Genomic DNA, 56,373 nt, shown 5'->3' with positions numbered 1-56,373 from the left:
ATGATCGCTCCTGACCCCGTGCGGGAAGCAGACTATGTAGTGATCGAGTCGACTTACGGAGACCGTCTCCATGAGACTGCGGCCGCGGTGGACGCTTTGGCTGATGCCGTAGAACGAACAATACGACGTGGCGGCACCGTGCTCATCCCCTCCTTCGCGGTTGGACGGGCTCAGACCCTTCTGTACTATCTGTGGAGCCTGCGCCATTCGGGCCGACTGCCCAAGGTGCCGATTTACCTCGACAGCCCCATGGCGATCAACGCCAGCGAGTTGCTCCACGCCCATCCCAACGATCATCGCTTGGACCCCGCGACCTGTGACGCGGTAGGCGATGTCGCAACTTACACCCGCGACCCGGAGGCCTCCAAGCGGATCTCACGCAGCCGTGAACCGAAGATCGTCATCTCTGCCAGCGGGATGGCCACCGGCGGCAGGATACTGCATCACTTGAAATCCTTCGGCCGCGACCGGCGGCACACCATTCTGCTGGCAGGGTTCCAAGCCGCAGGAACACGCGGACGCGCATTGCAACAGGGAGCGACTGAGATCAAGATCCATGGAGACTGGACACCCATCAATGCAGAAGTAGCCGACTTACCTGGGCTCTCAGCACACGCAGACGCCGATGAACTGGTGAAATGGCTCAAAGAGTTTCACAAGGCCCCCCAACGGGTGTTCATCGTTCACGGCGAACCCCAAGCAGCAGAGACATTTCGCAGTCGAATTGACCGCGAACTCGCGTGGGACGCAACCGTTCCGCGCCAAAATCAGACGTTTCAGCTCTGAACCATACGTCTTCAGGACCGCAGCTCGGTGTTGAGGCCTCTGACCTTGTCGTGTTTAAGGCACCGCCTCTCTATGGCCGGTGACCCAGCTGTTCCCTGTGGATGTGAACTTTGACACACTAGTGTCATGAAACGCTATGCCGACCTGCTCACACCAGACGTGGCGCGCGCGGCGCGCGCGCTGACTAGGGTGTCGACTGAGGTCATTGGCGAGGCCGCGGCGGTCGATCCCGCGCGAGTCCGGGACTTCGAACACCGGGGGGTGTCGTTGGACGCTGACTCGAACCACCGGTTACGGGCGGCGCTGGAAGAGTATGGAGTCGTTTTCATCGCCGAGGATGACGACGGCGGCTACGGGGTTCGCCGGAAATACTCCTCCTCAAGGATTCGGCAGCTGCAGAACTGGGAGGCCGAAGGCGGTCCTGCCTTCGAAGACGATAGTTAAGGGCAGGCCCTTTTCTAGGGGTGCGGAGGCACTCAGCCGCCGGTGAACTCGTAGTATTCGCGGGCGATTTCGAAGCCCTCGCCGCTGCGCTGAGACCAACACTCGAAAAACATCTCATTGGCTTCGCACGCGAAGTCCGCATTGCCCGTCACCTGGCCGTACTCCAACAGCTGCCCCTGAGACTCTACTGAACTGCTGCAGTCGATGGTGGGGGACCCCTGATCCGACACGCGGAACGTCACCCCACCCTCACACTCCTGCGGAGCGTCGAAGTCGTATTCAGCCACCGTGCAGCGAAGATCATCGTCGCCGAGAGCGCAATTGATGTTCCCAGTGGGCGAGGAGAACTCCGTGATGCTCAGCGCGTCATCCGGCGCGGGACGTTCCAACTCCGTTTCCTCTGCCTCCCCGTCTTCGTCGTCCTCATCGGTGCCAGCCTCCTCCTCTGGCGAAGGTGAAGGCTCAGGGTCCTCCTCCGGAGAGGGCTCAGGGCTCTGATCAGCCTGCTCCTCTGCCGGGGTGGGGGCCTGTCCTGCGGCGGGTTCGTCGTCGTTGCCGAGCGGGTTTCCCATCAGCAAGAAATAGGTGGCCGCCAGCGCCCCCACAGTCAGCAGGGCCAGGAGGAACACCACCGCGCCCGCACCTCCCCTCCTGCGGTGAGGCGCCGGGTCATCTTCCGGGTCCGTCACGCGCTCCGGAGTGTAGGGTGGGGCACCTGCATACGGCGGGTGCTCAGCTGCGGCGTAGCCGGCAGCCGTGCCGAAAACCTGCTCGTCGAACTCCGGCCGGGGCTGGTGGGGCATGGGTTGAGTCGGAGCAGGATGGGCCACAGGATGATGTGTCGCGCCGAACTCCTCCGTGGGAAGAGCCTGGGTGGACTGCTCACCGCCCCCAGCACCTCGCCGGGCCAGTGCGGCGTCGATCTTCGGGTCGCCGAGCCCGCTCAGCCACTCCAACAGCTCAGGGTAGGTGCTGGGGTTCTCAGCGATAATCGGGCGGAGGTCCGGGCGGGAGCGAACCAGCTCGTAGAGCTGGGCGTGCGACGTAGTCGGGTCGGCCGCCTGGGCTGCAGGGTCCTCAGTCATGGGATCATCATGCCAAACCTGCTCGGTTACTGCGCGCTCAACTCCGTGAAGAGCTTGTGCAACCGAAAGTCGGGGGTCAGCTCAGGATGGAAACTGGCAGCAAGGATCCGTCCCTGGCGCACTGCCACCGGACGACCACCAGCTTCTGCGAGGACTTCCACGCGAGGTGAGGTGACGTCTTCAATCACCGGCGCGCGAATGAACACCGCAGGCAGGGGTGAATCCAGACCCGTGACCTCGAGATCATCTTCGAACGAGTGCAGCTGGCTGCCGTAGGCGTTCCGGCGAACGACCACTCCGAGTCCGCCGATCCGGTCGAACCCTACCAGTGCCTCAGCGTCGGAGACCGTGTCGGCGGCCAGGATGAGGCCTGCGCAGGTGCCGAATACCGCCATGCCCTCGTCCAGCCGACGCCGAATGGCCGGCATCAGCTGCACGGGCGCCGCGAGCCGGGCCATAGCTGTGGACTCTCCGCCGGGCACCACCAAGCCGTCGAGATCGTCGAGCTCGGCGGGCCGACGGACTTTGCGCACCTCCGCTCCGGAACTGCGCAACGCACGTTCGTGCTCCGCCACAGCGCCCTGCAGCGCCAAGACGCCAATCTTCGGAGCCAATGGGCCTCCTGCCTCGAGTCAGGCGGTTATCTGGCCCTCAGCGTGGGGTTGAGGGCCCAACACCGGCCAGAAAAGTGTGCGAAGGGGCAGGGCTTACCAGCCGCGCTCGGCCAACCGGTGAGGTGCGGGCAGGTCCGAGACGTTGAGCCCCACCATGGCCTCCCCGAGACCGGTGGAGACCTCAGCGATCACTGCTGGATCGTCGTAGTAGGTGGTGGCCTTCACGATAGCCGCAGCGCGGGCGGCCGGATTCCCTGCCTTGAAGATGCCCGAGCCGACGAACACGCCATCGGCGCCCATCTGCATCATCATCGCCGCGTCCGCGGGAGTAGCAACACCACCGGCAACGAACATCACCACCGGCAGGCGGCCCTCCCGCGCCACCTGGCGGACCAAGTCAAAGGGCGCTTGCAACTCCTTGGCCGCGACGTAGAGCTCATCTTCAGCCATCGACCGCAGCTGGGCGATCTCGGCATTGATGGTGCGAATATGCTTCATCGCCTCCGAGACATCGCCGGTGCCAGCCTCGCCTTTGGATCGGATCATCGACGCGCCCTCGGTGATCCGGCGAAGCGCCTCCCCCAAGTTGGTCGCGCCGCAGACGAAGGGGACTTTGAACTTGGACTTGTCGATGTGGTGGACGTAGTCAGCCGGGGACAAGACCTCTGACTCATCGATGTAATCGACGTTCAGGTGCTCCAGGACCTGCGCTTCGACGAAGTGACCGATGCGGGCCTTAGCCATCACCGGGATGGAGACAGCCTCGATAATGCCCTTGATCAGGTCCGGATCGGACATCCGGGACACGCCTCCGGTGGCGCGGATGTCGGCGGGAACCCGCTCCAGAGCCATGACCGCCACGGCGCCAGCCTCTTCAGCGATGGTGGCCTGCTCAGGGGTGACCACGTCCATGATCACGCCGCCTTTGAGCATCTGAGCCAGTCCGGTGTTCACCGTGGTGGCGCCGGTGGAGGGAGTTCCGTAGTTATCGGCCGTGCTGGTCATTCGTCTCCTTGGACAGAGAAATGGGGAGCGGATAGTTCAGCTCCCCATTGTCTCAGATTATTCCTGCTCAGGTTTGGCGCTTCTCAGACTCTAGGGCTGCGAAATCCTCTTCGGTGACGCCGGTGCCAGAGTTGCTGCCGGAACCGATCTCTGCCGGACTGGATGAACCCGACTTCAGGGCCGCCAGGCGAGCCTCAATCTCTGCCTGTTCACCCAGATCCTCCAGGGATTCGAACTGTGCGTCGAGGCTGGAGGCGGCCAGCTCGTTCTGCCCCCGAACCCGGGCTTCCTCCCGGCGGATCTTCTCCTCGAACCGACCCACCTCCGAGGTGGGGTCCATCACATCGATGGACTTCACCGCATCATGGACCTGCGACTGGGCATGTGCGGCCTTAGAACGGGCGACCAGCTCGTCACGCTTCGAGATCAGCTGCTGGCGCTTGGTTTTCATCTGCTCCAGCCCGGTACGCAGACGCTCCACAATTTCCCGCTGTGACTGGATGGTGGGTTCTGCGTTCTTGGCAGAGTTTTCCGCATCAAGCTGACGTTGGATAGCGACCTTCGCCAGGTTGTCGAACTTGGCGGCGTTCTCGTCGTTGTTCTCGCTGCGGAAATCATCGGCCTTCCGTGAGGCGGCGAGAGCCTTCTGCCCCCAGGAGCGCGCAGTGTCGAGGTCCTCCTTGTAGTCGTCCTCCATCATCCGCAGGTTGCCGATGGTCTGGGCGACGGCCTCTTCGGCCTCCCGAATGTTGTCGGTGAAGTCACGCACCATCTGATCCAGCATCTTCTCCGGATCCTCGGCACGGTCCAGCATCGCGTTGACGTTGGCGCGGACCAGCTGGGACATCCGGCCGAAAATGGACTGCTTAGTCACAGTGATCACCTTTCCTTGAGGGGCGACGATGCATGTCGATCGATCACCTTCACGATACTAACGCCCAGCGCGGGTGCGGCATCAGTCCCGGCGCCAATTTTTCTTACGCCTCGGCGCCCGGTCAGAACAACCCTCGCCGCCGACGCCGTCCGTAGCCGAACCCGCGCCCGTATCCCATGGGACGGTGGTGACCCGGGTAACCGAATCCACCGAAACCGCCGCCGGTGCCATAGCCGCCGCCCATGGACTGCATCTGCGCTGTAGCCGCTTCACGCTCAGCGATCTGCGCAGCCTGCACCGCCAGCGTCTTGGCCTGCTGGGCCAATTCCACCGCGCGGGAAGGCTGGGCCTCTCCGGCACTTTGAGCTTCGGTGAGGCAACGCTCGGCTTCAGCCATCCTGGTCCGGGCGGTCGAGGAAACTCCGTACCGACGCGAACGCAAGAAATCCAGGGAGGATTGCACTTGGTGGCGCGCGCTCAGCAGCTCATGCTGCAGCATCTCCCGGGCTCGGCGGTCCTGGGCCTGGCGGTCTCGCACCGAATTCAACGGCGCGTCCAACTCTCGGTGAGCCAGCTCCAGCTGCTGCAACAGTTCAAGCGGGTCGATCCGCTCTCCGGAGGCGAGGGCTCGCTTGGCTCGGCTGACAGCGTTCTCGGCCGCCGCAATAGGACCGGCCAGCTCAGGTGCCTGCCCGGCCTGGTAGGTGGCTTTAGCCTGGGCCAGGTCCTGTTCAGTCTGGGCGATACCGATCTCAATATTCGTGGCGGCCTTCCGGAGCCGTTCCCCGGTCTCCTCCATAGACTCCAGCAGCCGCTGAGCGTCGGCAGCGGCCTGCTCTCCGGAATGCAGCGCCACCACGGCCTGCGCCGTATCAGCCCGGTCCACCGCTGCGGAGGCTTGCGTCCGCGACTCTTCTGCAGCGTCCAAACTGGACTCTGCCTGCTGCAGATTATCCCGATACTGACGCAGCGCCTCCTCGCTGTAGCGTTCACCCAGATCAGGCAGGGCCGAGGCGGCGCGGGCACGCCGCGCTCGCAGGCGTTCCACCTGTTCTCCCAACTCCATCAGCGCCGGAGTGGGATCCCGTTCCAAGCTGCGCAGCTGGTCGAATTGGTCCTTATGCGCCTGCAGCGTCTCATTGACTTGTTCACAGTTCCTGATGATCTGCCGGTAGAGGTCCCGGGCGCGGCGGTCGTCAGACTCACTTGCGGAGTCGACCTGCTGCTGCAGCCTGAACGATTCACTCAGGTGCTTCCGGGCCCGCGCCAAATCATGGTGAAACGGCGCCACTTGCTCGTCGCCATAGGCAGCAGAGGCGAACAGCAGCTCCTGTTCGCTGGACTGCACGGCATTATCGGCAGCCACCAGCAGCTCACCGGCCTGGAGTCTGAGCTCCGTTGTGGACTTCTGATCCAGGGAGTCGCGTTCGATGCTGCCTTGGGCCGATGTGCTGGGACTGTGGAGGAACCGTCGGGTCCGCTTCCTGCCGCCGGAGAGGTAGACTGCCCCCACACCGATGAGCGCCAAAATTGCCGCGCCGATGATGAGCGGCCCCACGATCACAGCACCGGTCGCCACAGGCAGCGTGATCAGGGTTGCTGGCACCATGTGCAGGAGTCTATAGGAGACAATGCTGACGCTCATCGGTCAAGGGATTGTCCAGGTAGGAACGGCACCGTCATCTGGTGGGCCTGTCCGCCACCGTCCGAAATGCAGGAGCAGCAAACGTTCATGTCACAGCACTCCAGCGGCGAATTTCCCGAGCCGCCGCGGCCTACTTCGCCCGGGCCTTCCGCCCACATCCCGGCACCCGGAGCACCCATGACATCTCCGGAGGAGGCGGCAGCTGAACCGCACCAGGGACCAGCTGATCAGCGGTCGTCGAGTTCCGGAGCAGAGCCGCACGCTGAGGGCCACCCGGAGACATATCCGCACCACCGGCCACCCAGTGGAGGCGGCGCTCAGCGGCGCGGAGTCGGTCCTGGCGGGTTTGCAGCAGGAGTGCTGCTCGCCGGCCTGCTGGGCGGCGGCGCCGTCCTGGGCGGGCAGTATCTGCTGGACAGTGAGGGTCAGGACTCCCCGGCCGGCGGGTCGACCGGCGGTGGCATTGAGCTCAATGCGCCGGAGAACGCGACTGCGATCTCTGCGGCTGCGGACGCGGCGGCACCTTCTGTGGTGACTCTGGCCGTCGCCGGCGGGGAGGGCGCGGGGTCCGGCTCCGGCATCATCCTTGACGATGAGGGTCACGTGCTGACCAATACGCACGTGGTCACCCTCGGCGGAGCGGAGGCGGATCCGGAGATCCAGGTGCGGCTCTCCGATGGGCGCGTGACAAGCGCTGAGGTGGTCGGCACCGATCCCCTGTCTGACCTGGCGGTGATCCGCCTGGCTGATGCTGAGGACCTGGTGCCTGCCGAGCTGGGCAGCTCTGCCGATCTCAATGTGGGTGATCAGACCATCGCCATCGGAGCGCCGCTGAATCTGGATGGAACGGTGACTACAGGGATCGTCTCCACCTTGGACAGGACCATTCAGGTCGCCTCCGCCGCTGTCGACACTGAGGACGGAGCGGATCCGGACGGTCTCTTCGACGACGACGCCGAGGCGCCACCCGGGCAGCCGGAACAGCCTGGGGACCCCCGGGACCCGGAAGGCGATGGTTATGAGTTCTTCTTTCCCGGCACCAACCCCACCGCTCAGCCCATTTCGCTCAACGTGATCCAGACCGACGCCGCGATCAACCAGGGAAATTCTGGGGGCGCGCTGGTGGACAGTGAGGGACAGGTGATCGGTGTCAATGTAGCGATCGCTACCTCCGGCGGCGGCATGTTCGGATCCGAGGGAGCCGGCTCGATCGGGGTGGGCTTCGCCATCCCCATTGACTACGCCTCCCGGGTCGCCGAGGACCTCATCGAGCACGGTGAGGCATCTCACGGGTTGCTCGGGGTCAATGTCTACCAGGCTTCCACGGACCCGGAGGTCAATGAGCGCAATATCGAAGCCTTCCAGACGGAGGACGGTCAGCCTGTTCCGGTGGCCGGATTCAGCGTCGGGGGACTGGTCACCGGAGTGGCCGAGGGGTCCCCGGCCGATGAGGCGGGCATCCAGGACGGCGACATCATCCAGGCCGTAGAGGGCCGCCGCATCGAAGACGCCCACAACCTCACCGCCATCATTCGTGAGTACCGGGAAGGTGACACGGTGACCCTGTCAGTCGTTCGTGATGGTGAACCCACGGAAGTCGACGTCACCCTGACCTCCATGTGAGCGCACTGATGAGTCTCACCTCTCCCTCCAGCTCCCCGCTGTGCTCCCCGGAAGAGCTGATCGCGGAGCTCGGTCTGCACACTGTGCTGGCAGTCGCGGCGCACCCGGACGACGTCGACTTCGGCAGCGCCGCGACCATCGCCGCGCTGACCCAGGCCGGAGTTGAGGTGACCCTCTGTCTGCTCACCACAGGTGACGCCGGAGGTTTCGACCCTGACCGCGATCCCGCGGAGACCGGGCGCATTCGACGTGCCGAGCAGCAGGCGGCAGCCAGTGTGGTGGGTATCTCCGAGGTGGTCTTCCTTGATGAGCGTGACGGTTTCGTCCAACCCACGCACCAGCTGGTGGGCCAATTGGTCAAGGTGATGCGCCAGCGACGGCCAGATATGGTGCTGAGCTTCCACCCGGAACGGGCGTGGGACCGGCTGCAGAAGGCGCACCCGGATCATCTGGCCACCGGTGAAGCAGTGGTGCGCGCCGTCTACCCCTATGTGGAGAACCCCTTCGCCTATCCGGAGCTGGCGGCTGACGGGCTGCCGGCGTTCAAGATTCAGCACCTGCTGCTGATGGGCTCACCCGCAGAACGGGTCAACCTGCGGGTCGACGTCACCGGCTACGAGGACCGGAAGTTTGCCGCGCTGGACCGGCATTTCAGCCAGCATCGTGATGCGCAGCGGATGCGCGAGTTCGTCCGCGAGCAGCTGCAGTCCGCTCACGGCGCCGGTGGATTCGCCGAGGAGTTCCACCATGTGGTGGTCAACGACCCCCGGACCATCTCCGGTTTCTAGTCCAGCGGAAGCTGGGCCACGATGTCGCCCTGCGGACGCTCCTGCCCGCGCACCGGCTCCACGGTGACCAGCAGCGCCTGGTGCTGGGCCAGGTTGGTGATGTCGACGACTTCATCCTCAAGCTCCTCCGCGGTGAAGTTGCCGATCGTGCCAGGTTCTCCGGCGCCGGTGGGGAGCAGCCACAGCTGATATGTGTGCTCGTCCTCGGTGCTGGGCACGTCCTGGAACTGCACGTATCCGACGTCCTCGGCCGGGGCGAGCACGGCGTCGATGGTCCCGCCCCCATCCATCTCATAGTCCTCCACCACTGAGGCATCCGGGTCCGCGTCGGCGATGGCCTGCACGTCCCGCGGGGCGGTGAACTGCCAGATCACCACCGCCCCGATCAGCACAATGGCGATGAACCCGGCGATGAACATCCATTTCTTCAGCACCGGTTTGTGGCGTTCGGTCTCCCCAGTGTGATTGGAAATGTCCTGGACCAGGCCCACCCCCACCTCTTGGCCGCCCAGACCGTCGAGCAGCTCCTGCAGCAGGGTCGAGGGCGGCGCCACCGGGTCTGAGGCGAAGATCTCTGCCAGCGTGCGCCGGGCAGCCAGGACGCGGGTCTCCCACTGCTGCGCCTCCTGGGCTGAGGCGGTCAAGGCCTTCTCATCCAGCAGAGCCCGTTCCGCGTCATCGACCGCGTCAAGAGCGTAAAGCTCGGCCAGCTCCACCAGCAGCCCCTTATCCAGGTCTGCGGCAATCTGGTTGGAGAAGTTGCGGTTGACCCCTCCGGAGCGCTCCAGATCCTCCCTGGTCACCGCGGCGCGGAGGACCGGATCCGAGCCGGTATCCCGGGCCTGCCGCTGGCTGTGCAGACGGCGCATGGCATCACGCAGTCGGGACTTGATTGAGGGCACTGCCGCGCCGACCGTCTGAGCCACCTCCTGATGGGGGATGCCAGCTAAGAACGTCAGCGCCAGAGCCTGTGCCTGGGAGTCCGAGAGCGCTAGCAGATCCTCCAACACTTCCTCCGGGAGACCGGCGACGCCGCCCCCTTCGCTCTGCGGCACCGGGGTCAGCGGTATCGGGGTGGTGGTGCGGTCCCGGAACCGCTCCACAAAGATCCTGTGCGTCAGTGGAATCAGCCACTCCAGCACCAGCTCATACTCATTGGGCCGGTAGCTGGGGTGCTCGGAGCTGGTGTCGGCGAATTCCTCGGTCAGCAACTGAGAGGCCTGCGTCTGCAGGCGAAGGTCTCGTGCCCGGGCGTCAGCCTGATCCCAGAGGTGCCGGTAGACCGCAATAGTGGAGGAGTGGGCGTCGTCGTACTCAGCGTGCATGATCAGAGCCAGCCCGTAGACCACGTCTGCGGTGGCGTCGAAGAACGCGGAGAACGCTGCTTGGTCTCCCTGCGCAGTACTGGTCAGCAGGTCCGAGAGCGTCGGCTCTTCGGGCTGAGGGTCGTGCTCAGGGTCCGCCGGGGTCTCGGCGACCGGCGCGGCATCGTTCAAAGAGGTCATACCGTCGCGGGGGGGAGTCTCGCTCATACCGCCGAGTCTAATCAGCAGACCTGGACGCGGAGTCGACCAACACTCGTCAGGAGGCTGACATGTGTGCCGGTGGCGGCCTGGCTCAGCTGCGGAAGTCGAGCTGCCGCCACGCCTCGTAGACGGCCACCGCCACCGAGTTGGCGAGATTGAGGCTGCGGCGTCCGGGCAGCATGGGGATGCGCACCGTGGCGGTCACTCGCGGGTCCTGTTTGACGGGTGCGTCCAGCCCTGTGGACTCGCGGCCGAACAGCAATGTGTCGCCGGGGCGGTACCTGATGTCTGTGTGCGCGGCAGTGCCTTCACCGGTGAATGCGAAAACGCGGCGGGCGGGGGAGTCCCCGGCCCGGGCGGCTGCGGTGATGCCCAGGTGCTGGTAGGCCGCCTCGAGGTGGGAGTGTTCAGTCATCACCGCGAGGTCGTGATAGTCCAGGCCGGCGCGGCGGAGTCTGGCATCCGAGAATTCGAACCGCGTGGGACCAGCGATGTGCAGTGCGAATCCCGTCAGGGCAGCCAGCCGGATGATGTTGCCGGTGTTGCCAGGAATCTCCGGCTGATCCAGCACCACACGCAACCCCACCCCGCTCATACCTGGTCCAGATCACTCAGCCGCGCGCGCAGCGCTGCGACGAGGTGCCGATTGACGAGGTTGGCCTCACCGGAGGCAGCCAGGACATTGGCCACGTGCCCCATTGCGCGCCCGGCGGCCAGGGGAATCGCTCCGCGGTTCGCGATGCCCCGAGGCTCCACGATGGGATGGAACAGGTCCCCGTCGGCGGCGATGAGTACGTGCTGCCAGTCGGTCTCCAAACTGGTGACCCGTACCGACTGTGCTTGCAGCTGCTGTGCCAGACTGATGCGCAGCCTCTTGGCTGCGGCAGCGAGATCCGGCAGAGCAACCGTCCTGCCTGCCGTGCGCAGCGCACGCCCATCCCAGGAGGCGGTCGACCCGGGGACCTGGGTGCCACTGACCAGCACCAGGGTGGTGCCGCACAGCAGCACATGATCCACTCGCTCGGCGCCCCTGGGCACCCGCGGTCTACCCTTTCGGTCGAGTGCAGGTGCCTCCAGTGACACATTGTTGAACAGCCGCGCAGCGGGAAGAGAGCTGAGTACGTGCTTCTCCAGCAGCTGGGCGGTCCTCTCCTGACGGCGGTGCGCTCGCCTCCCGAAGAGCCCACCGGAGACCACCTCCCCGTGGACCTTCTGACTGGTCAGCCGCAGATTCAGCGGCTCCGGCTCAGAAAGCGGCGGATGGTAGACCGGGGGCCGGTCTGCGCTGGAGGACCTCCCCGAGGGCGGGCGCTGCGTCCGCGTTTCGGCGGCGCGTCTGCCACCGCTGCGGGAAGCGTCACTGCGCGAATAGGTGAACCCGGCGCCCTCTTCGGTGGGTGCAGGGGAGGCTGCCGACGACGCAGAACCAGTGCCGCGGCGTCGACTGTCATAGGCTGCCCGGGCGTCTGGGGTCCCCAGGACGTCCCAGGCGGCCTGCACCTGGTGGAACTGCTCGGCGGTGCCTCCCCGGTCAGGGTGATGTTCGCGTGCGGCACGGCGGTATGCGGCACGGATGACCCGGGGCTCGGCGTCAGGCGCCACCCCCAGCACTGTGTAGAAGTCGGGCTCTTTCATCAGAGACACCAGGTTACCGCGCGTAGAATCAGAGGTGATGTCCCGCTACTTCGATCATGCCGCGACCTCCCCGGTGAAACCGACCGCGGTGCAGGTGCTGACCGAGCAGCTCCCCAGGCTGGCCAACCCCTCCTCGCTGCACGGGGCGGGGCGACGAGCTCGCCTGGCGGTAGACTCTGCTCGCTCCCAGCTGGCCGCCGCCGCCGGGGCAGATCCCTCGGAGGTTATCTTCACCTCGGGCGGCACTGAAGCGGACAACCTTGCTCTGAAAGGACTGTACTGGCAGCGGCGTGGTGAGGATTCGCGCCGCCGGCGAATTCTGCTGCCGGCTTCCGAGCACCATGCGGTGCTCGACACGGCCGAGTGGCTGGAGGCCCACCATTCCGCGGTGCTGGACTTCATCCCCGTGGACGCCCAAGGTATGGCGGATCGGGAAGCGCTGGAGACGATGCTGGCCACTGACCCAGGTTCGATTGCCCTGGTGACAGTGATGTGGGCCAATAACGAGGTAGGGACCGTCCAGCCCATTGCTGAGATCGGCCGTCACTGTGCAGCAGCCGGTGTGCCTCTGCACACCGACGCGGTCCAGGCGTTTGGTTCGTTGCCGGTCAGCTTCGCGGACTCCGGGGCATCCACGATGGCGCTGAGCGGACACAAGATGGGGGCCCCGGTCGGCATCGGTGCACTGCTGGTGCGCCGGGACGTCAAACTTGTGCCTGTCCTCCACGGTGGGGGACAGGAGCGCGATATCCGCTCTGGGACGCTGGACGCCGCCGGAATATGCGCATGGGCTGCAGTGGCGGAGGAGACAGTCGCCGCGCTTCCGGAGGAGGCTGCTCGCTTGTCCGGATTGCGTCATCAGCTGCTCCAGGTGGCGCTGGAGCAGGAGGGGGTGCAGCTCTGCGGGCCGGACCCGCGCAGGAGCCCCGAGCTGCGCCTGCCCAATAACCTGCACATCACCGTCGACGGCGCGGAGGGTGACTCGCTGCTGTTCATGCTGGATATGGCAGGTTTCGACACTGCCACCGGATCAGCCTGCACCGCAGGAGTTCCCAGGCCCTCCCACGTGCTGCTGGCCATGGGGCTCAGTGAGACACAGGCGCGCGGGGCGCAGCGGTTCTCGCTGGGCTGGACCACCAGCGAGGACGACGTCGCCGCATTGGCGGGGGCACTGCCGGACATCATTGCGCGCTCTCGCAGCGCGGGGCTGGCCGGACGTGCTGCCCCCTCCCCAGCTGAACGGTAGATTGGTGCTATGGAGCGCACTGAGCACCCCGCCGTCACACGTGTCCTCAACGATCTTGCCGAGCACGGACTCCGGCCAGAGGTGGTCTGGTTCTCCGATGCGGTGACCACCGCCCAGAGCGCCGCCGACGCGCTGGGAGTGCAGGTCGGGCAGATCGCCAATTCGCTGGTCTTCACCTTTGATGCCGAGCCTGTGCTGCTGCTGACCTCCGGGGCTCACCGGGTGGACACCCAGTGGTTAGGTCAGCAGCTCGGCACGACGATCGGGAGAGCCTCCAAGGAGGTCGTACGGGAGGCCACCGGCCAAGTCATTGGCGGGGTGGCCCCGGTCGGGCATCCACAGCAGGTGGTCACCTATGTGGACCCGGCACTGGCCGAGTACCAGGAGGTGTGGGCTGCAGCGGGACACCCGAAGACGGTCTTCCCCACCACCTACGATCAGCTGCTGACCGTCACCGGGGGGACTCCGCAACCGGTCAGACCCCCACACTGAGCTGCAGCGCGCTGGGCTGGCGAGGCACTGCGTCGTTGCTGGTCCATCCTGGACCGAGCGTCAGCTACTGCTTGCGCGGTGAGGTGGCAAGGACACACACGAGTGCACCTATGAAGAACAGCGGAACCAATACCAGATCGGCAATGTCCACGCGCGGCCACAGTGCCGCCGCAGCCTGCCAGCGGGTCACGGGGTCCCCGGCCAGGGCTGTGACTTCAAGAATCACCGCCAGGGCATAAGCTGCAGTGCCGCCCAGCAGCAGGAACATGCCCGCACCGCGCACCAGCCCAGCGGCACTGGGCAGCAGAAGAGCAGCGACGACACAGAGGGCACTGGCGGCCAGAAACACCGGTGCTGTCAGCAGCATGTTACCGACACCGGCCCCGTCCTGCAGGGCGCCCCGGAGGGTCTGCTCGGCTGCTGAGGCCCAATGTGTGCCCGCACTGGCCTGCGCCCACGCCGAGAGCAGGAGAAGGGTGCCGAGACTGGCCCACACCGCCAGGCACAGCGTCAGCACCACGCCTAGGCATCCGCTGGACCTGCGCTGTGGGGAGCCGGGCTGGTGGTGCGTAGCAGCCGGAGCAGGCTCCTGCCAGCGTGAGGGGGGCGGGTGCGCTGCGCTGGAGAATGTCTCCTCGGCAGGTGTCCGCGGAATACGCCGTGTCGCGTCGGGTTCCTCAGAAGGCCTCCCAGTGGTCATCGGAAGCTCTCCTCCCCTTGGTGCATCGTCTCGGTGAGCGCATCAGCGGTGTCCCTGAGGCGGGTCCACGTCTGCAGGAAATCTCTCTCGCTCACCTCAGCGAGCTGGTGTCGGTCCGCAGCGCCGTATCCGGCCACCGTGACAGATGCCAAGGACGCCGATGGCATACCCAAACTCTGCCAGGGCCCGGTCAGACGCCTCATGAGGTTGGAGACTTCCGGCAGCGTCCGGCCTGCTCCAGCGGGCGTGGCATGCAGCAGGCCGGCCCAGACCAGCCCGCCGGCTTCCACCAGCTCCGCGGCCCGCTCCCACTGCCGGGCAGAGGTGTGGGACGTGGAGATGACGAACCCATCGGCTGCGGAGGAGGCGCGGTGGAAGAAGTCCTCAAGATGCTCGCCCTCTAAGGGCTGACCGCAGTCAAGAATGACCTGATCCGCGCCGGCGGCCCGCAGCGCCTCCACCACAACGCCGATCATGTTTCGGGTCTCCTCGCGTCCCAGCGCCCGGATGGTCCGGTAACCGCTCGCTGTAGGTATCGTCCCGGTGCGCACCTGAGGGTAATCCGGTTCCTGGAGGACCACGCACAGTGCCTCTGGGCCGACCGAACGCTGGACATGCATGACGTGTTCGGCCAGCCCGGCGGCCAGGGAATGCGTCAGGTCCCGGCGTGCGCCGTGGTCGATCAGCACCTTCTCCCCGTTGGGAAGGTGCAGTCTCGCCGCCAGCGATAACGGCCCCAGCGCCTCAACCTGCAGTGACGTCAGCTCCTTGCCGAGCTCCGCCTGGGCCCCGCGCACATCCGCGAGCGTATCCACATCAGAGCGCAGCAGCGCCGAGCAGCGCTGATGATCGGCGCCGGGACGCTGGACCAGGCGCCATCCATAGGAGGTCAGCTCTGCGGGGAGCTCGACCAACTGGGCGATGCTCCGGCCCAGCTGGCTCCCATGGTGCCCCCGGGCCGGAAGGTCCGGAACAGCGGCGGTGTGCGGCGCCGCGAGTTCAGCCTCCAGCTGCGCAGCGGCCCTGCGAAAGTCAGTGCCCGGCATCGTACCGGGGGCGGCGGCCCGGATCACCGTCTCGGGAGGTCCCACGGTCGGTTCACTCTTGGCTCGCCCAGTCGAAGGGCGCCTCAGCGTCGCTTGTCCGCGTGGGGTGGTCCGAGATGGCCTGGTGGTGGCGGATCACTTCCTCAATGATGAAGTTGAGGAACTTCTCTGCGAAGTCCGGATCCAGGTGCGCATCACCGGCCAACCGTTTCAGCCGTTCGATCTGCGCCTTCTCCCGCCCGGGATCGGCCGGAGGCAGCTTGTGTTCGGCTTTGAGCACCCCAACCCGTTGGGTGGCCTTGAACCGCTCGGCGAGGAGGTGGACCAGCGCGGCGTCGATATTGTCGATTGAGGAACGCATGGTGAGCAGTTCATCCATGATCTGAGGGTCGACGTACTTGGCGGCGTCGCCCGCCCGCGGGTCGGTACTCATGACCCCAGCTTACTGACTTGCGTCCGGACGGTCAGATCGGCTGGTAGTTGTGCGAGCGAGCAGTGTCAATGGTGGCCTGGCCCAGCACCCGGGTCCCCTGGTACATCACAGCGGTCTGCCCCGGGGCCACGCCCTTGAGCGGCTCTATCAGCTCCACCGTCAGCTGCGGGCCGTCAGACTGCTCCTCAACCCGGGCGCGGGCGGGCACCGGATCAGCGTGGGCGCGGATCTGCAGTTCGATGCCGAACCATTTTCCGGTCACCGCCTCAGGTACTGGTTGTCCAGCCCAGGAGAGCCGAATGCCGGTGATCACATCGATCTCCAGCAGTTCTTGCGGTCCTGCCACCACCGTGTTGTCCTTGGGGCGGATCTCCAGGACGAACCGCGGCTTGCCGTCGGGGGCGGGGCGGCCGAGCTTCATCCCGCGGCGCTGGCCGACGGTGTAGGCCTGAGCTCCCTGGTGCTCACCAATCTGATTGCCCTGCGAATCCACAATGGGACCGGCGGTCATATCGATCTGTTCGGCCAACCAACCCCGGGTGTCTCCGTCGGGGATGAAGCAGATGTCGTGGGAGTCGGGCTTCTGCGCCACGCTCAGGCCCCGTTCGGCGGCTTCGGCGCGAACTAGTTCCTTGGAGGGTGTCTCACCCAGCGGAAACATGCAGTGAGCCAACTGCTGATTGTTGAGCACACCCAGCACATAGGACTGATCTTTGGTCCAGGTGGCGGCGCGGTGAAGTTCGCGGGTCCCATCGGGGTGCTCTGTGATCTTGGCGTAGTGGCCGGTGGCCACCGCGTCGAAGCCCAGGGCGATGGCCTTGTCCAGCAGCGCCTCGAACTTGATCTTCTCATTGCAGCGCATGCAGGGGTTGGGGGTTCGGCCGGCAGCGTACTCGGCGATGAAGTCATCCACCACATCGGCTTTGAACCGTTCGGAGAAGTCCCAGACGTAGAAGGGGATCCCGAGCCGCTCGCAGGCGCGCCAGGCATCGGAGGAGTCTTCGATGGTGCAGCAACCGCGGGAGCCGGTGCGCAGCGTGCCGGGCATCCGGGACAGTGCCAGGTGCACTCCGACCACCTCGTGGCCAGCATCGACGGCGCGTGCGGCCGCCACGGCGGAGTCGACGCCACCGGACATAGCTGCAAGGACTTTCATGTCTACCTACGGTACGGATCGGGATCTGATGCGACAACAGGCGGGTACAACGGTGCCGCAGGCTCAGCCATTCCCGGGCAGTGGTTCTCGGCGGGGCACTCGACGCGTTCACTGGCCGCGTATGCCGCTCTGCCGGGCGGCTGAGCGGCACGTAAGCGGCACATTCGGCCAGGGGGTTCTGGCTCGGTACTGCACTCCCCGCAGACCAGGTCGGCGGCGGTGGGGCAGGTGCGCGGCCGCGGCCCGTGGTCAGAGCTTGCCGGTGGCCTTGAGCCGGATGTAACAGTCGGCCAGCGCTGCCGGCAGCGCGTCGGGTTCCGCTTCCACCAGCTCCACACCCCTGGCGTGCAGTTCCGCAGCGATGGCTGCCGCCTCGATCATTGCCCGCTCCGCGGCCGCAGCCGCGTAGACCTCCGCCACCGAGCCCCGTGCTGCCGCCTGCTGCAGCAGTTCCGGGTTGCGCACTGAGGCCACCACCACCCGGTGTTTCGAGGTCAGCGCAGGCAGCACCGGCAGCAGCCCCTCCTGCAGGGCCGGGGAGTCTGCGGCGGTGACAATCACCACCAAGGATCTGTGCGTGGTGAGCGCAGCGATCTCACCGGGCAGTTGCGAGAAATCGGCCTCCACCAGGGTGGGCTCCACCCGGGAGACGGCCAAGCTGAGCAGGTTCAGGAAGGTCCCGCGCTCAGACGACGAGGCCCGAGCCGTCACCTCGCGCGCGAAAGCGAGAAAGTCCACCCGGTCGCCTGCGTGGGCAGCCAGCGCACCCAAGAGCAGGGACGACTCCACACCGGCATCCAAGCGGGGTCCGTCATCGATCCGCGCCGCGGAGGTCCGCGAGGAGTCCAGGCACAGAATTATCCTCCGGTCACGCTCCGGTCTCCAGGTGCGGACCACCAGGTGCTGCCCTGCGGCATCTTGGCGTCGGGCCGTCGCACGCCAGTCGATAGAGCGTACATCGTCGCCGCGGACGTAGTCGCGCAGCGAGTCGAATTCGGTTCCCGCCCCGCGCAGCTGCACTGCGCTCGCCCCATCGAGCTCACGCAGTCTGCGCAGCATGGAGGGCAGGTGCCTGCGGGAGGCGAATTGGGGGAGGACCTGCACCGTGTGCGGCACGCGGTGGACTACCTGCCGCCCAGCAAGCCCCAGCGGCCCCAGGGACCGAATCGTGAGGTGTTCGCTGCGGAGCTCGCCGCGCCGCTGCGGCTCCAGGGTCACCTCCAGCTCCACGGTGCTGCGTCCGCGCAACTGCACTGGCTGCACCGCCTGACGGGGGGAAGCGGTCGGCTGCCACCCGTCTTTGGCCCAGCCGCGAAGGGTGCGTCGACCCTGATTCTGCAACCGACTCACCACGGTGATCGGAGTGCCTGCCCGGGTGGGCTGGGCAGGAATCCGGGTGACCCGCACCGTCCGTGGAGAAGCGCAGGCCATGAGGTCCACCAGCACCGCCGCCGCCAGGATGCCCAGCCACAACCACAGCCATTGGGGCACCAGCATGACCACGACTGACATGCCCAGTGCCACCCAGAAGCATCGCAGTGTCAGCACAGACTCACCGGGGGACAGGCGTCGTGGTCAGAATGCCTTGGAGCACCTCGTCAGCGCCGGTGCCGTCCATCGACGCCTCCGGGGTCAGCGCCACACGGTGGCGAAGCGCGGGCAGTGCAAGTGCTTTGACATCGTCGGGGGTCACATAGTCACGTCCGCACAGCCAGGCCCAGGCTCTGGCGGAATTCATGAGGGCGGTGGCCCCGCGGGGTGAGACGCCGAGCTGGAAGCTCGGGGCGGCGCGGGTGGCGCGTGCGAGGTCGACGATGTACCCGGCGACCTCGGAAGTGATGCGAACCGCGCTGACCGACTTCCGGGCTGCAAGCACGTCGTCTGTGCCGGCGACCGGACGCACTCCGGCGGCTGCCAGGTTTGACGGATCAAACCCGGCGGCGTGGCGGTTGATCACCTCCACCTCCTGTTCACGTTCTGGCAGGCGCAGCTCCACCTTGAGCAGGAACCTGTCCAACTGCGCTTCCGGCAGCGGGTAGGTGCCCTCGTATTCCACCGGATTCTGCGTCGCCGCGACTAAGAACGGGTCCGGCAGCGGCCGGGCCGCACCGTCCACCGAGACCTGCCGCTCCTCCATCGCTTCCAGGAGCGAGGCCTGCGTCTTCGGCGGAGTGCGGTTGATCTCGTCGGCCAGCAGCAGATTGGTGAAGACCGGCCCCTGACGGAAGCTGAAGTCCCCGGTCTTGGAGTCGTAGACTAACGAGCCGGTCACATCACCGGGCATCAGGTCCGGGGTGAACTGGACCCGGGCGGAGTGCAGGCCCAAGGAGGCTGAGAGCGCTCGCACCAGCAGGGTCTTCGCCACCCCGGGCACTCCTTCGAGCAGCACATGGCCGCGCACCAGCAGCGCGATGATCACACTGGTCACCGCTGCGTCCTGCCCCACCACGGCCTTGGCCACCTCTTCGCGGACGCGGGCCAGCCGGCCGCGCAGTTCCTCGGCAGAGAGCGCATCGGCCTCCAGGGTGGGGTGAGGGGCCGGGTGATCCTCGGTCATTCGGTTCTCCTTTGTGTTCTGAGAGCGTCTCTGACGTCACGTTCCAGCTTGGCCAACGCATCGGCCCTGGCCACCATGTCGCTGGGTGAGTCCGTGTCTCGGGGTCGTGCCGCATGCTGGTTGGGGGAAAGGGCGTGCTCAGACGCCGGGCCTTCCAGCAGGCGGCGCACGGCGTCAAGGTCCCACTGGGCGGTGTGCGAGGCCGCCGCTGCGATTGCTTCAGGAGAGGCACCTCGCCCCAGTCCGAGCAGCCGACTCAGGCGCAGCAGATGCGCACTGCGCAGCACCTGGTTGGTCGCGGCGACCGCATTGGCGCGCTGGTACAGCCGCCCTCGGCCCACCACCGCCTCCTCTGCCGGGACGGTGACCGGCATGGGTTCACTCACCACGGGCCCGTACCGCCGTCCGGCGGCCACCAGGCCAATGGCAGCGCAGATCATCAGCCACCAGAGCAGTGGCCAGAACCACGCGGGGAGGTAGTCCAGAGGGGATCCCCACTGCTGAGCACCGACCTGATCGGTGCCGGAGGGCGTGTACCAGATCAGGGTCTGTTCCGCCTCGTTCTCGGCAGCAGCGCCCAACAGACCCAGCGCCAGTGCGGCGTTACCCTCTGCGGTGATGTGCTGATTGGTGAACGCCTCCGGCGCGGTGAAGACGAGACCGTGCGTGGTCTCGCTGAGCACATAGCTGTCGTGATCGACGGGGAAGCATCCCCGCTCCGCATGCAGTGAACCACCTGGGGCCTGCAGGCTGCTGGCCGTTTCCGCGGCGGGGTGGGGGCAGCGGGGCCCGCTGTGCAGCACCTGGGCGGTACCGGCTGCGCCTTCACCGATGCGCGGACCGGCTTGTGCCTCCGCGCCGAACACCTCGCCGATCAGCCAGGTCTCCGCACTGATCCACAGCACCTCACGCCCAGCCTCTACTTCTGCCTCCAGCTCATCGGTGAATCGCTCCTCCGGTGGAATATCCCTCAGGAGTACGACGACGCCAGCGCCCGGGTTCTGCTCCATCAGCTCCCGGGCAGCCTGGGCAGAATAGACACGGTGGAGCTCCACGCCGTGGTCTTCGAGCACACTGGCCACTGCGGCGTACCCGTCGAGGTCGGTGTTCTCCGTCCCGAAGACCTCAGTCTCGGACGTCTCCAGCAGCTGGGCCACCAGGGCAACCGCCGCCGCCACCACTGCCAGCACTATCCAGAACTGCCAGCGGGTGGCCGCCGTGCGGACAGCGGCCGCTGCTGGAGCGACGGTGGGTGAGCCCGTCTGCGCGCTCACCGGGGGGCCGCCAAAGGTGGTGCGGGAGGGCTCAGCCGCTCCGGGCCGGGGGCCCGGTGCAGCTGGTCATCGAGCCCAGAGATGAACGCCAGGTCTGCTTCGGCGAGAGTGGCGGAGCCGTAGAGCGAGCGGTTGAACAGGTCCGCGGCTCGCTGCAGGTCTGCGGCGGCTGGCGGGTACCAACGGCCCAAACTGTCGGCGATCTCAGTGGCGGTGCGGCCTTGCTGCTGGTGCGCCACCCCCCGTTCCTCGGCAGCACGGACCATCGCGCGGAAGGCATATTGGGCGGCAGCGTTAATGTCCCCAGCCCGGGCACATTGCTGAGCTCGAGCACGGAACTCGGCGGCCGTCACCTGCGGATCCAGTTCTACCGGCTGGTCCTTCGGCGCCCTGCGGTGCAGCCGCGGGCGGACCACTGCAAGCAGGATGACCACGGCAGCACTCACCACAGCCAGCACAAGCAGCCCACCGTAGGGAACGTCGAAGCCACCGATTGAGAACGCACGGCCGGTCAGCCACTCCAGGAAAGCGTCAAGGGTGCGGCGCAGCGGGCCGGTGAACTGGCGCTGATAGGAACCCTCGGCCAATTCCTCCTCCAGCAGTCGGCGGGCCTCGTCGCGGTCATACCCTAGGTTCATCGCCGTGCCCCCGGCAGCGGAGGGCGCGGGCTGTGCCGCAGGTGCTCCGGTGAGCCCGGCAGCACGGTGTCCAGCTTCGCAGCCTCGGCCTCGGTCTGTGCCGGCTGCGGGGCCAGGTGCTTGAGCATGACGTCTAATGCTTCCCTGCGGAAACGGGCGTTGAGGTACATGACCGAGATCAAGGTCCCGATCAGGGCGACCAGCAGAGTGTTCAGCACCAGGTCGTACAGCTGTCCGAGGCCCAGTACCACCAGCACCAGGACCTCGCTCTGCTCGGGATCCGAGCGCCACGCGAGCTCGCTGCCGAGCTCCGTCACCAAGGTGGCGGGCAGGGCGGTCACCACCAGGACCACCACCAACATCAGATACAGCAGCGCGACCGCGCCAATATGCCGCCACCACATTCCGCGATTCAGCGTAAAGGACCTGCCGATGGCGCTGAAGGCATTACGGCCCTCGACGACCGTCAGCAGCGGTCCGAACATCAGCCCCGCAGTCAGCCAGCACAGCAGCAGGAACAGGGCGGGTAGGGCCACCAGCAGTCCGAAACCTAAGGTAACGACCGTGAGCAGCACCCCCGCGGCCACGGCCAGCGCTCCCACCAGCAGCAGCGCGGTCACCACCACCAGCAGATGCAGCAGCAGCCACCCCAGCCGGCGTGCGCGCAGGCCCACGGTCTGCCGCAGGGAGGTGGGCAGGCCGTAGGCGGCGCGCAGTACAGGGATGGCCAAGAGGCCCACGGAGACCGCCCAGGCCAGCCCACTGATCACGAAGCCGGTCACCATCAGCAGCAGCACACCGCCCTCACTCAGTGCCGCCAGCAGCATCTCTTCATTCTCAAACGCCATCGGATCGGTGAGCATTCGCAGATAGGCATCTCCGGGGGAGGCCGCCAGCAGCAGCACAGCGACGCCGAGGTTCACCACGGCCGCTGCCAACGGCAGTCCCAGGACAGCCCGCGGGCAGCGGCGAATCACTGTGAATGCGGCTTTGAAGAGTTCGTCCTGCGCCAGCGGGCGCAGTGGGAATACTGCGCCGGGGCGGGGGGTGTGGGGGCTCAGCCGCGCCGGCGTCGTCGTGCTCATACCACCCGCCTGTCCCGGAAGCCGCCGTGAGGTCCGAGTTCCACCCTATCGCCTCATATATCCTGGAGAATCAGCAGGTGCGCGGGTCCCTAGACTCGCGTGCCGGTCTCAGCAGCAGTGAGGAAGGACGGAGCTCCATGAGAGCCAACATCTTGGTGGTCGACGATGACGAGGCGCTGTCGGAGATGATCGGCATCGTGCTGCGCAATGACGGGTTCGAGCCGACCTTCTGCGCCACCGGGGAGCTTGCCCTTGACGCGTTCCGCTCCGCAGACCCGGACCTGGTGCTGCTGGACCTCATGCTGCCCGGCAAAGACGGGATCGAGGTCTGCCGTGAAATCCGGGAGGAAGCTGACACCCCCATTGTCATGTTGACGGCGAAGTCGGATACCGCTGACGTGGTCCGAGGACTCGAAGCCGGTGCCGATGACTATGTGCCGAAGCCTTTCAAGCCAGCCGAGCTGGTGGCCAGGGTCCGTGCCCGGCTGCGCACCCCGGAGCCGGCGAACCGGCCGGACGGGGAGACTCTGACTATCGGGGACCTGACCATCGACGTCGCTGGTCATGAAGTTCGGCGCGGCAGCACCCGCATCTCATTGACACCGTTGGAGTTCGACCTGCTCTCGACGCTGGCGAAGAAACCGTGGCAGGTGTGGAACCGGGAGATGCTGCTGGAAGAAGTGTGGGGGTACCGCCACCAGGCTGACACCCGACTGGTCAACGTCCACGTGCAGCGGCTGCGCTCCAAAGTTGAAAAGGACCCGGAGAATCCGGAGATCATCCAGACCGTTCGCGGCATCGGTTACAAGGCCGGCGGCTGAGGGGCGCCGCCGACATCACTCAGGACAGCAGCTCGTTTGGCGAGAGCCAGGCGGGAGACCCGGACCCCACTGCACCCGAGGAGGCAGCGCCTTGGGTGACGCTTCGGCGGCGCGTGACGAGACTCTCGAAGTTCTGGGCGCGCTCCCTGATGGCGCGCGCCATGGTGATCACCGGAGTCATCACCCTGGTCGGTTCGGCGCTGATCGCCTACTTCCTCGTCCAGCAGGTCACCACCGGGCTCTACCAGGAGCGTCTTGACCAGGTGGAGGCTGAGGCCACCGCGGGTTTGGCCGAGGCTCGGCAGGCATTCGGCGCCATCGAAACATCGGAGTCGGCGACCCTGGAAGAGCGCGTGCCGGAGATCTTCGAGGGGCTGGGCGGCTCCTCGGCGCTGATCCGGGAAAGCCTGCTGATCCCGCTGGAGGAGTCAGAGAACTTGCCCGTTATGCCGCGCTCGACAGAAATCTCGCAGGATGTGATCAGCCCGGAGCTCCGCGAGGCTGTCTTGGTCAGTGGGCCCGACCGGCAGCACTGGCAGCCGGTGGGCATCGAGGGTGACGATGGCGTGGTAGTCCCGGGGGTAGCTTTCGGCATCAGCATCCAGCTCCCCACCGGCCCCCCTTACGGTCTCTTCTTCGTCTACGACTTCTCCTCGGTGCAGGAGAACGTGAATTTTGTCTTCCGTGTCTTCCTCGTCGCAGCCACCGCCATTCTGGTGATGAACCTGCTGATCGCCGCCTGGGTAGCCCGGTCGGTGGTACGGCCGGTCTCCCAGGCCGCGGAGGTCTCAGAACGCATTGCCGACGGGCAGCTCGACCAGCGCCTTGCCGTGATCGGCGAGGACGAGATCGCTCGCTTGGGAGTCTCCTTCAACCGGATGGCCTCCACTCTGCAGGAGCAGATCACCCAGTTAGCCCACCTGTCGAAGATGCAGCAGCGCTTCGTCTCGGACGTCTCCCATGAGCTGCGCACCCCGCTGACCACAGTGAGCATGGCAGCAAGCATGCTCTACGAATCCCGCGACCAGTTCGATCCGGTGAGTCAGCGCTCCACCGAGCTGCTGCACCACCAGGTGGAGCGTTTTCAGGCGCTGCTGGCCGACCTGCTGGAGATGTCGCGCTTTGATGCCGGCGCCGCTGAGCTGGCCCTGTCCGAAGTGGACCTGTGGGCCTTGGCGGAGGACGTGCTGACCGCCGCCGTCCCCCTGGCCGACCGTGCCGGAGCAGAGCTGAACATGGTGATTCCCGATGAGGTGGACAGTTACATCGCGGAGGTGGACCGGCGCCGGATCAACCGTATTCTTCGCAACCTGGTCAACAACGCCATTGAACATTCCGAAGGTCAGCCGGTGGATCTGATCATCTCCGCCAATGAGAGCGCGGTGGCGATCGCGGTGCGCGACTATGGTGTGGGTATGTCCTCGGAGCAGGTGGCCCACGTCTTCGACCGCTTCTGGAGGGCCGACCCGGCACGGGCACGCACCACCGGCGGCTCCGGGCTGGGCCTGTCGATCGCCACCGAAGACATCAGGCTGCATCAGGGCAGCCTCGACGCGTGGGGCCAGACCGGGCAGGGCTCCTGCTTCCGGCTGGTGCTTCCTCGCGTCCAAGGGGCTCCCTACGAATCCTCCCCGCTGGCGCTGCCGCCGGTCTACTCAGTGCAGCAGCGCAACCGGATCAGCGCCGATGCTGACTTGATCGCGGTGGAGCGGGCTCATGACCGGGTCAACGAACAGGCGCTCTACAAGGACGGCGGTTCCCCATGAGCGCGGCACTGAGGACATGGGTCGCTGGGCTGGCCGCAGTGGGTTTGTTGGTCAGTGCTTGTACTCCTACGCTGCCCACCGACGGGGACGTGGGAACCGCCGAGGCTCCAGCGGGATCCGAGCGCGACTCGGGGGTCGTGGTGCGCTCCCCAGAGTCCGGGGCCAGCCCGGAAGACATCATCGAGGGGTTCCTGCAGGCTGGGGCTCGGCCTGATGACGATCATGCGGTGGCCCGCGAGTACCTGACCGAGGATTTTGCGGAGGAATGGGACCCGTGGACCCAGACAATGGTCTACACCGACGGAAACATGAGCGTCGATGCGTCCGGGGAGGCGGTCTACAACGTTCAACTGACCATGGACGCTCGGGTTAACTCTGACGGCATCATGGCCCGTCCGGATGAGCCCACCAGTCAGACGTTCGAGGTCGAGGAAGTCGACGGCGAATGGCGCATCAGCGGTGCCCCCGACGGCAAGATCCTGGAAGCCGGGGCCTTCAACAGCGCCTATGACGAATTCACCCTGTATTTCTACGATCCGCAGCAGCGCTACGCGGTGCCCGACGTCAGGTGGCTGATCAGCCTCTCAGGCCAGTCCACCGAATTGGTGGATCTGCTGCTGCGCGGGCCTGCGCCCTGGCTGGCCCCAGGGGTGCTCTCCGCCTTCGACGACAACGCCAGTCTCGGCACGCCTGCTGTTCCAGTCTCCGAGGGAACTGCCACGGTGGACCTGGATCCCTCGGTGACCGCTGGCGCTTCTGACCGTGAGCTGGCTCTGATGCACAACCAGCTCTCCATGGCGCTGACCCAGCTGAGCTCCGTGCGTGAGGTCAGGCTGACGGTGGGCGGGGCTGACGTCGAGCTTCCTGAGCTCCCGGAAGGGCAGGGGCTGCAGATCGAGACCCAGCCCAGAGCCTTGGAGCGACAGATCGGCCTCCAGGGTGACGAACTGGTGTGGCAGCTGAACACCGATACCTCACGGGTGGCAGGAATGCCCGACCTCAGTGACATCGAGCCTCGGTTCCCCGCCGTCTCCACCGCAGCCGAAGGGGAAGTGATCGCGGTGATGTCCGGGGATCTGAATGAGCTCTATCATGTGCGCGCCGACGCTGATGAGCCCGAACTGCTGGTGGAGTCAGAGAATATGCCGCGGCCCTCCATGGATAACTTCGGCTGGACCTGGACAGTGACCACCAACGGTGAGGACTCGGCAACTATCCGGGCCTTCAGCTATGAGGACGAGGATGCCAACTCGGTGGCCGTGACCGCTGACTTCATCGAAGGGCGGCGCGTGACCTCGCTGCGTATCTCCCAAGACGGCACGCGGGCTGCGCTCATCCTCGAGGACGCCGGAGTGCGCAGCCTCTACATCGCCTCCGTGCAGCGGGACGGCACCACCGGGGTGCCGTGGGGGCTGGAGCAGCACCAGCGTCTCCACCACGATGAACAGGTGGAGCTGGAGGAGGTCCGTTGGTCAAATAATGACGAGGTGCTGGTGTGGCGGCCCCACGACTCGGAAGAGGTGGAGACCAGGTATATGCAGCGGATCAACATCTCCGGCGCCTCCGGCCCACCTTCAGAAGGCCTCTCCGGGCTGCTCAACGTCTCCGTCGGTGAGGGGCGCCCGGTCTACTTTGAGCAGGAGGACTCCGGAGTGTGGCAGATCGTGGGGGACTCCAACATGATCCAGGACGAGATCGACGACGACGTCCGGGACCTCAGCTACTCCGGCTGACGAGTTTTCCACAGCTGCACACCACCCCTGGCGCGCTCCTGCGCCGAGCGCACATGCTGGAGCCATGCCCAGCTCGACGCCGTCTCTGACCTCAGCGCTGGACCGGCTATGGTTCTCCCCGCTGGGAGGCGGGGTGCGCCGGACCGCCCAGCAGACCGCTGACCTGCTGCTGCCCGTTGCCTGCGTGGGCTGCGGGGCCGAAGCGACGGACCTCTGCGATGAGTGCTGTGTGGACTTTCGCCTCCTGACCCGGGATCCCTTCAGCGCCGCTGAGGGCGCGGAAGCGCTGCCGATCACGAATGTCGACGAGCACGGGATCCACCTGCTGCCGGTGAGCAGTGCTGGCCTGTACAAGACCCTGGTGGCCGATGTGGTCATTGCATTCAAAGATCATGAGCGCATCGGGCTGGGTCGGGTCTTGGCCCCGGCGCTGTCCCGCTCGGTGCGCACCGCCCTCCAGGGCGTGCCCCCCGGTGCTGACGTGCTGCTCGTCTGGCCGCCGTCGTCACCCCGCGCACGGCTGCGGCGCGGACGCTCTCCGGTGGAGGAACTGGTCAGTGCAGCGGCACTGCCGCAGCGCTGCCGAGCGCAGGGACCGGTGCTGAACCGCACCCGCAGCGGAATGCTTTCCCTGTCCGGCCTGCGCAGCCAAAAAGGCCGGGCCAAGAGCAGCCGGCGCGCTGCGGTGACACAGTTTGAGCTCACTGAACAGGCGCGCCGCGCCGTGTCGGGCCAGCAGGTGCTGCTGATCGACGACGTGCTCACCACCGGGGCCACGATCCACGGGATGTACGCTGCGCTGACCGAGGCCGGCGCATTCGTGCGCGGTGCCGCGGTGGTCGCGGTGACTCCGCGGGCGGGGCTGCAGAGTGAATAAAAAGTCCTCGGCCCCATTGTGCGGTGAGCACTTCCGAAAAGTGCCAGGCAGGGCATACGGTGAAGTATGGGTGTTTAGATGACGAGACCCATCGCAACGACGGTGGGCTCTGAAGGGAGTCCTCACCCGTCGTCGCGCCAACTGCATGACGGACGCCAAGGAGGACCATCATGACTCTGCAGACCACCTACACCGGACGCAATATCACTATCCCGTCAGCGTTCAAGGAACACCTCGAGTCCAAACTCGACAAGGTGGAGCAGCTCTCGGATAAGGGACAGCGGCTTGAGGTCAAGGTGTCCAGTGAAAGTGCGCATCGCCGAGCCGAGACGTCAATCACTGTGGAACTCACTCTCATTGGGCGGGGCAAGATCATCCGGTCTGAGGCGCAGGCGGAGGACAAATTCGCCGCATTCGAAATTGCCTGGGACAAGCTCTGTGAGCGTCTGCGCCGGGTCAGGGACAAGAAGAAGTCCCGGGCGCGCAGCAATGGCACACTTGGTCATCCTGCCCAGTCGGTGGGGCAGGCTTTGGCCGGACTGACTCCGGTGGACCCGGACCGTCCGCTGTATGAGCAGGTCCTGGACGCGGAGGCCGTCGATGACGTGCCGCCGGAGACCGACGATTGGGACGAGCCGATCCGGATCCGCCGAAAGGTGTTCCCCGCTCAGCCGATGAGCGTGGATGCGGCGGTGGATGCAATGGAGCTTCTGGGCCACGACTTCTATCTGTACCTGGACGCGGAGACTCAGCAGCCTTCAGCTGTGTACCGGCGCCGGGGCTGGACCTACGGGGTGATCTCCTTGGATCCCTCAGGCCAGTCCACCGACAGCGACGTCGAGGAGCGGCCGTACCGGCCATCACAGGGAACCACCCGCTCGCGGGTCAGCGCTGCCTGAGCCCTCCCTGAGCCACTGCGCAAGACCTGTCCCGGAGCCTCCTTCCTCTGCGAAGGGGGCTCCGGCTTCGCTGTCGGGAAGCGCTGCAGGTTAGCCGACAGCGGTCCGCGGGCATACACTGTTTTGTTGACGCTGTAGAACATTTGACGGAGATCGACTCACTGATGCCCACCCTGCTGGAAAAAGTCCTCAAGACTGGGGAAAAGAAGATCCTCAAGAAACTGCGCGGATATGCCGACGCAGTGAACATGCTTGAGGACGAGTTTGCGCAGCTCTCCGACGCGGAGCTGCGGCAGGAGACTGAGCGCTTCAAAGAGCGGGTGGCAGACGGGGAGTCGCTGGACTCGCTCCTGCCGGAAAGCTTTGCAGCCGTCCGAGAAGCGGCCGGCCGCACCCTGGGCCAGCGCCACTATGACGTCCAGATTATGGGTGGTGCGGCGCTGCATCTGGGGAACATCGCGGAGATGGGCACTGGCGAAGGGAAGACTCTTGTCGCTACCGCCCCGGCCTATCTCAACGCCTTGACCGGCCAGGGTGTCCACGTGGTCACGGTCAATGACTACCTGGCGAAATACCAGGCTGAGCTGATGGGCCGGGTCTACCGTTTCCTGGGACTGAGCACAGGGGTGATCGTCAACAACCTGAAGTCGGCCCAGCGTCGCGAAGCATATGCAGCTGACATCACCTACGGCACCAACAACGAGTTCGGCTTCGACTTCCTTCGCGACAATATGGCCCAGTCGCTGGAGGACCTCGTCCAGCGCGGACACCACTACGCGATCATCGATGAGATCGACTCCATCCTTATTGACGAGGCCCGCACCCCGCTGATCATCTCGGGGGCGGCCAGTGGTGACATCTCCCGCTGGTACAACGACTTCGCCAAGCTCGTCCAGACCCTCACCAAGGACGAGGATTATGAGGTGGATGAGAAGAAGCGAACCGTCGGGGTGCTGGAGTCCGGCATCGACAAGGTCGAAGACTATCTCGGCATTGAGAACCTCTACGAAACGCAGAACACCACCCTGATCCAGTACCTGAACAACGCCATTCGGGCCAAAGAGCTCTATAAGCGGGACACTGACTATGTGGTCACGGACAATGAGGTGCACATAGTTGACGAGCACACCGGGCGCATCCTGAAAGGCCGGCGTTACAACGAGGGGCTGCATCAAGCCATCGAGGCCAAGGAAAGTGTCCGGATCAAGCCGGAGAACCAGACCCGAGCCACTGTCACGCTGCAGAACTATTTCCGTCATTACCAGAAGATCTCCGGCATGACCGGTACTGCTGAGACTGAAGCCGCGGAATTCATGTCCACCTATAAGCTCGGCGTGGTTCCCATCCCGCCGAACAAGCCGCGGCAGCGCACAGATCACAATGACGTGGTCTACCGCAATGAGCTGGTGAAGTTCGACGCCGTGGTCAAAGACATCACCGAGCGCCACCGCAAGGGCCAGCCCATCCTGGTCGGCACCGAGTCGGTTGAGAAGTCCGAGTACTTGTCCAAACTCTTGGCCAAGCAGGGGATCCGGCACGAGGTGCTCAACGCCAAGAACCACGAGCGTGAGGCAGCCATCGTGGCCCAGGCCGGGCACAAGGGCGCGGTGACCGTTGCGACCAACATGGCGGGGCGGGGAACCGACATCATGCTTGGTGGCAACGCGGAGTTCAAAGCTGTTCGGGAGATGGAGAAGCTCGGCCTGGACCCGGAGGCCGACGCTGAGCAGTACGAGGCGAGATGGAGCGAAGTCTTCGACCGGGCGAAGGCTGAGACAGAGGCGGAAGCCGAGGAGGTCCGGGCCCTGGGCGGGCTTTACGTTCTCGGCACCGAGCGGCACCAGTCCCGACGGATTGACAATCAGCTGCGCGGGCGTTCGGGGCGCCAGGGCGACCCGGGCGAATCCCGGTTCTACATCTCGCTGACCGACAATCTGATGCGCCTGTTCAACCAGCAGGCGGCTCATCGGCTGATGCAGTCTTCTGTGCTGGACGATGAGGTCCCGGTGGAGCACAAGATGGTCTCAGGTGCCATTGCCTCCGCGCAGCAGCAGCGCGAGGCGCAGAACACCGAGCAGCGCAAGAACGTGCTGAAGTACGACGACGTGATGAACCGTCAGCGCGAGGCCATCTACTCGGATCGCCGGCGAATTCTCGAAGGCGATGATGTCCATGAGAAGGTCCAGCACTTTCTTGAGGACGCGGTGAGCCTGATCATCGAGGAGAAGACCCTGGCCTCCTCCTCCGAGGATTGGGACCTTGAAGGCCTCTGGGAGGACCTGCGGGACCTCTACCCGATTTCTCTGGAGATTGCTGATCTGATCGAAGAAGCAGGCGGAATCGACCAGCTGTCGCCCAAGATGCTGAAGCGTGAGATCATCTCCGATGCCAAGATCGCCTATGAGCGCAAGGAAGCTGAGGTGGGCGCCGAGGCGTTGCGTCAACTTGAGCGCCGCGTCCTGCTGGCGGTGATCGATCAGAAGTGGCAGGACCATCTGTATGAGATGGATTACTTGAAGTCGGGGATCGGGCTGCGGTCGATGGCACAGCGTGATCCGCTGGTCGAGTATCAGCGCGAGGGTTACCTGCTCTTCCACGCGATGGCGGAGGACATCCGCGAAGAGTCAGTCCGGAAACTGTTCCAGGCAGAGGTCCGGGCAGTGACTCCGCAGTCGGCAGCGCCCAAACTTCCGGGAGTCAAGGACGGCCGAGCAGCGGCTGCGGGCAAGTCGGTCCAGGTGCCCGGACTGAATGAGCCCAAGGGACCCGCAGCGGCATAGCCGGAGGCTCTGTCACCCCAGCTCCATGGCGACTACCCGCCACCGCCCGCGGTGGGCTTCAAGCCGCATCGCGCACGCCCTGGCGCGCAGCTCGTCACTGAAGACCACAGAGACTTCCCAGCAGCCGGGCCTGGGCTGGCAGGCGCGTTCGGAGCGGAAGTGCAGTGTCCGGGGCTGAACAGCGAGCCCCGCTCGGTGCCTGGCCATAATCGCCGCGCGCTGCTGGACCTTGTGGTAAACCTCAGCCTCCAGCCACCTGCGCAGTTGGGTCACCGGGCGCAGGCCCACCAGAGTCTCGGCTGTGGCCTGGCACACCACGCGCGCCACTGCCACCACCTGTCGGCGCTCCTGCCGCTTGGTGGCCAACTCATCGGGGCGTTGGCTCTGCGCTGAGTCAGCGGCTGAGTCAGCGGCTGAGTCCGGCAGCCGTGGGGCGACCCCTATGGTCCTCAGCAGTCGGGGCACCTCAGCCTCCCGCTGAATGCGGAAGCATGGATGCGCCGTCTGGTGATCCTCGGCCACCTCCGCATCCTCCCAGCCCTCCTGGATGCTTTCCTGAGGATCCGCGCCCGGCGGCTCCAAGCGGGCGCGCAGGGGTCGCGATGCTGGGGGCGCAAGGCTTTGCACCATTGTCGCTGAGCGTCTGCTCGTGGGGATCATCGGGATCGGCTCCTTGGTCTCTGGTGGGGTCGAGGGTCGGCGGGTCAGTACCGGGGTGGTGGGGGCACTCGCAGGGCTGTGCCGGGGCGCAGGCTGCCCGGTTCCTGTCCAATCCGGTCAATATTGAACTGGTGCCAGCGAGGCCACTCCCGAGCGATCTCCCAGTCAGTGGCATCGCCACCCAGATGCTCGGCGACGAGGGTCCACAACGTCACCTCACCTGCCACGGTCCGCGTGGCCTCTTCCCTGTGGCGGGAGGGGAGGCCCTGATGCCGGGGAGCGGATACTGAGGGTCGTTCGGGAACAAAAGGTGGCATAGCAGATCTTTAAAGCTTGTTTGATAACGTTTGATAGTCATTGATGGTACATGCAGTACCTCGTGGCGCAACAGGGGTTGTGCAAAAATGGCTACGTCGGCTCCTCAGCCGCCGGAAATCAGGGGGCGAATATGCGCTGGGATGCACTCTTTGCTGATCTGCAGGCCGAGGCTGCGGCAATGCGGCAGGACGACTTCGAGCACGGGGTCGCAGAGGTTATCGCGCTGGAATGGTCACGGGTGCTGTTGGCTGATCGCCTTCGCGCTCACCGCGGCCAGGAGCTGGACATCAAGCTGCACGGCGGAGAGACACTGACCCTGGAGATGACGGCAGCGGGTACCGACTGGGTCAGCGGTCTCGCGCGAGGCTGCCAATGGCTGATACCTGGGGCGGCGATGCAGATGATTTCCGGACTGACCCGGCGAGCAGAGGTGGAGCGCAGTCAGGTGCGGCGCAGGTTAACCATCACCTCGCCGCTGCGCGCGCTTGCCGACGCGGGCGCACAGGTGGCGGTTCACGGTGAGGCGGGGATTCTGGTCCAAGGCCGACTTCTCGGCGCAGGTCGAGACTTCCTCGATGTGCGGGCCCACGCACAGGTTCGTCTCAGCACTGTTCCGTTGTCTGTGATCACCGCGGTGCGCAGTGTGCGCTCCTGAGGTGGATCAGCGGGTCTTCTGTTCGGCTCGCGCCTGCCGCTGCTCGGCGTACAGCCGCTCGATGTACTCATCCAGCTTGGCCTCTTCGACTCGCCACTGGCCCCGGCCGCCGATCTGAATCCCCTCCAAGTCTCCGCGCTGGATCAGTGCTCGCGTCTGTGACATGGAGATGTTCAGCGCCTCGGCCACGTCCGGCAAGGTGAGAAACGTCCGCATTTTAGCCCCTTACTTGACGTTTGTTGTCATTTGCTTCTATTGTGGCACTCTCGAGGCCAGAATCAAGCATGGCCGCGGCGCGGTTGGCCTCTCGCCACAGGTGCATGCATCAGTTAACATCTGAACACTTGTGTTCGACACTGCATCAGGAGTGGGTAGTGGCCACATTGGACTATGCATCCGGAGACCCTGAGCTCGCCGAGCGGGCACTGCGGGGTGGAGCTCCGCAGCCGGCCCCGGCTCGCAGACTGCGTCGGCCCGCCTGGTTTGATCCGCGGATGATAATCGGCGTGGGGCTGATCCTGGCGTCTGTGGCCGGTGTGATATTCCTGCTCAACGCCCAAAACCGCACCCTTCCGGTATATGCCGCTGACCGTGAGCTCAGCACCGGCACGCAGCTCAGTGCTGAGGACCTGCACACCGTCCACGTCCGGCTCGACGCCGCCGCTGAGCACTATCTCTCCGCAGAGGCAGAGCTGCCGCCAGACGTCGAGCTGCTTCGGCCTCTCTCGGAAGGTGAGTTGGTGCCAGCGGCGGCGCTGGGTGCGGTGGATCAGCAGCGTCGCCAGGCTGTGACGGTGGACGTCCAGCACGCTTTGGCCCGCTCGGTGCAGCCGGGCCGCAGCGTGGACGTGTGGGCCGCCTCTGGGTTTTCCGCGCTCGAGCAGTCCGGCGAGGTCACGATGCTGGCGACTGCCGCGGAGGTTACCGACATTCGCGAATCCGATGCCACCTTCGAGCCCGGTGCTGCGGTGACTGTGGAGCTGCTGGTGGACCCGGCGGAGGTGCCCGACCTCTTGGCAGCTCTTGGCGCCGGCGATGAACTGACTGTCCTGCCCGCAGGCGCTGGAGACAATTGATGAGCCGCTGCGCTGTGGTCACCACCGGTCTGCTCTCCACCGACCACGTCACCGCGTTGGAGCGCCTGCACACTGATGTGACCATCGACCGGCGCTGTGCCGACCTCACCGAGCTCATCGCGGTGACCCGTACCGGCAGGACCGATGCGGCGCTGATCATCGGCAACACCGACGACATCACCGAGACCACTGTCCAACAGCTCCGCCAAGATGTCTCAGCGGTAGTGGTGATTTCGGACCGCCCCGCAGAGCGCACCCGGCTGCAGCAGCTGGGCCTGGTGGCCTTCGACGACGCCGTCACCGCCGCCGAGCTGGCTCACGCGCTGCGCTCGAGAGACCCGCTACGGCGGGACGTAGCAGCGGCACACACGGACCAGGAGGCGAGGTTCGCTGCACTGGTCCAAGATTACGAGCTGACGGAAGCGCCCGGAGAGAGCCCGCAAAGCCCCAGCGCTGCCAAGCTCTCCGCCCGAGGAATCACCGCGGTCTGGGGTCCTGCGGGTGCGCCGGGGCGCACCACAGTCGCGGTCAACCTGGCCGCGGAACTGACCCTCAGCGGCAGTTCGGTGCTGCTGATCGACGCGGACACCTATGCGGCGGCGGTCACCGTCCATCTGGGGCTGATCGAAGAGTCGGCAGGCATCGCCCAGGTCTGTCGGGCGGCTGAATTCGGCAGTCTGGACACAGAAGCGCTGCTGCGTGCGACTTCCGCCGTCGAGGTGGGAAAGGCTCGGTGTGACGTGCTGACCGGGCTGCCTCGCGCACACCGATGGACTGAGCTGCGTCCCCGGGCGCTGGAGAAAGTGCTCCAGATGTGTCGCCACCAGTACGACCACGTCGTGGTGGACCTCGCCTCGGAGATCACCGGAGACCAGGAGTGGGGATACGAGCAGCCTGCCGTCGAACGCAACTCGGCGGCGCGAACGGTACTCAGCTCAGCCGACCACACCCTGCTGATCGGCACCCCTGACCCCGTCGGCTTCTCTCGACTCATCAAAGCAGCTCAGCAGCTTGTCGATGAGCTGCCGGCGGCGCCTGCTCCGAAAGTGGTGATCAACAAGCTCCGCAAAGACGTCGTCGGGCGCTCCCCGCGCAGGCAGCTCAGCGAGGCCTGGCTGCAGCTGGGCAGCCACGCCCCGATTGCGGCATTCCTGCCCTGGGAGCCAGCGGTCTGCGACGCTGCCCTTCGGGGCGGCCACGTCCTTGCCGAGTCTGCCGCAGAGTCCGCGCTGCGCCGGCAGATCGCCGCCCTGGTCGGAATCGGGATCCCCCGGAGACGTCGTCGTCTGACTCGTGCTGCCAGCTCCGGCACACTGCTGCGCAGCCGGCGACCGGCCGAAGCCGCGGCGGGGCTTCCTGGGCGTGAGAACGGAGGATAGGCTGGCTAGTGCTTCATCAGAACTTCGAGGGAGAAGACACAAGGCGATGGCCGATCAGCCCACCACACTCTGGACCCGGGACGACGATCAGTTTGAGGCGCTCGCGGAGGCATACTTCGCCCATATCGCACAAGAGGATCTGGCTGAGATCGACCTCTCGGAGCGTCTCCACCGCGTTGAATCACATGTGCGGTTGGCCGATTCCCGCCGGAGCGCACAGCCTGCGGTGACAGTGGTGCGCGTCGGGCACCGAAGCGTGGTGCAGGTCGTAACCGATGACATGCCCTATTTGGTGGACTCGGTCACCAGTGAGGTCACCCGGTGTGGACATGCGATCTCCCTGGTGGTCCACCCCATTCTGCTGACCAAGCGCAGCTCTCGCGACGCCCGGCTGAAAGCGGTGCAGTCGCTGCCCACGCAGGGCCGCTCCCTGTCCTCTGGTGATACCCAGGCGCTGCCGAGCTTGGCCGCGATCATCGACGAACAGGATCGCTTTGAGGTGGAGTCCTGGATCGCGGTGGAATTGGACCGGGTCCTAGATGCAGAGGCCGCCGAGGCTTTGGTGGCCGGGCTGAGCCGCGTCCTGCACGATGTGCGCGCCAGCTACCGAGACCAGACGAAAATGGTTGCGCAGGCCCACCGTGCGGCCTCGACCATCCGGCGGCTTGACGGGGTGATGGACCGCGACGAGTCTGCGGAGTTTGTGGAGTGGATGGGCGATGGAAATTTCCTCTTCCTCGGCTACCGTGAATATTCGCTGACCTTTGAGGGTGGCCAGCCGGCCGACGCAGAAGGTTCGGACCCTTCCGAGCAGTGGCCGGATGAGGAGGAGATCCACGCTCGATTGGAGCCGGTGCCCGGCACGGGACTCGGCATCCTCGCCGACGTCGAGGGAGTTCCCCGCGCCCGCAGCTCCTCGGAACTCTCCGCCGCGGGCCGGGCCCGGGCGCTGCAGCCCCGCGCGCTGGTGATCACGAAGGCGAACTCACGCTCCACGGTGCGTCGGCGAACTTATATGGACTACGTCGCAGTCAAGACCTTCAGCGACGACGGGCAGGTGACCGGGGAGCGCCGGTTCCTGGGACTGTTCAGCCAGCGTGCCTATACGCAGTCGATTGACACCATCCCGCTGCTGCGGTCCCGCGCCAAGCAGCTCCTGGCACGCTCAGGGTTCAGCGCCGACTCCCACTCCGGCTCTGACCTGTTGCAGATACTGGAGACGTATCCGCGCAACGAGCTGATGCAGATGGATATTGCCGAAGTTGAGGACACCGCCTGGCAGATCCTGCAGCTGCAGGAACGCCGCCGCGTCAAGCTCTTCCTCCGCAAGGACCACTATGGGCGATTCATGACTGCGCTGCTGTACCTGCCGCGCGACCGCTACAACACCAACACTCGGCAACGCACTGAGGCCGAGCTGATGGCACACATTGATGCAGAGTCCATCGACTTCACCGTCCGGCTGTCCGACTCCGTGCTGGCTCGGGTCTTCTTCCGGATGCGGCTCAACGCTGATGCAGCGGAGATGAGCATCAGCGAGGAGGAGCTGGAACTGCGGCTGGCCCGCGCGGTGCGATCCTGGAGTGAGGGGATTGCCCAGGAAGCTGCTGAACGTTACACCCAAGCACACGCTGATCGCATTTCCAGCCGATGGGGAGAGGCATTTCCCCCTGAGTACCGGGCTGTCTACGAAGTCTCTGACGCGCTGCACGACGCCGCAGAGTTCGAAACTCTCCAAGCGCAACCGGAGGCCGGACCGCGGCTGTACTTCTACGCCCCGGAGTCCGACGACCCCGCAGATATGCGCCTGAAGCTCTATCTTGCAGACGCCAAGACACTGACCGACACCCTGCCGATCATCGACGATTTCGGCCTGTCGCTGTTGGATGAGCGCGCTTACACCATCGTCACTGCCGATGGGGCGATGTGTTACCTCTACGATCTGGGTATCTGCTACCCGCCGGGAGTGGACCCATCGGGCACCAGTGAGCTGTTCAAAGAGGCGTACCACCAGGTACTGGTCGGGCGTGTTGAGTCCGACGAGTTCTCCCGCCTGGTGCTGCATCTGCAGATGGACATTCGCCGGGTGACAGTTCTGCGCGCCTACGCGAAGTACATGCGGCAGTTGGGAGTGCCGAACTCCTATGATTTCCTGGCCGAGGCGCTGCTGGCCAACCCCGAGGTAGCGCGGGCGCTGATCGCGCTGTTCACCGCCAAGTTCGATCCCCGGCTGAGCTCGGGGCGCGCGGAGTCGGTTCAAGCCTGCCGCGGACAGGTCCTCGCCGCCTTGGAGTCAGTCCGGACCCTGGATGCGGACCGGGTGCTCTCGGCTTTCTTGAACCTCATCGACGCCACCGATCGCACCAACCTTTACCAGGGCAAAGACTGGGTGTCCCTGAAGCTGAGACCCCAATCCATCGACGCTGCCCCTGCACCGCGCCCGGCCCACGAGATCTGGGTGTACTCACCGACTGTGGAGGGATCGCATCTGAGGTTCGACCGGATTGCCCGCGGCGGACTGCGCTGGTCAGACCGCTCCGAGGACTTCCGCACCGAAGTCCTGGGGCTGGTGAAGGCTCAGATGGTAAAGAACGCGGTGATCGTCCCCTCAGGTGCCAAAGGGGGGTTTTACCCCAAGCAGCTGCCGGACCCCGAACAGGACCGCGCCGCGTGGTTCGAAGCCGGGCGGAACGCGTACAAGACGTTCATCCGAGCGCTGTTGGACGTGACAGACAATCAGCTCACCGGTGAGGGTGCGATGGAGGTCGTGGCCCCGGAGAACGTTATCCGGCATGACGGGGACGACCCCTACCTGGTGGTGGCTGCGGATAAGGGCACCGCTGCCTTCTCCGATACGGCGAATGAGATCAGCCTGGAGTACGGTCATTGGCTGGGTGACGCCTTCGCCTCCGGCGGCTCGGTTGGGTACGATCACAAAGCGATGGGCATCACCGCCCGGGGCGCCTGGGAATCGGTGAAGTCACATTTCAAGACTCTCGGGCACGACACCCAGGCTGAAGACTTCACGGTGATCGGCATCGGCGACATGGGCGGCGATGTGATGGGCAACGGCATGCTGCTTTCTGAGCACATCCAACTGGTCGCAGCGTTTAACCATCTGCATATCTTCATCGACCCGAACCCGGACGCCGCAGTCTCGCACGCCGAGCGGAAGCGTCTCTTCTCCGCGCAGAAATCAGGCTGGGACGCCTACGACCCGGAGCTGATCTCCGCCGGGGGTGGCGTCTTCTCCCGGGACGCACGCAGCATCGACATCACTGCGCAGATGAAGGAGAGGTTCGGCTTCGAGGCGGATCAGCTGACGCCTCCGGAACTGATCAGCGCCCTGCTGAAGGCGCCGGTGGACCTGCTGTACAACGGGGGGATCGGGACCTACATCAAGGCCGCAGCCGAGTCGCACGAGGATGTCGGCGACCGCGCGAACAACGGAATCCGCATCAACGGCTCGGAGGTCGGCGCCAAGGTAGTCGCGGAGGGCGGCAACCTGGGACTGACCCAAGCTGGGCGCATAGAGGCCGCCCAGCACGGCGTGCTGCTGAACACCGATGCCATCGACAACTCCGCCGGGGTGGACTGCTCCGACCACGAAGTCAACATCAAGATCTTTCTTGAAGCCCTGGTCCACTCTGAGCACCTGGCGCCTGAGGCGCGCAACGGGCTGCTCGAGCAGATGACAGAGGACGTTGCGGAGCTGGTGCTGCAGACTAATGAGGATCAGAACGTGCTCCTGCTTGCAGAGCGGCATCGGCTCACCGAGTGGTCTCCTAGCTTCGGACGTCTCATTTCCTGGCTGGAGGCCCACGCGGGACTGGATCGCCAGCTGGAGGTCCTGCCCACCGACCAGGACATGCAGGACCGGCTGGCAGCGCAGGTGCCTCCGCTGACGGCTCCCGAGATCGCAGTGCTGGCGGCCTACGCAAAAATCCATCTCAAAGGCGAGCTGAGCGAATCCGACCTGCCGGCGGATCCTTGGCTGCTGCGGGTTCTGGAGAGCTACTTCCCCACACAGCTGACGGAACAGTTCACTGAGCAGCTGCCCCGCCACCCGCTGGCTGGACGCATCATCGCCAATGAAGTGGCCAATGACGTGATCAATATGGCCGGCTCCACCTTTGTCTTCCGCACCATTGAGGAGACGTTCGCCTCTCCGGCGCAGGTGGTGCGGGCATTCCTCGTGGTGCGTGAGCTTTTCCAGCTCGACGAATTTGACGCCGCACTGCGCCGTCTCCCGGTGGAGTTCCCGACCTCGTCGTGGGCAGAGGCCTATGTGGATATGCGCCGTCTGCTGGACCGGGCCGTGCGCTGGTTGGTCAATCACGGGGTGGACAGCGCCTCGTTGGAAGAAGACATCGCCGCCTACCAGGAGCACATCTCCCCGCTGTACCGCCAGCTCCACGGTCTGCTGGCGGGAGCCGATGCAGAGCGGGTGAGCCTGCGCCGCGCGGAAGTCTCTGAGTTGGGAATGGGGGACGAGCTGGCTTCCTGGTACGCCGAGCTGTTCGAGTCTTTCTCCCTACTGGACATCGCGGCCCTGGCCCGCGCCCACAGTATGGACTCTCGCGTGGTCGCCGAGGTCTACTACGCCGTCTACGCGGATTTCGACGCCGATTCGCTGCTGAACCACATCACGAATCTTCCCCGAAAAGACAAGTGGCAGGCCCTGGCAAGGGGTGCCCAGCGCGACGAACTGTACTTCGCGCTGCACGAGATCACCCAGTCGATTTTGACGACGACCGACCAGCAGACGGATCCACAGCAACGTTTGGCAGAGTGGAAACAGGCCAACGCTTCGGCGCTGACGCGCGCAGAGCGACTCTCTGCTGAGGTGCGGGACCACGAGTTCACCATGGCTTCCATTGCAGTGCTGCTGCGGCACCTGCGCGGCCTCGTCGGCGCGTAGCCATGGGTGTTGACGTACTCAGCGAACGGTTGGACGACAACCGGCACCTGAGGCGCCAGGACATCGAGTGGCTCCATGCCTTGGTCGCTGATTGGCAGCTGCTCTCCGACTTGGCCTTTTCCGACCTCGTGCTGTGGTTCCCCGACACCGACGACGGCGTGGTGGAGTCCGCGGGCCGTTCCTATGTGGCGTTGGCTCAGGCGCGTCCTTCTACCACCCAGACGCTGGTCCACCGTGATGTGGTCGGCGACCGCATCCGTGCCGATCTGCGGCGAATGGTCGAACGCGCCTGGGTGGCACAGGTGGAGACAAATTCCTCCGATCAGGGCCAGCCGTCTCCAGCTCGGATGCGGGTCACCGCGATACCGCTGGTGCGATCGGGCATGACCGTGGCCGTGATGACGCTGCACTTCTCCGTCGCTGCGCTGCGAACTCCCTCGCGGATGGAGCTCACCTACCGGCGCTGCGCTGCGGATCTGATGGCCATGGTGACAGACGGCGCATGGCCGGACGCGACGGAGGAATTCACCGGATATTCCGGCGCCCCGCGAGTCGGGGACGGGCTGCTTCGGCTGGACACAGAGGGGAAGATCACGTTTGCCAGTCCCAATGCTGTCTCCGCCCTGCTGCGTCTGGGCGTGCAGGATGCGCTGGAAGGCAGGTCCTTGGCGGGGATCGGCGCTGAGCTGCAGCGCGCCACTGGCGTCGCCGTCGACGCCTCACAGCCGCAGATGCTCACCGGACGCCGCGCAATGCGCGCTGAGCTTGAAGCGCACGGCGCGGCTGTCACCCTGCGTTCCATTCCGCTGGTGCACCGGGGGGAGAGGTTCGCCGCACTGGTACTGTGCCGGGACGTGACCGAGCTGCGCCGCAGGGATAAGCAGCTGATGAGCAAGGACGCCACGATCAAAGAGATTCACCACCGGGTGAAGAACAATCTGCAGACAGTCTCGGCCCTGCTGCGTATGCAGTCCCGGCGGATGAGCTCCGCCGAGGGGCGGGAGGGGCTGCAGCGAGCCATGCGCCGGGTGGAGACCATCGCTATGGTCCACGATTCACTCTCTCAGGGCTTGGAGGAGAGCGTCGACGTGGACGAGCTGATGCGTCGGCAGCTGCATCTGGCCACGGAGATGGCGCAGTCAGAGCGTTCTGCAGAGACCCGGTTCGAAGGCAGTTTCGGTCAGCTTCCGCCGCACATGGTGACTCCGCTGGTCCTGGTGATCACCGAGGTGATCGCCAATGCGGTCGAGCACGGGTTGTCAGGCTTCCCCCCGGACGAGCGGCTGCGCATGACACTGACCGTGAATCGCCTGGCTGACGCTGCCGGGCGTCAGCGGCTGGAGATTGAACTGACCGATGACGGCGTCGGGGTGCCGGAGGGTGAATGGGAGCCCGGTCTGGGTCTGCAGATTGTTCGCACGCTGGTCCGGGGCGAGCTTTCCGGCGCTATCGAATGGCTGCCCGGTACCGGAGAGGATCCGCAGCGACCGGGCACCCGGGTGGTGCTTCGGGCACCGATTCTCGGGTAGCGCCTCAGCGCCCGTTCCCCCCGTGGAGCTGCCGCACAGCTGAACGTGACGAATCACACAGGGTTTTGTCAAATTCAGCCGTTGAGAGGTCTTGTTTGCCTGTGCGTAACATGCCAGCCTTTAATACTAAAGCATCCAAGACCGGCCTGAGGCGCGCGTCGCCGGCAGGCACAAGGAGTAGTGATCGCCATGGATTGGCGCAGCCGAGCAGCATGTCTGGACAAGGACCCCGAACTTTTCTTCCCGGTGGGCAACACCGGCCCGGCATTACTGCAGATCGAAGAGGCCAAGAGCGTGTGCCGCAGGTGCCCAGTGATGGACACCTGCCTGCAGTGGGCGTTGGACACCGGCCAGGATGCCGGGGTCTGGGGCGGCATGTCTGAAGATGAGCGGCGCGCGCTCAAGCGTCGCGCGGCACGTGCCCGCCGGGCCAGCTGAACGCCACGCAGGTCTCACCTCAGCGTGAGGCCTGCTGCGGGGTGCAAATGATTGAATAGTTCCCATGGCAGAGACGTCGTCGGCGAGGCCTCCACGCCCCACATCGGTATGGGTCGTCTACGTGATCCTGTTCTGTCAGGGCGCAGCCATCATTGGGGGCACATTGGTGACTGCCCTGAGCTCGGACGCTCAAGTCCTTGATGCCGCCGGAACAATTGCCCTGACGGTGCTGTACCTGCTCTCTGGGGCCGTGCTGGTGCTGTTGGGATTCCGGATCTTCCTGGGCTCCGCCACCGCGCGCACCCCAGCCATGGTCCTTCAGCTGCTGATGGTGGTCCTCTCGTTCAGCTTTTTCGCCGGAGGCGCGCTCAGCACTGGGCTGATCTTCTTGGTGCCTGCAGGCACCGCGCTGGTGCTGCTTTTCATCAAGCCGACCGCTGAGTGGCTCGAGGCAGGCCAACCCTAGCGGGAGCCGATCAGGAGACCGCCCCGGTCCATTTCTCGCCCGGGCCCTTGCCCGGCGCATCAGTAATCAGGGAGGCTTCCCGGAACGCCAGCTGCAGAGATCGCACTCCGTCCCGCAGAGGAGCGGCGTGCGTGGATCCGACTTCCGGCGCCGCGGCGGTGACCAGCCCGGCGAGGGCGGTAATAAGCTTGCGCGCCTCGTCGAGATCCTTCAGTTCCTCAGCGTCTGGCCCTTCTGCCAGGCCGGTCTTCACGGCGGCGGCGCTCATCAGGTGCACTGCCACAGTGTTGATCAGCTCCACGGCCGGAACCTCGGCAATATCTCGGGTCTGGGTGCCGATGAGTGCGGCGACGTCGTCCTCGGCAGCGGAGCTGTGTCCCGACGGGGTGTTCTGGTCACTAGTCATACTGATAAGATTCTCACAGTCGATTTCCACCGCGCCACCGCGTGCCTCGAGATCGGCCTCATGGAGCATCTCATCGAATCAGGAGCAAGACAGATCAGCGAACCACGCATCAACAGCCGAATCCGAGTTCCGGAAGTCCGCCTCGTGGGCCCTCAAGGGGAACAAGTGGGCATCGTCAGAATAGAAGACGCCCTGCGCCTGGCAGGCGAAGCTGATCTTGATCTGGTAGAGGTTGCTCCGCAGGCGAAGCCGCCTGTCTGCAAGCTGATGGACTTCGGCAAGTGGAAGTACGAGGCCGCAGTCAAGGCGCGCGAATCTCGGAAGAACCAGTCGACCACCACGCTGAAGGAAGTTCGCTTCCGTCTGAAGATTGACGACCACGACTACAAGACGAAGGTCGGTCACGCTCGCCGGTTCCTCGACGCCGGAGACAAAGTCAAGGCGATGATCCAATTCCGTGGACGTGAGCAGCAGCGCCCTGAAATGGGTGTGCGCCTGCTCCAGCGGTTCAGCGAAGACGTCGCCGATCTGGGTCAGGTGGAGTCCTCCCCCCGCCAGGACGGGCGTCATATGGTGATGGTGGTCGGTCCGCTGCGCACCAAGGCCCAGCAGGCCAAGGCCGCAGCCACCCATGAGGGCGAGGTCTCCGACAACGAGGACAACAAGGCCAAGACCAAGGCCAAGAACGAGCGCCGGGCACAGAAGACACAGGAGCGTCAGAAGCGGGTCTCCACCGACCCCAAGGACGTCAAGCCGCTGTCTCACTCCATGGAGGATTACCTCCCGGATGAGCTCAAGAACCGCTGATTCCCTGCTCTCCACACGGTGAGCTCCGGCGCGCGCACGGGCGAGCTCGGCGGGAATTCCTGAAGAATTTGGGGTCGACGTCGCGGTTCCCGTAAGATATACCGTTGGGTTGGCAGTCTGCGTCCGTTACAGGGCACAGCCGTTCAATCCGCGACAAAGGGGCTGCCGCTCATCTCCGGAGAATGGGGCAGCCCACCTCTGTGCCGTCGTCGTGGTTGTCCCGTCGATCATCCAAGGCACTGCAGGTCCGAACAAAACGAAGGAGTGCGGCTCAATGCCGAAGCAAAAGACTCACTCTGGGGCCAAGAAGCGTTTCAAGCAGACCGGCTCCGGCAAGATCAAGCGCCAGCAGGCCAACCGTCGCCATTACCTGGAGCACAAGTCTTCGCGCCTGACCCGTCGCCTGGCATCTGACCAGATTGTCACCAAGGCTGACGAATCGCGCATCAAGAAGATGCTGGGCCTCTGAGCCCCACGCATCGAGTACGACCCCAGACTTAGCTCACAGGAGAAACATTCATGGCACGTGTCAAGAGGGCGATCAACGCCCACAAGAAGCGCCGCAAAGTCCTTGACCGGGCTTCCGGCTACCGCGGACAGCGCTCCCGCCTCTACCGCAAGGCCAAAGAGCAGCTGCTGCACAGCTACACCTACAACTATCAGCACCGCAAGAAGCGCAAAGGCGATTTCCGTCGCCTCTGGATCCAGCGCATCAATGCGGCCTCCCGCGCACACGGCATGACCTACAACCGGTTCATCCAGGGCCTGAAGGCCGCCGGAGTCGAGGTCGACCGCAGGATGCTCGCCGAGTTGGCCGTGACCGACTCCAAGGCATTCGGCTCCCTGGTGGAGACTGCGCGCCAGGCTCTGCCCTCGGATGTCAACGCTCCCAAGGTGTCTGCCTGACCCCTGGGTCGGCTGCAGTGATGCCCGCTTCCACATTGTGGAGCGGGCATCACTGCGTTAAGCACCCCTATCTGGGAAACTCGATGGGACGCTGGGCGTGCTGAGCCATTGTGTCCCACACAATGTTGCAGCCGGGGCCGCTGGACCATGGGTATTGCAACAATCAGTGCGACGCCGCCAGCTTCTTGGCAGCAACGTCCCCTCGAATGTGCCGTCCGGGGGGAGAAAGCGAGACAGTGGTGGATGAACATCTGATGGACAACCCCCGCAGCGAGCGGGTGAGACGGGTCGCATCGCTGGCCAGCCGTGCCGGGAGGAAGAAACATCGCCAGTTCCTGGCGGAGGGCCCTCAGGTGGCGCGGGAGGCGCTCACCCTGTGGTTGTCCCGCTTCGAACCTCAGCCGCCTCCCGGTACCGCTGGGCAGAGCCGCGCAGACGGGCTGCCAGAGTTGGATTCCCTGTTCTTCGACCCCGTTGCCCTGCGCCGTCTTCCTGATGTGGAAGCGTTGGTGGATCGCCTGCGAGCGGTGCTGTTCGACCCCGCTGCGGAGCTGCCGCGCGGTGCCCGCCCCTTCCTGCGCGAAGCAACCCCAGAGGTGCTGGCCGCAATGGGGGACGCGGAGACCTCCCAGGGCTTGGTCATAGTGGCGCGCATCCCCAGCTGCAGCTCGGAGCCGGCGGCCGCTCATCAACTCAACGCCGCGGCACTCGTCGCCACCCTGGTCCGGGTGCAGGACCCAGGGAACGTCGGCACCATGATCCGCACCGCTGACGCAGCCGGGGCGGACATGGTGGTCCTCAGTGGGGGAGCGGCTGACCCCTGGGCACCGAAGGTCGTCCGCNGCGCTGCCGCGGGGTCCCACTTCCACATCCCGCTCATCACCGGTGCGGATCCCGAACCGCTTGCGCACCGGTCCAAGGCGGTCGGAATGCAGGTGCTCGCCACCGCCGCGGAGGCCGAGGCGCAACTGACTCAGCTGGTGCCCTCGGCGGAGCAGACAGGGTCTTTCGACGCCGCTGCGCGCACCATGTGGCTCTTTGGAAATGAGGCCCAGGGACTGAGCCAGCAGGAACTCCAGCTGGCTGACCACGTGGTCGCCATCCCTATTTATGGTCGGGCGGAGTCACTCAACGTCGCCACCGCCGCGACCATCTGCCTCTACTCCAGCGCGCTGGCACAGCGCGCCTCAGCCGTCAGCTCCGCAGCACCCCGCGCCCCGGGCCACGACCCGGAGTCCAGCCCATGACTTCCGCCGGAGGGCCTGAGCCGGGCAGGCGGCAGACCGAGAACACCGGCTTCGCCTGCGTCCACTGCGGGGCCGCGGTGCCCCGGCATGCCGGAGGGAGCTACCGCAACCACTGTCCACAGTGCCTGTGGTCGCGCCATGTCGATAAGCTGCCCGGCGATCGGGCGGCTGACTGCGGTGGGGCCATGGCACCGGTAGGTGTGGACTACTCCGGTAAGAAGGGCTACATCTTGGTCCATCGCTGCACCGCCTGCGGCGCGGCAGACCGCAACAAGCTGGCCCCCGACGACGACATGGACGCCGTCATCACCCTGCAGCGCCCCGAGTGATCAGTAGGCGCGCGGCGCGACAGGTTCAGCTGCCAGCTGGGGTGAAGTCGCGGCTGCCGAGGAACTCCGGCCGTGGTTTCGGAGCGGCAAACGGATCGACCAGCGTGTTCTCCACGGAGTTGTACACAATGAACACATTGGAGCGTGGGAAGGGCGTGACGTTGCCGTTGGAGGCATGCATGCAGTTGGAGTCGAACATGATGGCTCCGCCAGCGGGGCCCTCCAAGACGTCGATGCCGAACTTCTCAGCGAACTGCTCAAGCGTGGAGGCGGCCGGCACCCCAGCGCCCTGCATGATCAGGGACAGTTTGTGATTGTCCTCGGGAGTCTCTCCCGCGGCGCAGACGTAGTGCTTATGCGACCCAGGCATGATCATGAGTGGGCCGTTGAACGAGTAGTTGTCGGTCAGTGAAATGGAGATGCTCACTGCCCGCGGCGTGGGCATTCCGTCCTCAGCGTGCCAGGTCTCAAAATCGGAGTGCCAGGTGAACTCTTTGCCGACAAACCCGGGTTTGTAATTGATCCGGCTCTGGTGGATGTAGACCTCCGAACCCAGAATCTGCTGGGCCCGGTTGACAATGCGCGGGTCATTGGCGATCTTTCGGAAGATCTCATTGGTCTTGTGGATGTCAAAGATCGAGCGCACTTCATCGGATTTCGCCTCCACCACAGTGCGTTCATCCGCTTTGACGGCCGGGTCCGCAGCGAGGCGCTTCAGCTCGCTGCGGAACAGCTCCAGTTCATCATCATTGATGAGCTGGTCGATGGTTAGGTAGCCTCGCTGGTCAAAGCTGGCCAGCGTCGCAGCATCAAGTGGGCCTTGGTCTGCGGTGCCGTGCACGACCGCGTCCTGCCGTGGCATGACGCGGTTCTCACCCTGGCGGGTGGGATAGAGGTCGGTCACTTCTGGGGCGATCGTGGTCATAAACTGGAACCTCCTTGGTCGTAGATGTGCTCCGCCCGCGGCAGCGGCTGCTGCCGGACCCCAAGGAGTTCGCGACAGCACCGGTGCCGTCACTTGGACCGTATCAGGCTCTTCAGCGAGCGCAACCCCTGGTCAGTGGCAGCTGCGGGGTGTGGAGCCGGGCGCCAGCTGCTCGCCGGAGGCCTGCTGTGCCGTCTCGAGTTGGAACGTGGAGTGGAGGATCGGCACCGGAAAATGCTCGGCCACACAGGCTCGCAGCGCCGCCAGGGTCTCGGGCGCGCACCCCTGCGTGAAACAGGCGTCATCGACCACCACGTGTGCGGAGAGCACGGGCAGGCCGGTCGCCACAGTGGAGGCATGCAGATCATGGACCTCCTGGACATGTCTCAACGAGAGCATATGCTCCCGGACCTCGTCCAGATCCAGGCCCCGCGGGGTGAATTCCAGAAGCACACGTCCCGTTTCGCGCAGCAGCAGCACTGCCCGCGGCACGATCATCGCGGCAATCAGCAGGGCCACTACGGCATCAGCACCATGCCATCCGGTGGTCCAGATGATCACTGCGCCGGCAATGACCCCCAGTGAGCCGAGGGCATCTGCGAAGACCTCCAGGAACGCAGCCCGGAGGTTGAGGTTCGCCTGCCGCCGCGGCGCCAGAACCAGCAGGGCGGCTACGTTGCCCACCAAACCGGCGGCGCCGAAGAGCAGCAGCTCCACGTGCAGCACCTCCCGCGGTGCCAGCAGGCGCTGTACGCCTTCCACCGCGGCGTAGAGGGCGATCCCCACCAGCAAGGCGGCCTGCACGGCCCCGGCCAGGGACTCCACTCGGCGGTAGCCCCAGGTGCGGGTGCGGGTGGCGCTGCGGAACATCACACTGGCCGCGATCAGCGCCACGAAGAGCCCAATGCTGTCGGCGAGGGAATGCACCGCATCAGTCAGCAGCGCCAGTGACCCCGTGACCCACGCACCGATAGCCTGCACGGCGACAATCCCCACCGTGATGAGGCAGGCGACCAGCAGGCGACGACGCTGCCCGCCGACGTCGCGGGCCCCCTGGCCGCCGCTGTGCGTTCCTCCCATATATTCACAATAAGCCTGGTTATTGAGAATAGCGATGATGCGACACCTGGGTCGGGCCTCCAACGGCGGAGTACTGCACTAGGGTGAGACTATGGTTGCTTCTGGAAACTATGTGCTGATAAATGCGCATGTGGTCCCGGCCACGGCGGCTCCCTTCGACGGCTCGGTGGTGGTCACCGAGGGCAGAATCACGGAGCTGGGACCGGATGTCGAGACACCTGCGGGACATGAGGTGATCGACGCCGAGCGCGGCTGGGTACTGCCTGGGCTGGTGGACGCTCACGTCCACCTCGGAGTCCACGAGCAGGGCGAAGGCTGGGCCGGCGCCGACTTCAACGAGTCCACCGACCCCGTCACCGCCGCAGTGCGGGCCATTGATGCGATCAATCCTGTCGAGATCGGGTTTGATGACGCGCTCGCCCACGGCGTCACCACAGTCAACGTCAACCCTGGGTCGGCGAATGTCATTGGTGGCTTGACCGTGGCGATCAAGACCCACGGCGCGGTCATTGACGATATGGTGCTGCGTTCGCCCTCCGGGCTGAAGGCCGCGCTCGGTGAGAACCCCAAACGTGTCTACGGTGACCAGAAAAAGACGCCCAATACCCGGTTGGGCACGGCCTTTGCGGCGCGGAAGGCTTTCGCGGAGGCTCAGCACTGGGCTGCGAAAAGCCCGGAGGATCGCCCGGCTGATCTCGTCTCGGCGGCGTTGGTCAAGGTGCTTAACCGCGAAATCCCGTGGCGTCAGCACTGTCACCGTGCTGATGACATCATGACTGCCCTGCGCATCGCCGACGAGTTCGGCTACGATCTGGTGCTTGACCACGGAACTGAGGCCCACCTGATCGCCGAGCGCATCGCAGCGCGGGGCATCCCGGTGCTCTACGGGCCCATGATGGTCTCCAGGTCCAAGGTAGAGGTCCGGGCACGCAGCCCCCGTGCGCCGGGGATCTTGGCGAAGGCCGGGGTCAAGGTCTCGATCATCACAGACCACCCGGTAGTTCCCATCGATTTCCTTATCAACCAGGCGTCCCTAGCCGTCAAAGAGGGGATGGACCCAGCAGAGGCCATCAAAGCAGTGACCATCAACCCGGCCGAGGTGCTGGGCGTCGCGGACCGCGTGGGATCGATCGAGCCGGGCAAGGATGCTGACCTCACGCTCTGGGAGGGGGATCCCCTGGATACCCGCCATCGGGCGCTGCGCACCTGGATCGAAGGGAGGGAAGTCTATTCCTACGATTCAGCCACCGGCGCCGGCTCGGTGCGCCCGCGCTGGTAGCCCCTTCACACCAGCTTCCACCTTTGCTTGACTGAACCTATGGAATCCCACTTCAGCGCAGGCACCTCCGTTCGCGTCACCGGCACTGTCCAGGGGGTGAACTTTCGGAACTCTGCCAAGCGGCAGGCCGAGGAGCTCGGACTCGTCGGCTGGGTGCGCAACACTCCGGACGGCGCTGTGGAGCTGCTCATCGGCGGCGACGGCCCCGCCGTCGAGGCGCTGATCAGCTGGTGCGGCACCGGACCGAAGCGCGCGGAGGTCACCTCAGTGGAGACTCGCGAGGCCTCCGCGGCCGAACTCCAGGCACTGCCCGCGGAAGGCTTCAGAGTCCGCCGCGGGTGAGCCATCCGCAGCGGAGACTCTTGGTCACTCGGACTCCGGCGAAGACGTCTCCGCTGGGGTCAGCCCCAGCGGAGCCGGCAGGCGGCCGGGCTGACCGAGTAGATGTTCGGAGAGGAACGCGAAGATCACTCGGTACCACACCTTGGTGTGCTGTGGTTGCAGGATCCAGTGATTCTCATCCGGGAAGTACAGGAACCGGTGCAGGGTCTCACCGTCCGCGTCAGCGGGCAGCCCTGAGTCGGCCAGCAGTTCGAACCACAGTCTGAGCCCCTCCCCGATGGGCACACGATAGTCCTTGTCTCCGTGGATAACCAGCATGGGGGTGACGATCCGGTTGACGAAATCGTGCGGGGAGTGTTCGTCCATCATGGCCTGATCGATCTGGCGACGCCAGAAGGGTGACATGTCGGTGGTCGGCCCGAACTGGTCCAGCGCCCACAGGCTCGCGTGGGTGACGATGGCTTTGAACCGGTCAGTCTGCCCGGCAATCCAATTGGCCATGTATCCGCCGAAGGAGCCTCCCATGGCCGCCGTTCGCGAAGCATCGATGTCCGCGCGGGCCTCCACAGCGTCGGTGATGCTCATCAGGTCCGTATAGGGCTTCTCGCCCCAGGCGTTCCATCCGCGCTGCACAAAATCCTGCCCGTACCCGGTGGAAAGAGCCGGGTCAGGCAGGAGCACCGCGTATCCCTGTTCCACCGCCAGCCAGGGATTCCACCGCCAGGACCACGCGTTCCACGAGCTCAGCGGCCCACCATGAATCCACAGCAGCAGCGCTGCAGGGGTATCGGCGGAGGCGTGCTCAGGCAGACACAGCCAACCCCGGACGACGACGCCGTCGCTGGCCCGGGTCTGCACCTCCTCCAGTCTGCCGGGGATCGCAGGACGGGGGGTGGGGTTCTGCAGCCGGGTGACTGAGCCTGTGCCAAGGTCAATGCGCACCACCTCTTCGGGGAAGGCGTAGCTGCTGCGCACCGCGTATGCCACAGCGCCGTCTGGGGAGGGATGCACCTCAGAGTAGACTGCCCCCTCCACGGCCACTTCCTCGGCCTCCCCTGAGACAACGTCGACGATGAAGAGCCCACCGCGTCCCGTCTTGTCGGCGGTGGCCAGCAGTCGTTGGTCATCCAGCCAGGGGCGGGAGGAGGCGGGGCTCAGCCACAGATCAAGCTGCGCTGCCAGCGGGGTGACCGTGCCGCTGCTGATCTCCAGGACCGCAAGGCGGGGGGAGAGGGCGCGTTCCGGAGAAGGTTGGGGCGAGACGGTCACCGCAGCCTTGGTCCCGTCGGGACTGAGCGGTCCCGGGGTGTAGGTGATGCCGGGGGAGTCCGCCACCATGCGATGCGCGCCGGTGGAAGTCTCCACTACAGCGATGGATGAACGGCGCTCTGCCTTCGCTTCAGGCACAGTGACCCCGAGCAGCGCCTGCGAACCGTCCGGGCTCAGCTGCACGGTGCCGTCGAAGCGGCGGCCCAGCTCCAGGGTGAGACAACGCAGCCGATGCCGAGCCGACTCCGCTGGCCCCACGGCGTCGTCGTCATCCTCGGCTGGTTCGACGATGAATGCGTGGTTCGCGGCCGGCCCCAGGTCTTTGTCCCAGTACCGGACCGGGTACCCGGAGTGCAGTACGGCTGTGACGGAGGCGTCCTTGCGCAGCGTGTGCAGACTCTCCTGGGAGCTCTCGTCGGTGGCACCGGGAAGCAGGGGAGCGGTCACGGCAGTCACGTCAGCCTCGGCGGCAGGAACCACGGAGGTGACACCTCCTGCCCGGCCGTTGACCACCCGTGCCTCCCCGCCGCTGGCTGGGAGGCACCACAGGGCGCTGTGCTCATCCTCCCCGGTCTCGTCGGCTCGCGCTGAGGTGAAGTACAAGTCTCCGGCGGCAGAGAACGCGGGGCCGGTCTCGCCCTTCAGACTCCGGGTCAGCCGCCGGGCCGGCCGTTGACCGGCCGGATCTATCTCCCACAGGGCGCTCACGTAGCCGTTGTTCTTGGAGTTCAGCGTCTGCACCGTAGTGACCAGCCGGGACCCGTCCGGGCTGAGGCACAGCCCGGATGTTCGAGGGTGGGCTACGTAACGGTCCAGGTCAGCGAAGATCGATTCAGCCATAACCGCCAGTTTGTCACGGGGTGGCTCAGCGCCGTCGTGACATCACAGTGATGAACCACGCATAGAATCCTCCCCAGCCGGCCCAGAACACTGCCGAAATGTCACGCTCCGGCACCTGCGGGAACGCCATGCGGATCAGCCGCGCGATCCCGGCGGTCAGCAATGTGACCGTCATGAAACGGATCAGTCTGCCCGGGACGCTCCAGGCCAGGAAGTTCAGCAACGACTTGTGTTGCAGGCCGGAAGCGCGGGCATAGAGCTTGTAAGGAACCCCGCGGGTCGGTCCGCGCAGCAGAGCGCGGTGCCCGGAGGCGGTCACTTCCTGCTCGACGTGCTCCACCATCCCGGCGGAGATGGCTGGCACTCGGATGAGTGCGGCTCGGGAACTCTCTGCCGACACGCTGCGCGCCCACCGCCACGTCACCGCTCCGCCCAGCAGTGCACCGCCCAGAGCTGAGCAGGCGGTGCTCAGGCCACGCCGGGGTCGGCGGAGACCTAGCCAGGAGGTCCACACATCCGGGACCACAAAGAAGAAAGTGGCCTCCGCGAACCCCCACACAGCTGCCACGCTGTGGTCCCGCACCGCCCCGGAGGTGTTCCGTCTGCGCAGCCGTCCCATAGCCCGACTCTAACGTGAGCCGATCACAAAATCGGCGGATGTCGAACCAACGGTTACTGACGCGGTGACCCGGTAGGTATTAGCGTATGGACTACACCGAGTGAATGGACATCAGCATGAGTCACGGCACCGACCGGCGGGAGATCCCTCAGCGCAGCACCCGGTGGGCAGCCAGGACTGCCGACGTCCTGGCGGCGGCGAAGCTCACACCCAATCAAATTTCCCTCGGCTCCATGTTCTTCGCCGGCGTCGGCGCTGCCGCGTTGATCAGCTCAGCCCACACTGATGGTGATGCTGCCCGGCTCGTGCTTCTGACAGCGGCCGCTGTCTGCATCCCGCTGCGGCTGCTGCTGAATATGCTCGACGGAATGCTCGCTGTGGAGAAGGGCATGAGCTCTCCAGTCGGGGATTTGTACAACGAGCTGCCCGACCGGATCTCGGACGTGCTGCTGCTCGCAGCTGCAGGAATTGCGGCAGCAGGAGTGGCGACGGTCGGTAGCGTCGACCTGGGCATCTTGCTGGGCTTTCTCGCGGCGGTTCTGGCGGTGCTCACCGCATATATCCGCAGCCTCGGGGCCTCATTGGGGGCTGGGTCGTTTTTCGACGGACCGCTGGCCAAACCGCACCGGATGTGGCTGCTGACGGTCGGAGCCCTGGCAGCCACCGCCGAACCCTGGTTGCCCTGGCCCCCCGGCTGGGTGCTGCTGAGCACTGTGAGCGTGATCGCTCTCGGGTCGCTGTTCACCTGCATGCGCCGAGTGCGCCGCATCAGCACAGTGCTGCGGGTCCAGGCAGGAAAGTAGTCCCGATGATGACCACCGCCTTCCCCCGGCGCAGCCTCGCGAAGCTCATCGGCGCCTTCACCGGCGCCCGCGTCCTGGCCGCCGAGGGTGATTCGCCCCCGCAGCTGCCTGAGCAGGCTATCTATTACGCCAACCACAGCAGTCACCTGGATTTCCTCACCATTTGGGCGGCCCTGCCGCCGGACCTACAGAATCGCGCCCGCCCCGTGGCGGCCAAGGACTACTGGGGAAGTGGACTCCGGAAGATCTTCGCGGAGCAGATCTTCAACGCCTACCTGGTGGACCGGCACGGCGCCAGCGGCCCCCGGCGGCGCAGATCCCATGCTGGGGTCAGCCCCAAAGGTCAGATAACCGGCATGTCCGAGGTGCTCGCGGCCGGGGACTCGCTGATCATCTTCCCGGAGGGTACCCGCGGCGACGGAGAAACCATTGCCGAGTTCCACGGCGGCCTCTACAAACTGGCCCAGTGCCACCCTGAAGTGCCAGTGGTGCCCGTGACGTTGGCAAATCTGGGACGTATTCTGCCCAAAGGAGAGTTGATTCCGGTGCCGCACCTGTCGACTGTCGTCTTCTGCGCACCGATCCAGCTCGCTGCCGAGGAGAGTCAGCAGGTGTTCCTGACCCGAGCGCGACAGATTCTGGTCGAGTGCCTCGCCGAGCACCAAGCCATCGCCCGTGACGCAGCGGACGACGCCACCTCCCCCGGGGCTCCGCCACGCCAGGACCACCCATGAGTGACTGGGAATTCGGTCTGCTCGACTCCTCTGCACTGGGTCTCCTCGGCGGTGTCCTCGGGGCACTGGTGCTCGCCAGCGTTATCGCCTGGATCCTCGGCAGAAAAATGGGTGCCACCAGCACCATCAGAAATCTGAAACAGCGCATCAACGCATGGTGGCTGATGGTGGCGCTCATCGGGGCGGTGCTGGCCGCAGGAGAGACACTCACCATCTTGCTCTTCCTGGTACTGTCCCTGCTGGCGTTGCGTGAATTCATCACCATCTCTCCCACCGGCAGGGCCGACCACAAAGCATTGGTGTGGCTGGTGTTCATTCTTCCTCCGCTGCACTACTGGTTCCTGTGGGAACACTGGTACGGCATGTTCAGCGTTTTCATACCCGTCTACGCTTTCCTCTTCTTGCCCGCCCGCAACGCCCTGGCGGGAGAGACCAAGGGGTTCCTGCAGCGCGCGGCCACCATCCAATGGGCGCTGATGGTGTGTGTCTACGCCATCAGCCACGCTCCCGCCCTGTTGCAGCTTCCGGTGGCCATGGAGCTTGGCCGGGAGGCTGCTGAAGGTTCGGCACCGGGAGCAGGTGGAGCCACCGGGGCGCATCTGCTGCTGTTCCTGCTGATCGTGGTGCAGGGTTCGGATGTGCTGCAGTACGCCTGGGGAAAAGCATTGGGTCGGCACCCCATCGCGCCTAGCGTCAGCCCCAATAAGACCTGGGAGGGGTTCATCGGTGGTGTCCTCTCTGCCACTGCGATCGGGGCCGCTCTGTGGTGGATCACCCCCTTCTCGCCTCTCATGGCGGCTGCGCTGGCACTCATCTCATGCGTAATGGGGTTCGCCGGGGGTCTCGTGATGTCAGCCATCAAGCGTGATCGCGGAATCAAAGACTTCGGCTCCACCATCCCCGGCCACGGCGGCATCATGGACCGGCTGGACTCGCTCTGCTTCGCAGCCCCGGTTTTCTTCCACGCGGTGCGATTCCTGTACGCATGAGTACTGTGCGCCGCGGTCCGCTACGGGGATATAGTGTCCAGCGATGCGAACCTCCGCCCGCTGGCCCGCCCTGCTGTCCCTGACGCTCTGCGCCACCCTAGCCCTTGCGGCATGTGGTGGTGATGATGACCCCGACCCCACGCCTGAGCCCGAACCTGAGCAGACGGGGGCTGCGGCGCAGGAGGGCACCGACAGGCAGCCAGCCGACGACGACCCGGCAGACCCCGGCGACGAGCCCTTTGCAGAGACAGAGCTGGTGGATGTCGCCGGCAACGAGGTAGGCCGGGTCAGCTTCGCCGAAACCGAAGACGACGAAGGTGTCCGAGTGCAGGTGGAGGCCTGGGACCTGGGCCCAGGCTTCCGAGGCGTGAGCATCCACGAGCAGGGAGTGTGTGAGGTCCAGTCAGCCAATGAGTGGGGTCAGATCGGCGACTTCTTCTCAGCCGGCGGCTCGCTGGAAGGTGAGACCGAACAGGACATGGACGTCATCGAAGGCGAAGGCGAATTGGAGACCGATCCGCCCCAGGCCGCCGAGGCTGAAGGTGACGTCGCCCACCCTGACCGGGCCGGGAGCCTGCCCAATCTGCTGATCAACGAGGACGAGTCCGGGTACCTGGAAGTGGTGACCGACCGGCTGAGCCAGGAGCTTCTGCTCGAAGGTGAGGGCAGGGCCGTGATCATCCACTCCGCCCCTGACAATCACGGCAACGTCCCTCCCCGGTACGCCCCATACGGTCCCGATCCTGAGTCGCTGACCACCGGCGACACCGGCGACCGGGTCGCCTGCGGCGTCGTCGACTAGGGCGTGTCTCCTATTTGCGTAGCCAG

General features: G+C 65.4%; 55 protein-coding genes (1 of these 55 only partly in view). 30 read left to right on the top strand and 25 right to left on the bottom strand.

The window, feature by feature from the left end:
- Both FEF27_RS10390 and FEF27_RS10385 read left to right on the top strand, forming a co-directional pair.
- Positions 1-786, top strand: partial view of an MBL fold metallo-hydrolase RNA specificity domain-containing protein gene (locus FEF27_RS10390; protein WP_138170792.1) — the 3' portion only. The gene continues 579 nt to the left of window position 1, outside the view; the window shows 786 of its 1,365 coding nt (coding positions 580-1,365); its start codon lies beyond the left edge, outside the window; the stop codon is at positions 784-786.
- Positions 787-912: 126 nt separating this feature from the next.
- A complete protein-coding gene (locus tag FEF27_RS10385; protein ID WP_138170791.1) occupies positions 913-1,230 on the top strand; it encodes a hypothetical protein in 318 nt (105 codons plus the stop codon).
- A gap of 32 nt (positions 1,231-1,262) precedes the next feature.
- Here FEF27_RS10385 and FEF27_RS10380 read toward each other — a convergent pair whose 3' ends face one another.
- The 5 genes from FEF27_RS10380 to FEF27_RS13355 form a co-directional block, all read right to left on the bottom strand.
- Positions 1,263-2,315, bottom strand: coding sequence for a variant leucine-rich repeat-containing protein (locus tag FEF27_RS10380; RefSeq protein WP_138170790.1), 1,053 nt, complete (start codon positions 2,313-2,315; stop codon positions 1,263-1,265).
- A gap of 26 nt (positions 2,316-2,341) precedes the next feature.
- Entirely contained in the window at positions 2,342-2,929 is a 588-nt protein-coding gene (gene pdxT / locus FEF27_RS10375; RefSeq protein WP_138170789.1) for a pyridoxal 5'-phosphate synthase glutaminase subunit PdxT, read from the bottom strand.
- Positions 2,930-3,022: 93 nt separating this feature from the next.
- Complete coding sequence (gene pdxS / locus FEF27_RS10370; RefSeq protein ID WP_138170788.1) at positions 3,023-3,934, bottom strand: pyridoxal 5'-phosphate synthase lyase subunit PdxS; 912 nt, start codon at positions 3,932-3,934, stop codon at positions 3,023-3,025.
- A gap of 67 nt (positions 3,935-4,001) precedes the next feature.
- Positions 4,002-4,808 carry a PspA/IM30 family protein gene (locus FEF27_RS10365; protein WP_138170787.1) on the bottom strand — a complete coding sequence of 269 codons (807 nt, stop codon included), beginning with the start codon at positions 4,806-4,808 and terminating at the stop codon, positions 4,002-4,004.
- A 121-nt stretch (positions 4,809-4,929) separates the two neighbouring features.
- Complete coding sequence (locus FEF27_RS13355) at positions 4,930-6,417, bottom strand: coiled-coil domain-containing protein (protein ID WP_166429994.1); 1,488 nt, start codon at positions 6,415-6,417, stop codon at positions 4,930-4,932.
- Between the two features lie 213 nt (positions 6,418-6,630).
- Between FEF27_RS13355 and FEF27_RS13350 the strand changes: the two genes are divergently transcribed.
- Together FEF27_RS13350 and FEF27_RS10350 are read left to right on the top strand one after the other, a co-directional pair.
- A complete protein-coding gene (locus tag FEF27_RS13350; protein WP_208009795.1) occupies positions 6,631-8,076 on the top strand; it encodes a S1C family serine protease in 1,446 nt (481 codons plus the stop codon).
- An 8-nt stretch (positions 8,077-8,084) separates the two neighbouring features.
- Positions 8,085-8,864, top strand: a complete 780-nt coding sequence (locus FEF27_RS10350; RefSeq protein ID WP_138170784.1) for a PIG-L deacetylase family protein — start codon at positions 8,085-8,087, stop codon at positions 8,862-8,864.
- Here the strand turns inward: FEF27_RS10350 and FEF27_RS10345 are convergent.
- From FEF27_RS10345 to FEF27_RS10335, 3 genes are all read right to left on the bottom strand, one after another.
- Positions 8,861-10,396 carry an anti-sigma factor domain-containing protein gene (locus tag FEF27_RS10345; RefSeq protein ID WP_138170783.1) on the bottom strand — a complete coding sequence of 512 codons (1,536 nt, stop codon included), beginning with the start codon at positions 10,394-10,396 and terminating at the stop codon, positions 8,861-8,863. The two genes, FEF27_RS10350 and FEF27_RS10345, sit on opposite strands and share 4 nt — an antisense overlap.
- A gap of 85 nt (positions 10,397-10,481) precedes the next feature.
- On the bottom strand, positions 10,482-10,985 hold the full coding sequence (locus tag FEF27_RS10340) for a tRNA (cytidine(34)-2'-O)-methyltransferase (RefSeq protein ID WP_138170782.1): 504 nt from the start codon (positions 10,983-10,985) through the stop codon (positions 10,482-10,484).
- The gene (locus FEF27_RS10335) at positions 10,982-12,025 is read right to left on the bottom strand and encodes a J domain-containing protein (RefSeq protein WP_138170781.1); all 1,044 of its coding nucleotides are present in this window, start codon (positions 12,023-12,025) and stop codon (positions 10,982-10,984) included. Before FEF27_RS10335 ends, FEF27_RS10340 begins: the two co-directional genes overlap by 4 nt.
- A gap of 37 nt (positions 12,026-12,062) precedes the next feature.
- On the opposite strand from FEF27_RS10335, the gene FEF27_RS10330 reads away from it, so the two are divergent.
- Positions 12,063-13,271: a cysteine desulfurase family protein gene (locus FEF27_RS10330; protein WP_138170780.1), complete on the top strand. Its 1,209-nt coding sequence runs from the start codon at positions 12,063-12,065 to the stop codon at positions 13,269-13,271.
- 9 nt (positions 13,272-13,280) lie between these two features.
- Entirely contained in the window at positions 13,281-13,763 is a 483-nt protein-coding gene (locus tag FEF27_RS10325) for a YbaK/EbsC family protein (protein WP_138170779.1), read from the top strand.
- Positions 13,764-13,827: 64 nt separating this feature from the next.
- On the opposite strand, the gene FEF27_RS10320 is transcribed toward FEF27_RS10325, so the two are convergent.
- The 9 genes from FEF27_RS10320 to FEF27_RS10280 all read right to left on the bottom strand — a co-directional run bounded on the left by FEF27_RS10320 (position 13,828) and on the right by FEF27_RS10280 (position 22,652).
- Positions 13,828-14,463, bottom strand: a complete 636-nt coding sequence (locus FEF27_RS10320) for a hypothetical protein (protein ID WP_138170778.1) — start codon at positions 14,461-14,463, stop codon at positions 13,828-13,830.
- Positions 14,460-15,554, bottom strand: coding sequence for a uroporphyrinogen decarboxylase/cobalamine-independent methonine synthase family protein (locus FEF27_RS10315; RefSeq protein ID WP_138170777.1), 1,095 nt, complete (start codon positions 15,552-15,554; stop codon positions 14,460-14,462). Before FEF27_RS10315 ends, FEF27_RS10320 begins: the two co-directional genes overlap by 4 nt.
- Before the next feature lie 7 nt (positions 15,555-15,561).
- Positions 15,562-15,942 (bottom strand): chorismate mutase, encoded by a 381-nt coding sequence (locus tag FEF27_RS10310; RefSeq protein ID WP_138170776.1) that lies wholly within the window; start codon positions 15,940-15,942, stop codon positions 15,562-15,564.
- A gap of 31 nt (positions 15,943-15,973) precedes the next feature.
- Positions 15,974-17,098, bottom strand: coding sequence for a tRNA 2-thiouridine(34) synthase MnmA (gene mnmA / locus FEF27_RS10305; RefSeq protein WP_138170775.1), 1,125 nt, complete (start codon positions 17,096-17,098; stop codon positions 15,974-15,976).
- Positions 17,099-17,347: 249 nt separating this feature from the next.
- Positions 17,348-18,610, bottom strand: a complete 1,263-nt coding sequence (locus FEF27_RS10300; RefSeq protein WP_208009792.1) for a DUF58 domain-containing protein — start codon at positions 18,608-18,610, stop codon at positions 17,348-17,350.
- 40 nt (positions 18,611-18,650) lie between these two features.
- Positions 18,651-19,655, bottom strand: coding sequence for an AAA family ATPase (locus FEF27_RS10295; RefSeq protein ID WP_138170774.1), 1,005 nt, complete (start codon positions 19,653-19,655; stop codon positions 18,651-18,653).
- Positions 19,652-20,929, bottom strand: coding sequence for a DUF4350 domain-containing protein (locus FEF27_RS10290; protein WP_138170773.1), 1,278 nt, complete (start codon positions 20,927-20,929; stop codon positions 19,652-19,654). Before FEF27_RS10290 ends, FEF27_RS10295 begins: the two co-directional genes overlap by 4 nt.
- Positions 20,926-21,567: a DUF4129 domain-containing protein gene (locus tag FEF27_RS10285; protein ID WP_138170772.1), complete on the bottom strand. Its 642-nt coding sequence runs from the start codon at positions 21,565-21,567 to the stop codon at positions 20,926-20,928. The genes FEF27_RS10290 and FEF27_RS10285 overlap by 4 nt, the downstream gene beginning before the upstream one ends.
- Entirely contained in the window at positions 21,564-22,652 is a 1,089-nt protein-coding gene (locus FEF27_RS10280; protein ID WP_138170771.1) for a hypothetical protein, read from the bottom strand. Before FEF27_RS10280 ends, FEF27_RS10285 begins: the two co-directional genes overlap by 4 nt.
- 137 nt (positions 22,653-22,789) lie before the next feature.
- Between FEF27_RS10280 and mtrA the strand changes: the two genes are divergently transcribed.
- The 6 genes from mtrA to secA all read left to right on the top strand — a co-directional run bounded on the left by mtrA (position 22,790) and on the right by secA (position 31,528).
- The gene (mtrA, locus tag FEF27_RS10275; protein ID WP_138170770.1) at positions 22,790-23,473 is read left to right on the top strand and encodes an MtrAB system response regulator MtrA; all 684 of its coding nucleotides are present in this window, start codon (positions 22,790-22,792) and stop codon (positions 23,471-23,473) included.
- Between the two features lie 113 nt (positions 23,474-23,586).
- On the top strand, positions 23,587-25,239 hold the full coding sequence (mtrB, locus tag FEF27_RS10270; RefSeq protein WP_243729200.1) for an MtrAB system histidine kinase MtrB: 1,653 nt from the start codon (positions 23,587-23,589) through the stop codon (positions 25,237-25,239).
- Positions 25,236-26,972, top strand: coding sequence for an LpqB family beta-propeller domain-containing protein (locus FEF27_RS10265; RefSeq protein WP_138170769.1), 1,737 nt, complete (start codon positions 25,236-25,238; stop codon positions 26,970-26,972). The genes mtrB and FEF27_RS10265 overlap by 4 nt, the downstream gene beginning before the upstream one ends.
- A 64-nt stretch (positions 26,973-27,036) precedes the next feature.
- Positions 27,037-27,849, top strand: a complete 813-nt coding sequence (locus tag FEF27_RS10260; RefSeq protein ID WP_138170768.1) for a ComF family protein — start codon at positions 27,037-27,039, stop codon at positions 27,847-27,849.
- A 170-nt stretch (positions 27,850-28,019) separates the two neighbouring features.
- Entirely contained in the window at positions 28,020-28,748 is a 729-nt protein-coding gene (hpf, locus tag FEF27_RS10255) for a ribosome hibernation-promoting factor, HPF/YfiA family (RefSeq protein ID WP_138170767.1), read from the top strand.
- Between the two features lie 164 nt (positions 28,749-28,912).
- Positions 28,913-31,528, top strand: a complete 2,616-nt coding sequence (gene secA, locus FEF27_RS10250) for a preprotein translocase subunit SecA (protein ID WP_138170766.1) — start codon at positions 28,913-28,915, stop codon at positions 31,526-31,528.
- Positions 31,529-31,540: 12 nt separating this feature from the next.
- Here the strand turns inward: secA and FEF27_RS10245 are convergent, their stop codons facing one another.
- Together FEF27_RS10245 and FEF27_RS10240 are read right to left on the bottom strand one after the other, a co-directional pair.
- Positions 31,541-32,188 carry an Rv3235 family protein gene (locus tag FEF27_RS10245; RefSeq protein ID WP_138170765.1) on the bottom strand — a complete coding sequence of 216 codons (648 nt, stop codon included), beginning with the start codon at positions 32,186-32,188 and terminating at the stop codon, positions 31,541-31,543.
- Between the two features lie 44 nt (positions 32,189-32,232).
- Positions 32,233-32,505: a hypothetical protein gene (locus tag FEF27_RS10240; RefSeq protein ID WP_138170764.1), complete on the bottom strand. Its 273-nt coding sequence runs from the start codon at positions 32,503-32,505 to the stop codon at positions 32,233-32,235.
- A gap of 50 nt (positions 32,506-32,555) precedes the next feature.
- On the opposite strand from FEF27_RS10240, the gene FEF27_RS10235 reads away from it, so the two are divergent.
- Positions 32,556-33,161 carry a hypothetical protein gene (locus FEF27_RS10235; RefSeq protein ID WP_138170763.1) on the top strand — a complete coding sequence of 202 codons (606 nt, stop codon included), beginning with the start codon at positions 32,556-32,558 and terminating at the stop codon, positions 33,159-33,161.
- Between the two features lie 6 nt (positions 33,162-33,167).
- Here the strand turns inward: FEF27_RS10235 and FEF27_RS10230 are convergent, their stop codons facing one another.
- Positions 33,168-33,377 carry a helix-turn-helix domain-containing protein gene (locus tag FEF27_RS10230; protein WP_138170762.1) on the bottom strand — a complete coding sequence of 70 codons (210 nt, stop codon included), beginning with the start codon at positions 33,375-33,377 and terminating at the stop codon, positions 33,168-33,170.
- A gap of 158 nt (positions 33,378-33,535) precedes the next feature.
- Between FEF27_RS10230 and FEF27_RS10225 the strand changes: the two genes are divergently transcribed.
- The 6 genes from FEF27_RS10225 to FEF27_RS10200 all read left to right on the top strand — a co-directional run bounded on the left by FEF27_RS10225 (position 33,536) and on the right by FEF27_RS10200 (position 42,970).
- Entirely contained in the window at positions 33,536-34,237 is a 702-nt protein-coding gene (locus FEF27_RS10225; protein WP_138170761.1) for a CpaB family protein, read from the top strand.
- Positions 34,237-35,616: a CpaE/TadZ family protein gene (locus FEF27_RS10220; RefSeq protein ID WP_138170760.1), complete on the top strand. Its 1,380-nt coding sequence runs from the start codon at positions 34,237-34,239 to the stop codon at positions 35,614-35,616. The genes FEF27_RS10225 and FEF27_RS10220 overlap by 1 nt, the downstream gene beginning before the upstream one ends.
- 46 nt (positions 35,617-35,662) lie before the next feature.
- Positions 35,663-40,537 (top strand): NAD-glutamate dehydrogenase, encoded by a 4,875-nt coding sequence (locus tag FEF27_RS10215; protein ID WP_138170759.1) that lies wholly within the window; start codon positions 35,663-35,665, stop codon positions 40,535-40,537.
- 2 nt (positions 40,538-40,539) lie between these two features.
- Positions 40,540-42,066 carry a sensor histidine kinase gene (locus FEF27_RS10210; protein WP_138170758.1) on the top strand — a complete coding sequence of 509 codons (1,527 nt, stop codon included), beginning with the start codon at positions 40,540-40,542 and terminating at the stop codon, positions 42,064-42,066.
- 189 nt (positions 42,067-42,255) lie between these two features.
- Positions 42,256-42,504: a WhiB family transcriptional regulator gene (locus FEF27_RS10205; protein WP_028463811.1), complete on the top strand. Its 249-nt coding sequence runs from the start codon at positions 42,256-42,258 to the stop codon at positions 42,502-42,504.
- 64 nt (positions 42,505-42,568) lie between these two features.
- A complete protein-coding gene (locus FEF27_RS10200) occupies positions 42,569-42,970 on the top strand; it encodes a hypothetical protein (RefSeq protein WP_138170757.1) in 402 nt (133 codons plus the stop codon).
- A 10-nt stretch (positions 42,971-42,980) separates the two neighbouring features.
- Here the strand turns inward: FEF27_RS10200 and FEF27_RS10195 are convergent, their stop codons facing one another.
- Complete coding sequence (locus tag FEF27_RS10195) at positions 42,981-43,376, bottom strand: DUF1844 domain-containing protein (RefSeq protein ID WP_243729199.1); 396 nt, start codon at positions 43,374-43,376, stop codon at positions 42,981-42,983.
- 60 nt (positions 43,377-43,436) lie between these two features.
- On the opposite strand from FEF27_RS10195, the gene infC reads away from it, so the two are divergent.
- From infC to FEF27_RS10170, 5 genes are all read left to right on the top strand, one after another.
- A complete protein-coding gene (infC, locus tag FEF27_RS10190) occupies positions 43,437-44,183 on the top strand; it encodes a translation initiation factor IF-3 (protein ID WP_138170756.1) in 747 nt (248 codons plus the stop codon).
- Between the two features lie 274 nt (positions 44,184-44,457).
- Complete coding sequence (gene rpmI, locus FEF27_RS10185) at positions 44,458-44,652, top strand: 50S ribosomal protein L35 (protein ID WP_138170755.1); 195 nt, start codon at positions 44,458-44,460, stop codon at positions 44,650-44,652.
- 50 nt (positions 44,653-44,702) lie between these two features.
- Entirely contained in the window at positions 44,703-45,089 is a 387-nt protein-coding gene (rplT, locus tag FEF27_RS10180; protein WP_138170754.1) for a 50S ribosomal protein L20, read from the top strand.
- A 122-nt stretch (positions 45,090-45,211) separates the two neighbouring features.
- On the top strand, positions 45,212-46,336 hold the full coding sequence (locus tag FEF27_RS10175) for a TrmH family RNA methyltransferase (RefSeq protein ID WP_424991678.1): 1,125 nt from the start codon (positions 45,212-45,214) through the stop codon (positions 46,334-46,336).
- Complete coding sequence (locus FEF27_RS10170; RefSeq protein WP_138170753.1) at positions 46,333-46,665, top strand: RNHCP domain-containing protein; 333 nt, start codon at positions 46,333-46,335, stop codon at positions 46,663-46,665. The genes FEF27_RS10175 and FEF27_RS10170 overlap by 4 nt, the downstream gene beginning before the upstream one ends.
- Before the next feature lie 25 nt (positions 46,666-46,690).
- Here the strand turns inward: FEF27_RS10170 and thpD are convergent, their stop codons facing one another.
- Together thpD and FEF27_RS10160 are read right to left on the bottom strand one after the other, a co-directional pair.
- Entirely contained in the window at positions 46,691-47,590 is a 900-nt protein-coding gene (gene thpD / locus FEF27_RS10165; RefSeq protein WP_138170752.1) for an ectoine hydroxylase, read from the bottom strand.
- A 132-nt stretch (positions 47,591-47,722) separates the two neighbouring features.
- Positions 47,723-48,670, bottom strand: a complete 948-nt coding sequence (locus tag FEF27_RS10160) for a cation diffusion facilitator family transporter (protein WP_138170751.1) — start codon at positions 48,668-48,670, stop codon at positions 47,723-47,725.
- 91 nt (positions 48,671-48,761) lie between these two features.
- On the opposite strand from FEF27_RS10160, the gene FEF27_RS10155 reads away from it, so the two are divergent.
- Positions 48,762-49,949: an amidohydrolase gene (locus FEF27_RS10155; RefSeq protein ID WP_138170750.1), complete on the top strand. Its 1,188-nt coding sequence runs from the start codon at positions 48,762-48,764 to the stop codon at positions 49,947-49,949.
- A gap of 39 nt (positions 49,950-49,988) precedes the next feature.
- Positions 49,989-50,291: an acylphosphatase gene (locus tag FEF27_RS10150; protein ID WP_138170749.1), complete on the top strand. Its 303-nt coding sequence runs from the start codon at positions 49,989-49,991 to the stop codon at positions 50,289-50,291.
- Between the two features lie 24 nt (positions 50,292-50,315).
- Here the strand turns inward: FEF27_RS10150 and FEF27_RS10145 are convergent, their stop codons facing one another.
- On the bottom strand, positions 50,316-52,400 hold the full coding sequence (locus FEF27_RS10145; protein ID WP_138170748.1) for a S9 family peptidase: 2,085 nt from the start codon (positions 52,398-52,400) through the stop codon (positions 50,316-50,318).
- A gap of 25 nt (positions 52,401-52,425) precedes the next feature.
- Positions 52,426-53,019, bottom strand: a complete 594-nt coding sequence (locus FEF27_RS10140; RefSeq protein WP_138170747.1) for a hypothetical protein — start codon at positions 53,017-53,019, stop codon at positions 52,426-52,428.
- 116 nt (positions 53,020-53,135) lie between these two features.
- On the opposite strand from FEF27_RS10140, the gene FEF27_RS10135 reads away from it, so the two are divergent.
- The 4 genes from FEF27_RS10135 to FEF27_RS10120 are packed head-to-tail and all read left to right on the top strand — an operon-like array spanning position 53,136 to position 56,347.
- Positions 53,136-53,822 carry a CDP-alcohol phosphatidyltransferase family protein gene (locus FEF27_RS10135; RefSeq protein WP_166429991.1) on the top strand — a complete coding sequence of 229 codons (687 nt, stop codon included), beginning with the start codon at positions 53,136-53,138 and terminating at the stop codon, positions 53,820-53,822.
- Between the two features lie 5 nt (positions 53,823-53,827).
- The gene (locus FEF27_RS10130) at positions 53,828-54,556 is read left to right on the top strand and encodes a lysophospholipid acyltransferase family protein (protein ID WP_138170745.1); all 729 of its coding nucleotides are present in this window, start codon (positions 53,828-53,830) and stop codon (positions 54,554-54,556) included.
- Positions 54,553-55,545: a phosphatidate cytidylyltransferase gene (locus FEF27_RS10125; protein ID WP_138170744.1), complete on the top strand. Its 993-nt coding sequence runs from the start codon at positions 54,553-54,555 to the stop codon at positions 55,543-55,545. The genes FEF27_RS10130 and FEF27_RS10125 overlap by 4 nt, the downstream gene beginning before the upstream one ends.
- A gap of 43 nt (positions 55,546-55,588) precedes the next feature.
- Entirely contained in the window at positions 55,589-56,347 is a 759-nt protein-coding gene (locus FEF27_RS10120) for a superoxide dismutase family protein (RefSeq protein WP_138170743.1), read from the top strand.
- The last annotated feature ends 26 nt before the right edge of the window (positions 56,348-56,373 follow it).

It is taken from the genome of Nesterenkonia sphaerica (genome assembly GCF_005771565.1).
Classification (GTDB): domain Bacteria; phylum Actinomycetota; class Actinomycetes; order Actinomycetales; family Micrococcaceae; genus Nesterenkonia; species Nesterenkonia sphaerica.
This window is presented reverse-complemented; position numbering and strand designations above follow the sequence as displayed.

Coding starts and splice junctions, on each gene's coding strand:
- FEF27_RS10160 (WP_138170751.1), bottom strand. CDS start 48,670: ATGGGAGGAACGCACAGCGGCGGCCAGGGGGCCCGCGACGTCGGCGGG.
- thpD (WP_138170752.1), bottom strand. CDS start 47,590: ATGACCACGATCGCCCCAGAAGTGACCGACCTCTATCCCACCCGCCAG.
- FEF27_RS10340 (WP_138170782.1), bottom strand. CDS start 10,985: ATGAGCGGGGTGGGGTTGCGTGTGGTGCTGGATCAGCCGGAGATTCCT.
- FEF27_RS10260 (WP_138170768.1), top strand. CDS start 27,037: ATGCCCAGCTCGACGCCGTCTCTGACCTCAGCGCTGGACCGGCTATGG.
- FEF27_RS13355 (WP_166429994.1), bottom strand. CDS start 6,417: ATGGTGCCAGCAACCCTGATCACGCTGCCTGTGGCGACCGGTGCTGTG.
- FEF27_RS10150 (WP_138170749.1), top strand. CDS start 49,989: ATGGAATCCCACTTCAGCGCAGGCACCTCCGTTCGCGTCACCGGCACT.
- rplT (WP_138170754.1), top strand. CDS start 44,703: ATGGCACGTGTCAAGAGGGCGATCAACGCCCACAAGAAGCGCCGCAAA.
- FEF27_RS10300 (WP_208009792.1), bottom strand. CDS start 18,610: ATGTCAGTCGTGGTCATGCTGGTGCCCCAATGGCTGTGGTTGTGGCTG.
- FEF27_RS10245 (WP_138170765.1), bottom strand. CDS start 32,188: ATGATCCCCACGAGCAGACGCTCAGCGACAATGGTGCAAAGCCTTGCG.
- pdxS (WP_138170788.1), bottom strand. CDS start 3,934: ATGACCAGCACGGCCGATAACTACGGAACTCCCTCCACCGGCGCCACC.
- FEF27_RS10125 (WP_138170744.1), top strand. CDS start 54,553: ATGAGTGACTGGGAATTCGGTCTGCTCGACTCCTCTGCACTGGGTCTC.
- FEF27_RS13350 (WP_208009795.1), top strand. CDS start 6,631: ATGACATCTCCGGAGGAGGCGGCAGCTGAACCGCACCAGGGACCAGCT.
- FEF27_RS10385 (WP_138170791.1), top strand. CDS start 913: ATGAAACGCTATGCCGACCTGCTCACACCAGACGTGGCGCGCGCGGCG.
- mnmA (WP_138170775.1), bottom strand. CDS start 17,098: ATGAAAGTCCTTGCAGCTATGTCCGGTGGCGTCGACTCCGCCGTGGCG.
- FEF27_RS10145 (WP_138170748.1), bottom strand. CDS start 52,400: ATGGCTGAATCGATCTTCGCTGACCTGGACCGTTACGTAGCCCACCCT.
- secA (WP_138170766.1), top strand. CDS start 28,913: ATGCCCACCCTGCTGGAAAAAGTCCTCAAGACTGGGGAAAAGAAGATC.
- FEF27_RS10200 (WP_138170757.1), top strand. CDS start 42,569: ATGGCAGAGACGTCGTCGGCGAGGCCTCCACGCCCCACATCGGTATGG.
- FEF27_RS10135 (WP_166429991.1), top strand. CDS start 53,136: ATGAGTCACGGCACCGACCGGCGGGAGATCCCTCAGCGCAGCACCCGG.
- FEF27_RS10310 (WP_138170776.1), bottom strand. CDS start 15,942: ATGAGTACCGACCCGCGGGCGGGCGACGCCGCCAAGTACGTCGACCCT.
- FEF27_RS10235 (WP_138170763.1), top strand. CDS start 32,556: ATGCAGTACCTCGTGGCGCAACAGGGGTTGTGCAAAAATGGCTACGTC.
- FEF27_RS10280 (WP_138170771.1), bottom strand. CDS start 22,652: ATGAGCACGACGACGCCGGCGCGGCTGAGCCCCCACACCCCCCGCCCC.
- FEF27_RS10335 (WP_138170781.1), bottom strand. CDS start 12,025: ATGAAAGAGCCCGACTTCTACACAGTGCTGGGGGTGGCGCCTGACGCC.
- FEF27_RS10210 (WP_138170758.1), top strand. CDS start 40,540: ATGGGTGTTGACGTACTCAGCGAACGGTTGGACGACAACCGGCACCTG.
- rpmI (WP_138170755.1), top strand. CDS start 44,458: ATGCCGAAGCAAAAGACTCACTCTGGGGCCAAGAAGCGTTTCAAGCAG.
- FEF27_RS10220 (WP_138170760.1), top strand. CDS start 34,237: ATGAGCCGCTGCGCTGTGGTCACCACCGGTCTGCTCTCCACCGACCAC.
- FEF27_RS10345 (WP_138170783.1), bottom strand. CDS start 10,396: ATGAGCGAGACTCCCCCCCGCGACGGTATGACCTCTTTGAACGATGCC.
- FEF27_RS10120 (WP_138170743.1), top strand. CDS start 55,589: ATGCGAACCTCCGCCCGCTGGCCCGCCCTGCTGTCCCTGACGCTCTGC.
- hpf (WP_138170767.1), top strand. CDS start 28,020: ATGACTCTGCAGACCACCTACACCGGACGCAATATCACTATCCCGTCA.
- FEF27_RS10380 (WP_138170790.1), bottom strand. CDS start 2,315: ATGACTGAGGACCCTGCAGCCCAGGCGGCCGACCCGACTACGTCGCAC.
- FEF27_RS10195 (WP_243729199.1), bottom strand. CDS start 43,376: ATGACTAGTGACCAGAACACCCCGTCGGGACACAGCTCCGCTGCCGAG.
- FEF27_RS10285 (WP_138170772.1), bottom strand. CDS start 21,567: ATGAACCTAGGGTATGACCGCGACGAGGCCCGCCGACTGCTGGAGGAG.
- FEF27_RS10155 (WP_138170750.1), top strand. CDS start 48,762: ATGGTTGCTTCTGGAAACTATGTGCTGATAAATGCGCATGTGGTCCCG.
- FEF27_RS10205 (WP_028463811.1), top strand. CDS start 42,256: ATGGATTGGCGCAGCCGAGCAGCATGTCTGGACAAGGACCCCGAACTT.
- FEF27_RS10170 (WP_138170753.1), top strand. CDS start 46,333: ATGACTTCCGCCGGAGGGCCTGAGCCGGGCAGGCGGCAGACCGAGAAC.
- FEF27_RS10330 (WP_138170780.1), top strand. CDS start 12,063: ATGTCCCGCTACTTCGATCATGCCGCGACCTCCCCGGTGAAACCGACC.
- FEF27_RS10140 (WP_138170747.1), bottom strand. CDS start 53,019: ATGGGACGGCTGCGCAGACGGAACACCTCCGGGGCGGTGCGGGACCAC.
- FEF27_RS10215 (WP_138170759.1), top strand. CDS start 35,663: ATGGCCGATCAGCCCACCACACTCTGGACCCGGGACGACGATCAGTTT.
- FEF27_RS10130 (WP_138170745.1), top strand. CDS start 53,828: ATGATGACCACCGCCTTCCCCCGGCGCAGCCTCGCGAAGCTCATCGGC.
- FEF27_RS10320 (WP_138170778.1), bottom strand. CDS start 14,463: ATGACCACTGGGAGGCCTTCTGAGGAACCCGACGCGACACGGCGTATT.
- infC (WP_138170756.1), top strand. CDS start 43,437: ATGGAGCATCTCATCGAATCAGGAGCAAGACAGATCAGCGAACCACGC.
- FEF27_RS10295 (WP_138170774.1), bottom strand. CDS start 19,655: ATGACCGAGGATCACCCGGCCCCTCACCCCACCCTGGAGGCCGATGCG.
- FEF27_RS10265 (WP_138170769.1), top strand. CDS start 25,236: ATGAGCGCGGCACTGAGGACATGGGTCGCTGGGCTGGCCGCAGTGGGT.
- FEF27_RS10240 (WP_138170764.1), bottom strand. CDS start 32,505: ATGCCACCTTTTGTTCCCGAACGACCCTCAGTATCCGCTCCCCGGCAT.
- FEF27_RS10350 (WP_138170784.1), top strand. CDS start 8,085: ATGAGTCTCACCTCTCCCTCCAGCTCCCCGCTGTGCTCCCCGGAAGAG.
- FEF27_RS10230 (WP_138170762.1), bottom strand. CDS start 33,377: ATGCGGACGTTTCTCACCTTGCCGGACGTGGCCGAGGCGCTGAACATC.
- mtrA (WP_138170770.1), top strand. CDS start 22,790: ATGAGAGCCAACATCTTGGTGGTCGACGATGACGAGGCGCTGTCGGAG.
- FEF27_RS10325 (WP_138170779.1), top strand. CDS start 13,281: ATGGAGCGCACTGAGCACCCCGCCGTCACACGTGTCCTCAACGATCTT.